We start from the raw sequence: 54,509 nt of genomic DNA, 5'->3' as shown, positions 1-54,509 counted from the left end.
GACAGCGGCTGGTTGATCTCGTGCGCCAGTGCCGATGCCATCTCGCCCAGACTGGTGAGGCGGGAAACGTGGACGAGTTCGTTCTGCAGTTCCTGCAATCGCGCCTCGGCCTTCTGATTCTCGGTGAGGTCACGAATGAAACCGGTGAAGAAGCGTTCGCCGCCGGCCCGCATCTCGCCGACCGACAATTCGATCGGAAAGGTCGAGCCGTCGCGCCGCTCTCCTACGACCACGCGCCCCTTCCCGATGATCCGCCGTTCGCCGGTGCGGTAGTAGCGGTCGAGATAATCGTCATGCGCGCCGCGGTAGGGCTCAGGCATCAGCAGGCGCACGTTGCGGCCCACTATCTCCTTTGCCGGCCAGCCAAACATGCGTGTCGCTGCCGGACTGAAGTCACGGATATCGCCAGCTTCGTCAATGACCACCATCGCGTCGGGCACCGTCTCCAGAACCGAACGGAGATGCGCTTCGCGCGCGGCGAGGCTGGCGGCAGCCCTCTCGGTTTCGACCCGAGCGTGCTGGAACCATTCGCCGCCGATGGCAATCGCCAGCGAAATAAGCAGGAATGACGCAGCCGCTATCCAGCTCCCGCCGGCAAGAGGGCCCGACAGGCTGTCGCACCTCAAGCCCGCCGCCGCGCCCGCCAGAGCCGCCAGGAGGCCGGCGCGCCATCCAGAAAGAGCGCCCGCCAGGACCACGCCGGGCACGAAGAAGATGAAGGTTGCGCGCTGGCCCAGCTCCTCCGCGAAAGCGAGTCGGACGCCGGCGCCCGAGGCGATGGCAACCAATGCGAGCGCAAGCGCCTGCGCCACCGGAAGCCGGGGCAGAAAGCGGCTCGCAAAGCTGGCACGCTGGACCTCCGGTAAATCCCTTAGGGGAGGTACGGTAGGGACATCATCCAAATTTCCGCGCTCCTCTCTCCGGCCTATTTCGTCCCCATCGACGGCATCTCTACCCCTGCCGCCGGAACGGAGATGTTCCCATGACTGCACCTTTCATCGATCTCAGCGTCCATCACAACCCCAAGGGTCTGTCCGATCGTGTCGCTTATGGCTTCACCAAGGCCTTGCGCTGGTGCGCCGACACTTTTTTCGCCGAGCGCTACGGTCATCGCGCCGTGGTTCTGGAAACGGTCGCCGCTGTGCCCGGCATGGTCGGTGCCACGATCAACCATCTCGCGTGCCTGCGCCGCATGTGCGACGACAGGGGCTGGATCAAGACGCTCATGGACGAGGCCGAGAATGAGCGCATGCACCTCATGACCTTCATCGAGATTTCCAAGCCGACGCTCTTCGAACGGGCGGTGATCATGGGCGTGCAATGGGTGTTCTATGTCTGCTTCTTCGCGCTCTATCTCATCAGTTCAAAGACAGCGCACCGCGTCGTGGGTTATTTCGAGGAAGAGGCGGTGATCAGCTACACACATTATCTTGCCGAGATCGACGAGGGCCGCAGCGTGAACGTCCCGGCGCCCCAAATCGCCAGACATTATTGGGGCCTGCCCGCCGATGCGACGTTGCGTGACGTCGTTCTGGTCGTTCGCGCCGACGAGGCGCACCACCGCGATGTCAACCACGGCTTCGCCAACGAGCTCGCCGGTCTGCCCGTCGGCGCGGTGGCCGAGTGTCCGCCGCATGTGACGCTGGAACCCAATTGGAAGAAGGCGGCTTGAGCGCAGGCCCAAGGCAAGGAGAGAAGGGCATGGATCGGCCGGTTACACTTCTGGCGAGCGATCTCGCCCTTCGCTCCGCGCTCGGTTTTTTGCTGACGCTCGAGGGGTTTGACATTCGCGGCGACGCCGACCGCGCCACCGGTTCCGTGTGCTTGGTCGTCGACCAGGGCTTTCGCGGCGACGGACTGGCATGGCTTGCCGGCCTTCGCGCCGCCGGGAACTCGTCGCCAGCCATCGTGCTCACGACGCATCCTGACCGCGTCGTTCGCGCCTCGGCCGTGGCGCTCGGCGCGCGGCTGATAGAAAAGCCGCTGACGGGCGACGAATTGACCGATGCCCTGACCGAAATCCTGACCCATCGCCCCGCCGATTGACCGCCGCGACACCTATCGAAACAAAGGAATATACTATGCGCACCGCCTCTCCCCAAGCCATGGCCATCGTCAAATCGACCGCTCCGGCGCTCGAGAAGCACGGCGTCGAGATCACCACCGCCATGTACACGCGGCTCTTTTGCGACCCTGCCATTGAGGCGCTGTTCGACAAGGCGGCCCAGCGCAGCGGCGAGCAGCCGCGACGCCTTGCGGGCGCCATCCTTGCCTACGCGCGCAATATCGACAAGCTTGCGAACCTCGGCACGGCGGTCTCGCGCATGGTCGCGCGCCATGTCGAGACCGGCGTCAAGGCCGAACACTATCCCTATGTCGCCGAAGCCCGGCTTCCTGCGATCCGCGACGTGCTCGGGGCCGACGTCGCTACCGACGAGGTGCTGGCGGCTTGGGGAGAGGCTTATTGGATGCTCGCCGACATTCTCATCGCAGCCGAGGCGCAAGCCTATGAAGACGCCTTAGCAGCCTGACCGGGTAGACCGAATGCAACCGCAATTATCCGAGCAGGACCTCGCGAAGCTCATTCCCGAATTTTACGCGCGGGTCAGGGCCGATCCGGTTCTTGGTCCGGTCTTCAACCGCGCAATCGCGGACTGGGACGAGCATCTTGAAAAGCTGCAAGCATTCTGGTCGTCGATCATGCTGACGAGCGGGCGTTACAAGGGCCAGCCGATGGTCGCCCATCTGCGTCACGAAGGTGCCATGACCAAGGCGAATTTCGACCGCTGGCTGGCGTTGTGGCGAAGAACCACCGGAGATCTTCTCGATCCGGGTATTGCGGCCGCACTTCAGGCGAAGGCAGCGCGGATCGCCGAAAGCCTGCAGCTTAGCGTCCAGTTCCAGCGTGAACGATTGGCGAGATCATGACGACCACCCTGCCCGCCGGTGTTCGATCCTACAAACGAACCGCCACATTTACTGAAGCGACGACGCCCGCTGCCTTGATGAGCGACCATGCGACGAAAGAGGGCGTCTGGGGTCTGATTCACGTCGAAGAGGGCAGATTGCGCTACCTTGTGACCGACGAACGACGGCTCGCTTCCGAAATAATCATCACGCCGGAGAGCGAACCGGGCATTGTCGAACCTACGATCGCGCACAGAGTCGAAGCGGTTGGGCGAGTGCGGTTCTTCGTTGAATTCCTGCGCTGAACCTCGAGCGCGCAGCCCGCGCGCGGCGGCTCGCCGATTCCGGGGGAGTATCTCAGGGACGCGGCCGTTCCCGGCGCCTTCGGCTAGCCGAGCTTCGACAGATGCTTGACGAGCAGGGGCTGGAGTTGTCGCAGCTCTTCGCGATGTGCCGCAGACAGAATTGACAGGATATCAAGTGCCTGTGGTGTCAGTCTGAGCAAAGCCCGCCGGCGATCGGATTGCGTCAGCTCGCGGCGAACAAGACCCAATGTCTCGAGCCGGTCTATCAACTCGGACGCGGAGTGAGGTTTCACGATCAGGCGCCGTGCAACATATCCGACCGTCGCTTCGTCGGGCGGCGCCCCGCGGATCGCCAACAGCGCCTGGTGCTGTTGCGGCTTCAACCCCGCTTCCGCTGCCTTGGTCTCGCTGAAAACCTGGAAGCGCCGCAGCGCGTACCGGAATTCGGCCAGTGCGGCATAATCGATGTCCGTCGAATTCGCAGCCATGAACGCCCCTGATTGAATTATATCGCATTACGATATAATTGCGCCGCCTCCGTCATTCGAAAGAGGCATATGGTGAGCTTTCCTTCTGCACGAACGATTTCCGGCCATCAACTTGCCGACCATAGCGCCGACGCCAGAATGATATTTCTTTCGCTTCTGGCGCCGGTGGTCGGCACAGGCGGGGCGTTCGGCGCGTGGGTCCTGATCAAATCGATCGCCCTCGCCACCAACGCCTTCTGGTTTGGACGGATTTCGGCCGAAGCGGCGGAAATCTCGGATGCCGCCGTGGGTTTGGCCGTGGTTGCCGTCCCCGTGATCGGCAGCCTGATCATCGGTCTGATGGCGCGGTTCGGTTCGGAGAAGATCCGCGGCCACGGTATTCCCGAAGCGATCGAGACGATCCTGTTCGGTGAAAGCCGCTTGTCGCTGAAAGTCGCAATTCTCAAGCCGATATCTGCCGCCATTTCGATCGGAAGTGGGGGGCCATTCGGAGCCGAAGGACCGATCATCATGACAGGTGGCGCCGTCGGCTCGCTCTTTGCCCAGTGTTTTCACCTTAGCGCGGCGGAACGAAAGACCTTGCTCGTGGCCGGCGCTGCCGCGGGCATGACCGCCATTTTCGGAACGCCGATGGCCGCGATCCTGCTCGCGGTCGAAATTCTCCTGTTCGAATGGAAGCCGAGAAGCTTTGTTCCGGTCGTCATCAGTGTTCTGGTCGCCGCTGCATGGCGCCCCGGACTGATCGGAGATGGCGCGATGTTCCCCGGTACTTGGTCCTCGCCGGAGGTCGGCTGGCTCGTCGCCGCCTCGGCCGGCATTGGCATAATTGCAGGACTGCAGGCCGCGCTGCTTTCCACCTTCCTCTACCGGATCGAAGACCTGTTCCATCGTCTGCCGGTCCACTGGATGTGGTGGCCGGCGATCGGGGCCACAGTCGTAGGCGTTGGCGGTTTGATCGATGCGCGCGTTCTTGGCGCCGGCTATTCGAATATCCAGTCGCTGCTCGATGGCTCGATGGCGTTGCGCGCAGCCATCGTCCTGCTGATTGCAAAAGCCATTGTCTGGCTCGTGGCTCTCGGGTCGGGGACGTCCGGCGGGGTGCTCGCACCCCTTCTCATTCTGGGGGGGGCAACGGGCTACATCCTCAGCCTTTGGCTACCCGGTTCGCCGAGCTTCTGGGCGATGATCGGCATGGCGGGCATCCTGAGTGGCGCGATGCGGGCGCCGCTTACCGGCATCATATTTGCCGCAGAATTGACGGGCCGTTTCGATGCGCTTCCGGCCCTTATCGCGGGATCCGGCTTCGCCTATGCAATCAGCGTTCTTTGTATGCGGCGTTCGATTCTCACCGAGAAAATCGCTCGCCGCGGACGGCACATCCTGCAGGAATATATCGTCGATCCGCTCGACATGCAGCAGGCCGGCCAGCTCATGACACCCGCGCCTGCCACGCTGCCGGCCGGAATGACGATCGGCCCGGCTCTGCGATTTTTCACCGACGAGGCAATTCACCGTAGTTATCCTGTCGTCGATGCCGAGGGATGCCTCGTCGGGCTAGCATCCAGATCGGACGCGCTGCGATGGAAGATAGGTGCTTTCGATGAGGCCGCGACGCTCGGCGAAACGCTTTCGGACGCATCGCAAACAGTGGCTCATCCCGAAACGCCGTGCGGCGTTGTCGCAGACCTCATGGTCGAGACAGGCGTTGCCCGCGTACCGATCGTCGAACGCGAGACAGGCAAAGTGGTGGGGATCCTCTCACGCCAGGATTTGCTCAAGGCGCGACGAGCGCAGCAGAGCGCCGAGACGAAGCGAAGACGTTTTGTCCGGCGGGATCTGGACGGTTCGACACCCGATTGATTTTTATATCGTAATGCGATATAATTATGCGCGTCGCCGATCTTCGCGACAATTGGTCGATCGGCGCCAGCAGGCGAACGATAGTGTAGATGCTCAGCGACCTGATGGAAGCCCTCGGGCTGGTTCTGGGGAGCTTCGCGGTGGCGGCCGCATCGGTCATCACGGTGTGGAGCGCCTTCGGACGATCGCATCACCCCGAATGGAGCGCTCCCGCGCTCCTGATTGCTCTGTCTCTCGCGATCGCCATGCGTCTGGTCCGCGGCGAGCTATTGTCGATGGCCGCGATATTGCTGACGATCGCCGCCCCATTTCTGTGGATGGAAGGACGAAGGCGCAATCACGGATCGAAAGCGCCAGCGGACCCCGGCACGCGGAGTGGGCCGTTCAATGGAAGGACATGATCATGCAGCCAAAGCCGTTCCTGCCGCGCTACCCCGCCATCGTTTCCTCGATCAACGGCCGGCGCCGGCCAGGGAAAGCAGAAATCCGTACTGTGGCGGTCCGGATATTTCACGAAATTCATGGGATCGGCCCAAACCGGACCCGCCGGCTCCGGCAAGCGCTGCTGATCGCGCGCGGCGCCTTGGGATTGCTCGGGCCTTCGAGCGAAGGCGCTTCCGCGATGCGCCGCCTGGGGGCGTGATGTGTCAGGTTCCATGGCGAGCACTAAAGTTGCCGCCTTTCCATGTCCGGAAGCGCAAGCGTCACTCGATTGCAACGGTTTCGATCGACCGCCACCCCGGTCTTTCGTGCTGATGCGGCGCTCGGACGCGAATATTCGGCATGAACGCCCGCTGGTGGGCGCCGCCAAAATGACAAACCATGCTCAGCGGGCGGCAGGAATGGACTGTTCGACTGATTGGCGAGCGATGCGGGAGGCGCTGAAAATCCCTGCGCCGATCAGGCTCATGCCGACAAGATGGAACCATCTGAACGGTTCGGAGAGGATAAATACGGCGAGCATGGCGCCGATAACTGGCATGATGTTGAGATAAAGCCCGGTTGCTGCCGACCCGAGCAACTCTACCCCGCGATTGAAAAAGAGATAGGCGATAAGCGAGGGAAACAGGCAGATATAGCCAATCGCCATCCAGCTTTCAGAACTGCTTTCTATCAATCGGCCGTCAATGATCTCGGCCAGATAGAAGGGCGCGATCACGACAATGCCGATCACGAAGGTTGCCGCCAGAAAGCTCAGTGGATGAACGGCCGGACGTTTGCGCAACAGAACGGAATAGAAGGACCAGACGACAACCGCGACGCAGATCACGAGATCTCCCGAATTGAATTCCAGTTCGAGAAGCGAGGACAGATCACCGCCCAGAATGATCATCAGCGCCCCGGTGATCGAGAGACATATGCCGATGACCTGCGGCATCCGGACATACTCCCCGAAAACGAGAGCACCGAGCATGAGAATCAGCGCAGGCTGCATCGACTGGAGCAGCAGGCCGTTGACTGCCGTGGTCGTTTGAAGGCCGGTGTAGAGGAGGGTGTTGAAGGTTCCGATCCCCAGAGCCCCCAGCAACAGCAGCCAGCGCCAGTGCGTTTTGAGGGTAGCGAAGTCTCGTCGCAGATGGGGCCATGCAAACGGCAACAACAACAGAAAGGCCAAGGCCCATCGCCACCAGGCTAGCGCGACCGGCGGCATCACATCGCGCGCCGCGCGACCGACAATCGAATTGCCAGCCCAGAACAGTGCGGTAAATGTCAGCAGGAGATAGGGGCGCGACCAGACCCAGCCGGTCATTCGCTCCAGAAGTGCGGGCATGCCAAGCTCCGGCTTATGGGGCGAAAGTTGCGAGCGCCGCGCTGGCGCATTGCTCGTTGCTTGCCGATCCACCCGAGCCTGCGACCCCGATGCCGCCGATCACGTCTCCGTCATGCAGGATGGGGAGGCCGCCGCCCAGAAGCAGGAGTTCAGGAAGCTGCGCGAGATTCCGCGCGCCCGGATCGGTTAACGCTCGCTCGGCCAGTGCGGATGTGCTTGCTTTGGTCGAAAGGGCGGTGAAGGCTTTGCGCTCGGCTGCGCGAATGTTGTGCGGCCCGACCTTGTCAGCCCGCTGGAGCGCAATGAGATTACCACCGCGATCGACAATCGCGACGACCGCGTCGCTGTTCATCGTCCGGCACGATGCCAGCGTCGCTTCGGCGAGCGCATTGGCCATGTCGAGCGAAACGGTGCGCTGCGCGACCGGCGCAGGCTGGGCGGTCGCAACAGCAAGCGTCAGGGGCAGCAACAGGCCATTCATCGTCAATTGCCTCGATAAGTCGAATAGCCGTAGGGGCTGACCACCACTGGGACATGGTAGTGGCCAGTCTTGTCGGACACATTGAATATCACCGCAATCTCGGGAAAAAACGGCGTCGCCGCCGCGTTCGGGTAAGCGGTCATATCGAATTGCAGCCGGTAGGTTCCAGTTTTCAAGTCGGCGTCGGGTCCAAAGCTGCGTACCCGGCCATTCTTGTCGGTACGAGCGGTGTTCACCTCCACCCAAGTTCCGGCTGCATCACGCTTCGAGAGCGTGACGGGGACATTCGCCCCTCCGACACCCGCCGCAAGGTCGAGCACATGGGTCGAAATCTCTGCTGCCGCGGCCGGAGCGGCGACGAGACCAAGCGCGATCGCGGTAAGGAGGCGGGACATCTTCATCGATCTGATCCTGATATGCGCTGAAGCCGTGAAATGGGGATATTCTTTCCGTAGCGCATTGCTATTCCATTTCCGAATGAAATGATTGAATGCTTTTCATTCACAATTATGATGAAGCCGTGTTCGACCCAAGATTGCTCGAGGCCTTCATAACGGTTGCCGACGCCGGGAGCTTCACAGCCGCGGCGCATCGCCTGGGCTCCACTCAGTCGACGGTTAGCCAGCAGATCGGCCGGTTGGAGGGCAGAATCCGCAAGCCCTTGCTGGATCGCACCGCCCGACCGGTGAAGCTCACTCCTGCCGGCGAACGCCTGATCGGTTACGCGCGGCGCGTTCTTGCACTTCAAAGGGAAGCCGCGGCGTTGCTGGCCGATCCTTCAGGCAGCCGAACCCTGCAGGTCGGCCTACCGGACGATTTGATGACGGCCGCGATGGGCGACGGGTTTGCGCGCTTTGCCGCGCGGCACCCTGATATTCGGCTGGATGTCACGACGGGCCTCAGCCGCGACCTGTCACGGCGGTATCGCGACGGGGAATTCGACCTTGTCATCGTCAAGGAATACCGGGCGCAGGCTGACGCGCGCGCGAGCTTTTCCGAGCCGCTGGCGTGGATCGAGAGCGCCGACCACGCGCAGCCCTGGTCCGATCCGATCCCACTGGTCGCCTTTCCACCGGGTGGGCTTTACCGTGATCAGATGGTCGAACAGATCGAGAGCGCAGGGCTTCGCTGGTATCTGGCCTTCACGGGCAACAGTCTCGTCAGCGTGCTCCGCGCCGTCGAAGCCGGGCTTGGCATAACCATCCTGCCTTTTGCCACGATCGAGCCCTACAGGGTTCATATCTGCCGGCAGTTTGAGCCCGTCATGCCCATGACGCTGTCGGTTTACGCATGGGAACAAGATGCAGCAACAAGCGAGCTTCTGGCGGCATTGACCCGAATCGTGTCGCTCGAACGCGTAGCGAACGGGCCGCTGGACCGCGCAGCGGCCGGCCTTTGATCGCGAGCCTGCCCAGTCCGTCCGAACATTTCGCGCCGCGATCGCGGCATTTGCCGAGGATCACAGCGGTGCCAAGATATAGGGTGTCCGATATGGTCCCTTCAGCCCGCTGATCGACATTTCGGGTCGATGAGCCGCCCGGCAGCGTTCACGGTCGCCTTGCTGAGTGCGGTCGCGTCGTCACGCGGCACGGGCGAGGGCGCCGAAGCGCTTTCCCGCGGCTGATCTTCCGGCGACCGGAGCGGAGGAGCGCATCCCGCGGGCCTCATGGCGAAAGGCGCGGTGCGACCAGGAGCAGCAAAACGGCTGCGGCCAATATGGCGAGTGCGGCCCCGGGCAGCGCTGACATAGGCCGGAGCGCATGCTCGGTCTCGAAACGCGACAGCTTCGCAGCTCGCACAGGATCGCGGCGGAGCGCGCTGCGCGCTTCGGACGACAGACCCTCCGTAAGCGACAGCAATCTCCGCCGGGCGCGGCCGCCAAGATGCGGGTATCGCGCGAGCAGATCGGCCAGCTCGTGCCAGTCGGGACAGGCGTCCGGCCCGAACGGCGGCGGCTCAGGCAGGGGGATCGTCATTTGCATCCCTGCCGTTCGTCCGCGACGCTCCGCATGGTTGCCGAATCATCCTGCGGACTGACGACGACCAGCACGGCCGAGGTTACAAAGAACAGGCAGGCTGCGATCAGCCATCCCCTGTTGCGCTCGCTAACCGCAAACATCAGGCTGTAGAGACCGGCGACGGCGGCGGCGAGGCGCGCTTGATCGGCAGTCCGGCGCCCGGGAAAGGTCCGAATGCCGCATGCCGCTGGGCCTCGACAGCGACCCGCATCGGCGGCGTTGCGAACAGGCAGGCGAGCACCGCCGCGACTGTCTCGGAGTCGGCCGGACCGGCTGAGCTTCGCAGCGCGACCGCGAGCAACTGGTCTTCAGCCATCGCAGAATATTCGAGCCTGTCGATCGGGGTCAGCCCGCAGTCCGAGGGCGTGCGCAAAACTGCAGCCTGGTTCGGGTCGTTCAGCAGCGCGCTCGCCCGGCGGGCCGCACCGACGATAAGATGATCGAGCAGGATTTGCTGCCCCCTCATGTTGTTCACATATACCTCCATGAGCCGGCGGCGCGTGGGCAGGCGGCTCGTGCGTGATGGACAAAGATTTCGAGACCGGCGGACAAGGAGAGCCCGCCGCGCGCGCGGATTTACCGGGGACCTCAAGCTTTGCCGGCGAAGCTGCGTGCGGTTCGTCAAGCTGACGCCCCGAACCCGCGGCATGCGGGTTCGGGGCTAGTCTCCTCGAAGCAGCCGTACTCCGAAGCGCGAGAAGAAGCCCTTCGTGCGCGCGGCCGATCGGCCGTGAAGGCAGAGATCCGTATGCGGGTCGCCGCGATCGGACACCGGATCGATCGCCGCGCCACCGGCGCCAAGCGAGCCCAGCAGCGACCGTTCGTCGGGGTGGTCGGCGACGACGACCCGCAAGTCCGGGTTGCTTCGAAAAGGCGCCGCTGCCGCTTCGGATATACAGTGGATGCTGCCGGTCCAGCGCGGTGCCGTGTCCTGGATCAGCGACGCTGCGTATCGTCCTGCGCGTGGCGAATGGATCAGGACATGATCGATGTCCTGCAGAGCGCCGCATATCCATTCGAGGTCTCGCGGATCGCTTTCCCTGACGTCGTAGACGGGAAGCTTGCGCACCCGGAAGCGGTGTTCGAGGAGGGCTTCGAGATCGCCGGCGGTGTCGACAGCACCCGGGTGAAGCATGTCGGCCCCTTCATCCAGTTCGGCCCTGATCAGGCGGCAGAGCGCCTGCACGTCTCCCCGCGCCGAGGCGACGCACCGATATCCCCGCGCGCGCGCGTATCGCGCGGTCCGATCCCCGACCGCAAATAGCGGAAGGCCGGCGAATGCAGGCACGAACCGATGGAGGCGTACGGCGTTGAGGCTCGTGAGGATCAGAGCATCGGGCACTTTCACGACGGGGGGGACCGCGAGCGGCACGACGGCGAGAACCGGCGCGCCGAGCGCGTCATATCCCGCTGCGGCAAGACGCTTTACGGTCAATCGATTGAAGGGGTCGGTCCGGGTGACCCAGACCCGCGCGCGGTTCATGCCGCTTCGAGCGCCGCGGTGGCACACCGCCAATAGGCATTCACGCACCGAGCGAGGAAGTGCGGCGGCGGCTCGCCGATCACGTCTCTCAGCAAAGGCACGAGGCTGTCCCCGAAGGCAATGATTTGCCCGCGCGGCACGGCGGCGGCATCGCTTGGTGGTGCGGCATCCTTGTCGCAGCCCGCCAGCACCAGGTCGGCCAGGAGGGACGCGTTCCGCACAGCCGCTTCCGAGTCTGCGCCGGACATTTGCAAGGATTGGGCCGCGGCAGCCTCGAACTGATTGCGCCGCGTACGGAGGATGCCGAAAGCTTCCGCTTCGGACAAGGAGGTGCTCATATAAGACTCCCGGCGAATTGACCGCCGTTATCGACCGGCTTGCGCAGGTCCTTGATCAGGAAAGATGCGGGGGTGCCGGTGTGGAGTGACCGGCATGAGCCTCGGGCGCCGCGCCGCTCCGCGTCAGGCGGATCGGGGCCGGGCCGAGGCCGGCCAGCGTGTCAGCAGGCTGCCAGCGTGCGCCAGAAATCGGGATGCCGTAGAGCACAACATGCGCGGCTTGTATCATGAAGCGGCATGAGAGCCAAATCGCCGCCCTTGCGCCTGCAAAAGCCCGGCGCGCCGTCCCGATCGCACGATTCTCTCACCAAATCGGGTCCGCCGCATGCACATCTATAGCAGGCATGCCGCATAGTATTTGACTTCCCGGCGGGCAGCCACCATCTTCGGCTCATGCCAAAGCGTGTTCGCCTTCTCCGTTTCCGTCTTCACGCGGGGACCCTGCTCGTCGGCTTTTAGCCCCGACCACGGCGCGATGCGGCTCCGGGTTCGGGGCCGAAAAAATCCATACATGATCGCGCCGCGCCGGCGCCCTTTTTCCATTCAGGAAGCGAAACAATGGCTAGTTCGAAGGCTGCCCGGCGGCCGTCCGTCCATATGATCGATAGCGAGGCCGAATGCCTCTCCAATCTCGCACTCGCGGTCGAAGACCGCCTGCCCGATGTCGCCGAGTTGCTGCTCGGCGAGATATCCCGCGCGGTTCTTCACAAGGCAGCGCGGATGCCGCCGGGCACGGTAACGATGCATTCCCATGTCACCTTCACTGACGAGGCCAGCGACCGGGAGTATCGCTACCAGCTCGTGTTCCCGAAGGACGCGGATGTTGCAGAGAACAGGATTTCGGTCCTCACACTTGTCGGCGCCGGATTGGTCGGGCTCAAGCCGGGCCAGACGATCCTGTGGCCAGACCGGGACGGGCGAGAGCGCCGGTTGAAGGTCATGTCGGTCGAGCGCGGAAACCCGGTCATTTAGTCTGCGAGCCGCTACCTGCAAAAGCTCACGGTCGCACGTGGTCTTGATGAAAAAGGTCGGCCGCAGCCATCTCGACACAAATCTCGGGCAACTAGCCGCAACGATAAGCTACTAACCGCTACGATAAGTTTGTGGACCAAAGCTGCCGATTTAATCTTATGACATCCCATGGAAGGCAGGCCGCCAAGTTGGAACAGGTTTGCGGGCCTGCATCCGTATGCGGGGGGCAGAGGTATTAGAGTTTGGCTCGAAGGGGCGCCCGGGATAGACACTCTGACGCGGGGGACAGCGACCGCTTCACCCGTCATAGATGCAATCCGATCTCCTGCGTCAGTGCATCGCACGGCTCACAGGATCGGAAAAAAATCGACTGCGCCCACAGCATTATCTTTTAAACCCTTTCGAACTCGGCCATCGGCGCCACTATTGCGCGGCCTTGTACCAGCGCGCCTTGGCGGGCAACTGCGTCGCGGAACACAGCTGATATTTCTCGTTTGAATTTAAGGGTCCCCCGACCGCGCCAACAAATGTGAAGGATTGCGGGCCATTCAGGACATATTCGTTGACAGCCAAGCTCGGTTCCCAGCGTCCGTCTTCATCGCGCGTACGATACGCGATGCGGAAGCGACCGGGACCCGCCATTTGCCACGTCACGGCTTGGCTTGAATATTCATGTTTCGGGTCGCTGACATCGCTCTCTTCCCAAAAGCGCGAACCGTCGAAATACATGGGCGTCGTGACAGGCTTGGAGCAGGTCGAAAATGTGCCTTCGACATAGGCATAGTAACCGGCCTGCAGGGGAATGGTCGAGGAGGTCGCGCCGGCCGTTGGCTTAGGCTGAGCGTTCGTGGTGGCATTACCTGAAGGCGGCGCGCCATTAGCAAGAGCGGGCCGATATTTTCGAACCGTGGCCTGCATTGCAGGTGATAATTGGGAGACAGCGCACTTCCCGTAAGCTGTATCGCTATACTCCATTCGGCGGGCGCTCATGCTACCTTCGCGGAAAATGAAGCCTCCCGCAGCGCCCGCCTTGATGCCGCGCGCATCCATGGGAAATCCTGCCTCCGAAATGAAATCGTCGGTTGACCAGATACGGGTAAAGCCAACGAGATCCGGCTCATAGTCCTTGCTGCCACGCGTAGACGCTCCGGTTCGGCTGATATTATGCGCATCAAGAGCCGCATCGCGCGGACTGTTCATCCTGTTGCCGGGAAGCGACTGAATAATATAGCCGTAGGAGGTGCCATCGTAGAAAAATACTTCGGTCGCCTCGGCGCAACTGCCTGAATAGTCGGCATAATAAATGCCTTTTTCAATCGGCAAAGCCGTTCGAGAGGCGACCGCCGGCGCAGCGGCCGCAAAGGAGCTCATCACCGCGCTGCTCGCCGGCCGAGTAGCGATCCCGCCATTAGCCTCGCTCTGCGTTGCAGACAGGGCCGCAGCCGATACGGACAGAAGGCAAAAGCAAGCTTTGTGGAACGATACCATCGCGCGTCTCCCTTAGATTTCCGACTAGAATGCACAGCCACAATGTCTTTGTAAATATTGGCCGATCCCCATTCGACGGGCGATAGAGCGCTATCACGGTTCCAAAATGGAACGTCCCGCCTTGGACGATGGCGGGAAGGCGTTGACGCCAAGCATGGTGGTAGCGGCTCCTAGCTCGATTGGATCCGCAATGTTGCATACGTGCCTGGGTCTCAGGCGCTCGTGCTCGACGGGGCCGCTATGCGCGTCCTCGAAATGCCCCAACTAGTCCTGCGCCACGTCGAAGGGAGGCGCTCCGCATGATATAAATATCTCAAATAACAGGTAAACGTTATGCGCCCGCGAGCAAATATGTGTGGTGAGCGGCGATGAAATATGGAGTCGAAAGCGCAAGATCGCGGGCCGACAATCCATAAAGCTTGTTCGAGAGGGCGGTTGCCTAAGAAGAATAGGTCACGCTGTCTTTCGCGTCCGTCCCACCATCCTCACCTCATTCGATCAATCGGCGAACAAGCGCACCCAATTTCAGCCGATAAGGTTTCGAAATCGCAATCTTTATAAATTCTTGACAATCCTTTGATGCTTTGGCGGACTGCCAAAATGATATCGGAGGATGGTTGCCAGCGCAGCGGGCGCGGGCGAAGACGACTGGGGGATTTAGCATGGCCAAAAAAGGAAAGTTCACATCAATTGATGAAGTGAAATATTTCTCCAAAACGGGCGTGGTGCTCGACGCCCAAAATTCTGCGACGACCCATGTTCATGGCGGCGGCGGCCAGAACAATACCCCGGTATCCATCTCATCAACGACGACGAAGCACCTGCACATCTTCGTCCGCCAGGATAACGGCAAAGAGTTCGACACGACCTTTGATAACCTCGGTGTCGCGGTGCGGCCGGGGCATCGCGTTTCGGTCGTCTATGTCGGCGCGAAAAATGAAAGCGTCGGCTATTCTACTGGCATGCTCGTGCATGACACAGGTCGAAGCGCTGTCTGCACGACTACCGCCGAATCCTTCGTTCAGCGTACCAACCCTGCCGTCGGCTGCCTGAGCGTCGTTTTTGCACCGATGCTGTTCGCCGCAGCTTTCGTGGTGCTGACCGGCGGCTCCAGTTTCAGCAGCTTTGGCGGGATCGTCGGCGTTGGGGCAGTGGCATATTGGCTCTATTCCCGAAAATCGCAGTCCGACAAGCTACGCGCCCAGATTGTCGATGGGGTTGAAGCCGAGCTGGAAAAGCTGAGACAGACCCGTGGCGATTGATCGACCAATTTGAATATCATCGTCAATAGCTTGGAAGGCCACCCTCTCGAAGGGCAAGGAATTCAGCGCTCACGCTTTGGCAATCTCAATTGCTCCGGCCACAGCGAGGTGGTGGGCGATTTGACGTCCAGCACGTTTGGCCTGATGAACGTCCGACTAAAGACCCCCTTTCGGCGTGTGAGGCAATGAGATGATCATATTTCAAGATATGTTTATGGAATCACGTGGAAAGCCGATCGAATATAACGGGCGGACCGTGCAGATGGTGGACAAGGTCAGCATAGGGGACGCCGCTGACGTCAGAATTCGATTTGAACACATTTCGCCCAAGTGGAAGCAGGGAATCAACCTCACGACCAAGGGTCATTTCGTGGTGAATGGCGATAGGTTCGATAAATCTATCGTGTTGTGGCAGGATACCGCCCCGGTCACCTCCGAATTCCGTGTCAATTCGAGCGACGGCCTGTTGTCAGTGAAAAATGTCTGGGACATGGGCGACGGCGTCATGCAGTCCTGGCGTGGCGGGGGCGCGATGATGGTGGAGGGAGACGCCGAAAGCCGGCGCGATCTTTGCAACGATGGAGAATTCGACGACGATTTCGACGATCTCATATTCACGCTTGAGATTGGCCAACCCAGTAATTTCACCCAACGCGCCGATGGCAACTCTCAGGCCGTCATTTATCCGGCGCTACGCCTGGTTTCGGGCGCATTGCCGCCAGTCGTTGAATGGGGGAGCAGGCCCTGGTCGAAAGCCCCAACCGGGTTGGGAAGATGCCCTTTACGGGCTGCGTTTCTTACTCTTGCCATTTGAACCAAGGTGACGACAATGCCCCCATCTGCCCGCGGGGATCAAGAATGCAAGACGGACTTGTCGATCGGATTTACGAATGCTCGGTGGTCCCGGAGGCATGGCCGGCGGTTCTCGACGAGGTCGCAGCGCTCGCGGGATCGGCGGGTGGGCTTCTCTTCTCGGCGCGCAAGGCGCTGAACTGGACCGCTTCCGAGCGCGTAGCCGACGTCTTTGCGGCCTATGTGGAGGAAGGATGGTTCGGCAAATGCAGTCGGCGCGTTTGCCTGATGGGCCGCGAGGAGCCCTCCTTTTTCGTCGAGCATGATTTCTGGAGCGACGAGGAAATCGATGCCGATCCGGTGTATCGCGATTTCTTCCGTCCGCGCGGGCTGGGATGGTCGGCGGGAACCGGGGTCCAGGTGTCGACCGGTGACAATATCGTGTTCAGCGTCGAGCGGGCCTTTTCTGAAGGCCCCGTCGCGGCCGAAAGCGTGGCACGGCTCAACCTGCTGCGCCCGCATCTGGCGCGCAGCGCGCTCGTGAGCGCGCGCATGCAGCACAAGCGCGCGCAGGGCGCTGCCGAGGCGCTGACCGCGATGCAACTGCCGGCTTTTCTCCTGCGCGTCGGCGGTGAAGTTGTCGAGATGAGCCCCCTTGGCACCGATGTGTCATCGCTTGTGATATTGGGTGCCCACGGCCGCCTGCGACTGGCAGACAGGCAGGCAGACGCGCTCCTCGACGACGCCTTGGCATCGCTGACCTCGGCACCCGCCATCAGCGCGCGATCGTTTCCGGTGCGCGACGCGGCGGGAACGCCCCGGCAGGTTGCGCATCTGATCCCGGTTCCGCGCGGCGCGCACGATGTTTTTGGGGATTCCTATGCCTTGCTGATGATGGTGCCGGTCGCTTCGGATCGCGTGCCTTCGGCAACGCTGATGAAGTCGCTTTTTGACCTGACGCCGTCGGAAGCGCGCGTTGCCAGTGGTATCGCCCGAGGCGAAACGCCTGAAACAATCGCGGCGTCGGGCGGTGTCGCCATCACTACGGTGCGCAGCCAAATTCGCAGTGTGCTCGAGAAAACGGGCACGTCACGACAGTCCGACCTTGCCGGGCTGCTGGCCCGGCTCGGTGCAACCGCTCCGAACTGATCGAAAAAACTCCGTCCCATCCTCCATCTGGAGGATGAACCGCACGCAGGCTTGGGCTCTATTCGCAATCGCTGACGGCGATCTGCGACCCACAGTCGTCAGCGGGCGGTGCGCTTGACCCATCGGGCCAGGCGCACCGCCGCCAGATCGGCAAAAGTTCAAGACAACAGGTGCGCGCTTAATCGGCTGACCGCATCATTCGCAGCCCGGCTGGTCGCGGCGGCAGCGCTGTTCGCGACTGCCGCCATGGTGACCCCGGTGGCGTTTTCGTCGCAGTTCCGCAAAAATACCAGCATCCTGTAAAAACTACTAGCAGGTAGATAATTTTTGCGGCATAGTTATTCCAACGGCTCGCCATCGACAGAATGGCACCGCGGAGGGAGATTTTGGTGTCACTATCCGACTGCCTTGGGTCGATGCTATGACGGTGGCCGTGTCCAGTGATTCCATGATAAATCCGCGCGCCCCCGGTGCCTCGCTCAAATCCGAGTTCGTTGCCTTCAAGGTCAACCGCATCGTCGAGGCTGCGAGCCATCTTTTTTACGAGCGCGGCTACAGCAGCTGCACCCTCGACAATGTCGCCAGCCAGCTCAGCGTCACGAAGCCCTTTCTCTATTCCTATTTCAGGAACAAGGAAGCGATCCTTGCGGCGATCTGCGAGGTCGGCATCAGCGAGGCCCTCGCGGTGCTTGAGGATGTGCTGGCGCATCGGCATGAGAGCCACCGTGCAAGGCTTGCCGAAGTGGTGCGCAAGGTCGGGCGGATTGTCATCGACCGGCAGGAATATGTCGTCGTCTATCAGCGTGAGATGAAGCATCTCTCCGCCGATGATTACAAGCGCATCCTGCGGTTGCGGCACAGCTTCGATCACCAGATCGGCACGATGATCCGCGAAGGCGTCGCAAGCGGCGAATTCCGCGCCGACATCGATCCGTTCATCGCGGTCTGGATCGGCGGCCTCATCAGCTGGATCCCGACATGGTACTCGCCGACCGGCAAACGCACCGCCGACGAGGTGATCGAATATCTCGTCGAGGCCGCGCTGCGGCTGGCAGGCGCGGAATAGCAAAAGGAATCTGACACAGGCGGAAAACGGAGCGGGTTTCGATACCCGATTGGCCCAAACAGATAATCAAATACTGGCGGGTAGATAATTATAAGCCCGGTATATCAGGGAGAGGCAATATGAATTTCAAGGTCAAGCTACTGCTGTCGGCGGCTGCCACGGCTTCGATTGCCGTCGCAGCGCCAGTGTTCGCCCAGGAAACTGCGCGCGATAGCGGCACCGAGGCCGGCGAGGATGGTGCCATCATCGTAACGGCAACCAAGTCCGGCAAGGCGCTGGAAGATACAGGGGGCTCGATTTCGGTTCTCGGTGCCGGCGACGTCGGCGCGGGCGGTATCGAAGACGCTGGCGATCTCGCCTCGGCGGTGCCCAATGTCTCGGTCGGCGATCAATTCGGCGTCAACCGCACTTTCATTCGCGGCATCGGCCTCACCAGCATCGACCTTGGCGCCGACAGCGCCGTGGCCTTCCTGCAGAATGGCGCGATGATCAGCCGCCCGGCGGCGCAGCTCAGCGGCTTTTACGACGTCCAGCAGATCGAAGTGCTGCGCGGACCGCAGGGCACGACATATGGCCGCGGCGCGACCGGCGGCGTCATCAATATCGTCACCGCGCGGCCGACCTCCCAATTCGGCGGCTATGCCCGTGCCACTTACGGCAATTATGACGCGCGGACGCTCGAAGGCGCGCTGGGGGGACCGATCACCGGCGAAAATTTGATGTTTCGCGTCGCGGGCAAATATGAAAAGCGCGACGGCTACGGCACCAACTTGTTCACCGGAAACCCTGTCGATGACCGCGATGCCTATGCCATTCGCGGATCGCTGCTCGCGAAATTCTCCTCGAACCTTGACCTGCTGATCGTCGCCGATCACTTCAAGGAGGACGACAATAATTATGCCTTCCACTATTTCGGTCCGACCGTGGTTCCCGAAGCGGGGCTGGCGTCGTCGCTCCTCGGCGGCAAAACGATCTTCGACTATTATGCGGCGCGCGGCGAAAAGCCCAACCTGCGCAACATCTACTCCGACGAAGACGCGGTCAACAAGCGTGACGGATCGAGCGTTCAGGGCATTTTGACGTGGGATTCGGGCGATTTCTCGGTGGTTTCCACCACCGCCTACCGCAAGTTCAAGCGCTTCAATCGCGACGATCTCGACGTCAGCGATATCAATGCCTTCGGTCAGAACAACTATACCGAGGATAGCAAGTCGTTCAGCCAGGAGGTCAATTTCACCTACAAGACCGGCAGCTTGTCGCTTTTGGGCGGTGCGACCTATTTCGACGAACGTCTGTTCGGCGAGGTGCGCGTGCCGACCGTCAACCTGGCATCCTATTTCAACATCGTTCTAGGCACCAGTTTCCCCGCCGACCAGTTCGACAATGGCAATTATCTCCAGCGCGGCACCGTCAAGACCAAGGCGGCGGGCGCCTATCTCGAAGCGTCATACGAGCTGCTGCCCGACCTGACGCTGACGGCCGGCGCACGCTATAATTGGGAAAAGCGCAGCGGGGTGGGGCGTTTCACCTTCGAGGCGCAGGGCCTCGATATCCCGACCGACAAGAGCGGCAGCTGGGATGCGATCACGCCCAAGTTCGCGATCGAATATCGCACCCCGGGCGGCACGCTGTTTTACGGTAAGGTCACGCGCGGCTTCAAATCGGGGGTCGTCAACATCGGCAGCATCAACTCGGTCATCGACCCCGAATATGTCTGGAGCTACGAGGCGGGCTTCCGCGGGGAAACCGCCGACCGCAAATTCGGGTTCGCCGGTGCCGTCTTCTATTATGATTACAGCAATCTGCAGGTCGGTTTCGTCAACGCCAACAGCATCGTCGAGACGATCAACGCGGCGTCGGCGCGCAACTACGGGGTCGAGCTCGAAGCCAACTTCCGTCCCGGAGAGAACACCACGATCCGGGTCTACGGCACCTATCTCAACGCGAAATACAAGGAATTCTGCAACGGCTATTATGGGGCGGGCAGTCCCGGCAGGCCGCAGTATCCGGCTTGTCCGACCGACCCGGCCCTCGTCGATCTGTCGGGCAACCGCTTGTCCAACGCGCCCAAATTTACGGTCGCGGCCTTTGCCGACCAGCGTTTCCGGCTCGGTAGCGCCGGCTTCCTCGACCTCTCCGCCGACGTCAATCTGCAGGACGAGGTCTTCTTCACCGAATTCAACAACCGCGACGCGCGGCAGCAGGCGTTCGCGCTGGTCAATGCGAGCATTACCTACCGGTCTCCCGACGAACGCTGGTCGCTCGCGCTGTGGGGCAAGAATCTGACCGACAAATATGCGCTAGCCAACACGATCATCTCCGCGCCGCTGTACAGCTTTGTGTCGGTGGGGTCGCTGCGGCCGCCGCGGACCTACGGCGTGACACTCGGGGTCGATTTCTGATTGGAGTATTGCGGCATGGAGGCAGCGTTCAGTATCGGCCGCTACCGTGTCTTCCGTCTCGAGGAGTGGCAGGGCGGCTTCAGTCCGCCCGAGGCACTCTTCGCGGAATATGAGGACGCTGCCTTCGCCGCCCAGGCGGCGGGTTTCGAGCCCGCCTTCTTTCGTAACGGGATGATCTATGGCTATCTGCAAAGCTGGCTCATCGATACCGGAACCGAGCGGATCGTCGTCGATACCGGTGCGGGCAACGCCAAGGATCGTCCCGGCATTCCGATCTTCGGCAATCTCGCGACGCCATTTCTCGCGGAGCTGGAGGCGGCAGGGTTCGCAGCAGGCGATATCGACACGGTCTTCTGCACGCATCTTCACATCGACCATGTCGGGTGGAACACCGAATGGCGCGAGGACAGCTGGCTGCCGACCTTCCCGAACGCACGCTACCATTTCCCGCGTGCGGACGAAGCGGCCTGGAATCCCGAAAAGCCACTTTATGCGACCCTCGCCGGTGCCGGAGTCAACGCCAATGTCTTCGAGGACAGCGTCCTGCCGATCATCAATGCAGGCCTCGCTGAACTGATCGACGATGGCGCCGAGATCGCCCCCGGGATGCGCGCCTGGACCTTTCCGGGGCACACGCCCGGTCACATGGTCCTCGAAGTCGAGGATCAGGGTCAGGTTGCACTCTTCACCGGCGACATATTGCATCACCCGATGCAGGTGCTGCGCCCCGATTGGAACAGTGTCTATTGCGAGGACAGGGCGCAGGCGGCTGCGAGCCGGCGGCATCTGCTCGAGCGCGCGAGCGCCAGGGGAGCGCGCATCGTCCCCGCGCATTTCGGGGCCCCTCATTCGTTGTTCGTGGAGCGCGCCGATGACGGGACATACCGGCCGCGTTTTGCATAGCATTGATCGAGGCACTGCGATGACCGAGCTTCCCCTGCCGCCCTTTTCGCCCGGCGATGCGTCGCTCAAGGCCGATCCTTACGAAACCTTTGCCCGGCTTCGCGAGCAGGATCCGATCCACCGGTCCGCGCATGGCTATTGGGTGGTCAGCCGCTACGACGATATACGCTCGGTCCTGATGAACCGCGAGGCGTTCGGGCAGGGCGATTTTGTCGAGAATATTCGCCTTTTCTATGGCCCGGATTTCGATGTGATGGGACAGCGAGGCTATAAATGGCTGTCCGAGGTGTTTCTGATGCAAGACCCGCCGCATCATACTCGCGTGCGCGGACTGGTGACGGGGGCCCTGACCGCACGGCGCGTTCGCGCCATGGAGCCGCGTATTCGTGAGATCACCGATCGCTTGATCAACGATTTCGCCGCCGACCGTGAAGGCGATCTGATCGCGCGCTTCGCTTATGAACTTCCGGTCCGCGTCATGTGCGACATGCTCGGCATCGATCCCGAAGATGCCCGTCTCAAAACGGTAATCGATGCCATTGCGCAAAGCTTCATCGTCTTTGAAGCGCGCGCGCTGACCGACGCGGAACTGGCAACCGCGAATAGCCAGATCGCCGTGTTGCAGCAATTTTTCGAGACGCTGTTCGACGAACGAAAGGCGGCGCCCCGGGACGATCTCGCCACCGCGCTGGTCCAGGCCGGAGGCGCCGAGGATGCGCTTTCGCACGATGAACTGGTCACCGTCGCCATCGGCTTATTCGGGGCTGGCTTTGAGACGACCGCCCACATGATCGGCAACGGCCTGCTCTGCTTCAGCCGCTTTCCCGATCAGTGGCGGCGTCTTGTCGGCGAACCGGAAACCCTTGCTGCAGGCGTGGTCGATGAAGCGCTGCGCTACGAAAGCTCGCTCATTGCAACCTATCGCACCGCGCTGCGAGCAACCGAAGTCCGCGGACAACCGATCGCGCAGGGCGAGAAGGTTCTCACCCTCATTGGTGCCGGAAACCGTGATCCGCGGCTGTTCGACGATCCCGACCGCTTCGATATCGGTCGCGGCAATGCGGCTCGGCACCTCAGCTTTGGCGGCGGCATTCATTTTTGCGTCGGCGCCGAATTGGCCCGGCTCGAAGGCCGGATCGCCTTCGAAAGGCTGGCGACGCGCTTGCCGGGGCTGACCGTCGATGTCGACGCACCGGCATGGCGCGAGGGATTTCTGTTCCGCGGCATGAGCGCGCTTCGCGCGCAGTGGTGACGCGTCAGGGCGTGACGATGATCTTTCCGATCCGTGTATCCGAGGCGAGAGCGCGTAGCGCCGCAGGGGCGTAGGACAGCGCGAAGCTCTGATCGATGACAGGCCGGATCCGGCCGCGCTCGGCAAGGCGGAAGATGATGGCAAGAATCGTCCGCACCCGCGCCGGATCGCTTTCGCCAAGATAACGCGCATCCACGCCCGCCAACTCCCCCGACTTGAGCAAAGGCAGATTGGCAGGAAGCCGCGGGATTTCGTCACCCGACGCGAAGCCGACGACCAGGTGCCGACCATGTTTGGCGAGCGAGCGGAAACAGGGCTCGAACAGCGCGCCGCCGACCGGATCGAACACGCGGTCGATCCCGCCAGAATAGCGGGTCTTGAGGTCGGCGCGCCATTCGGGATTGCGATAGTCGAGCACCAACTCGGCGCCGAGGCCCGCCACATGGCGTATCTTGGCGTCTCCCGAGGCCAGGGCGGCGACGCGGCCGCCGCTGGCATAGGCGAGCTGGACCGCCGCCGATCCCACCCCGCCCGATGCTCCGGTAACGAGCAGCGACTGGCCTGCTTCATAATGGCCGCGATCGAACAGCCCGTAATAGGCCGTCAGGAAGTCGAGGATCAACGCCGAAGCGCCTGCAGCATCAAGGGCATCGGGCACTGCCACGCTGCTTTCGGCGCTGACGATCGCCTGTTCGGCGAGCCCGCCGCCGAATTGCCAGCTCGCGATGCGCTGGCCTTCCGTAAAGCCCTCGACACCATCCCCCACCGCCTCGATGCGCCCGACAATCTCGCCTCCCGGAATGAAGGGCAAAGGCGGCTGCACCTGGTAAAGGCCGCGCATCACGAGTGCATCGACGAAACCGAGCGCGGTCGCTTCGACATGGACGCGCATTTGACCGGGACCCGGCGGGACGCTGGCCCGCTCCTCGATCGTGAAATCCTCGATCGCGCCGAGGCGGCGGCCTTGAAAGACTTTCATCGGTTTCGGCCTCGTCGCCGCCTAACCGGCTTCGGCGCGGGCATTGAGTCCCTCGCTGTCCTGCCGCCCGAAAGCCAGGTCGTCCGCATTGGGCGAGCGTGTCATGCGCCAGAAGGCATCGTTACGCCACGGCGTGATTGCAATCACGCGGCCCTTCGCGTTTCGGTACCAATTCTCGGTCCCAGGATGCGTCCACACAAGCTTCTCATGCGCTTCGTCGATCTGCCGCCGATAGTCCTGGTAAACCTCATCCTTCACCTCGACCGTGTCGGCCCCGCGGGCGGCGCTTGCAAGAACGACTTCGCCCGCAAAATGCATCTGGTTTTCGATGTTGCGGATCATGCTGCCGCCATGGCCCGAACCGACATTGGGACCGAGCAGAATGAACAGATTGGGAAAGCCCGGCACCAGTGTCCCGAGATAGGCAGCGGCGTCATCTTCGCCCCAGATGTCGCGCAGCAACGCGCCGTTCCGTCCGATCACCTCATAGGAGCCGAGAACGCGGGTGGTCTGGAATCCGGTCGCAAGAATGATGACGTCGGCTTCGACCTCGATCCCCGATGACGAGATCAATCGATTGCCTTCCACCCGCGCCAGATGTTCGGGGATCAGCCGGACATTGGGTTTGAGGAGCGTGCGATACCAGCCGTTGTCGAGCAGCATCCGCTTCGCGAAGGGCGGATAGTCGGGAAGCACATCCGCTATCAGGTCGGGCCGTTCGGCCAGCTGCTCTTCGACGTAGCGGGTGAAGTGGCGGCGGTGACCATCGTTGATCGCATTGACCGCGCGTTCGGGGTGCGGCCAGTCGGGATCGCGTCGAAGCGTGCCATGGACGCGGTCATTGAACGTCCACGACAGGCGCTGTTCGAGCCAGGCCCGATAGAGCGGCACGGCCTGCATCAGATAGCGCACGCCGTCGGGAACCGATTTGCGGAACTGCGGAAACGGCGCCGCCCATTGTTTCGACCGCGCAAAAAGGGTGAGCGAACGCACCTCGTCGGCAATCGCCGGAGCAACCTGCATGCCCGATGCGCCATTGCCGATCACCGCTACCCGCTTGCCCGAAAGATCGGCGCCTTGCGGCCAGCGGCTGGTGTGGATCACTTCGCCCTCAAAGCCGTCGAGACCTTCGATGCTCGGATATTGGGGGATGTTGAGAATGCCCACCGCGCTGAAGAGGTAGTCCGCGCGATGCGCGGCCGTGCTGCCATCGGGCTTCGAGACCACGACCTCCCACTGCTGCGCGTCGTCGATCCACCGCGCCGACTCGACCTTCGAATTGAACTGTGCGTGCGCCGCCAGCCCATATTCGCGCGCGGTTTCGAGAAGATAATTCTCGATCTCGTCGCGCAGCGGGAAATATTTTGACCAGTCGTTCGGCCGACATGAGAATGTATAGGTCAGCGAAGGCGTATCGACCCCGCATCCCGGGTAGCGATTCTCGAACCAGGTGCCGCCGAAATCCTCGTTCTTCTCGAACAGCACATAATCGATGCCCAGTCGCTGAAGCTCGATCCCGGCGCAAATGCCAGAGATTCCGCCTCCGATCACGATCGCCGACTTGGTCTTGAGCAGGGGCGGTATCGCACGCGGCATCCGCGCGTACAGCATCCCGGCGGCGACGATATCGCCATATTCCTCGGGGACATCCTCGGTCATTGCCACGCTCAGCATCCTAGCGAGATGCGCATTGTCGGGCCGCGGCAGGGCGAGCGGCGTGCCCGTCAGCCAGGCCTTGATTGCCAGCCGTGCGGCTTGGCGCACCTCGCGCTGGATGTCCTCGGGCAGCTGGCCGCTGTCGTTGTCATCGAGGCCCGGTGCGCGCGCCGGCCGATAGGGATCTTCGAGCCACTTTTCCTCGCCGGTCATCTGGTGAAGCAGCATCAGCAGGGCAGGGATGTTCGCCTGCTCCACCCCCGATTCCAAAAGCGGCCAGTCGATCCGGTCCGCAGCGATCGGGCGGTCGGTTATCGGTTGGGTCATCTGACAAATATCCTGAAAGAGGCGGAAAAAGGGCGCGTGGGTCGGTCGCGAGGCCGGTGAAGTGAGGGCGGTGCTCCGCTCGCGATGCGGAGGCCGGAAGGATCATGGCGAGAAGGATTCGCGGCGAACCCGCAGGCCAGCCGCCTCGCGATCCCAAGTGTCGTGCGTGACCCCCTCGCGCCGCAGATCGGTCTTCAACACCTTTGCCGACGGCGTCTTGGGCAGTTCGTCCAACACGCGAAAATAGCGCGGGACCATGAAATAGGGCATGGCTTCGATCAGGAATTGCGCGAGCGCGCGGCAGTCAATCGACCGGCCGGGCACCGGTGCGACAATGACCATCACCTCATCCTCGGAATATTCGCTCGGCACGGCGATAGCAGCCGCCTCGCGAACGTCGGGGTGGCGGCAGACTTCGGCCTCGACTTCGAAGGACGAGATATTCTCGCCTCGGCGCCGGATCGCGTCTTTGACCCGGTCGACAAAATAATAATAGCCATCCTCGTCACGGCGAAAGGCGTCGCCGGTGTGAAACCAGCCGTTGCGCCACGCCGCCGCGGTCGCCTCGGGGTTCGCATTATAGCCGCTGTTCATCGCCCAGGGCCGGTCGGTGCGGACGAGCATCTCGCCGATTTCCCCGATGGCGACCTCGCAATCATCGCCGTCGACGAGGCGGACCTCGACCCCCGGGCGCACCCGCCCGCAGGTGCCGACCTTCACCGGATTGGCTTCCGACACGATCGGCGAGGAAATCTCGGTCATGTTGAAGATCGTGTAGATATCGATGCCGAACCTCTGGGTGAAGGCGGGCGCATCGCCGGTCAACGGCACCATGAAGGCCTTCTTGACCCCGTGGTCGCGGTCCTGCGCGGCCGGAGGCGCCTTGAGCAGGAATGTGGCCATGACGCCGAGCAGAAAGACGACGGTGGCGCCGGTTCGCTTTGCGACTGCCCAGAATTCGTCGGTCGAAAAATTGTCGATCAGCGCGACCGAAGCGCCGCGCGCGAGCATGACGAACGGCGGCCCCATCCCGCCGATGTGAAAGATCGGCGCGACACACATATAGCGGTCGTCCTCGCCCACCATCGGCCAGCTTTCGGGTCCGGCATTCGAGAACATGTGAAGATAGGACGACAGTACGCCCTTCGAGGGACCCGTCGTGCCCGACGTGTAGATGATCGACTGGATGTCCCAGGGTTCGATCGGTCGTTCGAGCGGCAACCCGTCCGAGGGGTCGCCCCCCACATCGTCGTAACGCACCACCGGAAGAGGCGCTTGCGCCGCGGTGCCGGCTGTCGTGACGACAAGGCGTTCGAGACCGCCAAGATCGACTTCGGCGAGGCGCGGAACAAGATCGGGGTGAACCAGCAGAAGCCGCGCCGACGCGTTGGCAAGCACATGCTCGAGCAAGCCGCCCCGATAAGCGGTGTTGAAAGGCACGAAGACGGCGCCGAGGTAGTTGATCGCATAAAAGGCCAAAAGCGCGTCGGGTCCATTTGGCAGCCACACCGCCACATGATCGCCCTGCTTGACGCCGAGCGCGCGCAGGCCGGCGGCCTTGGCGCGAACGCGGGCGTGGATGTCAGCAAAGCTCCATTCGGACCCGTCCGGAAAGACGATATGCGCCTTGTCGGGCCGCTCGGCCGCCCAGCGGTCGAGCAGGTAGCGCAGCACGCATTCGTCGCGATTGGGAATGCGCGGATCCTGAAAGTCTCTCGCTCGCGCGGCGTCCGGCATAGTCATCCCCCTGTCTTCCTTGGCTATCGTCCCGGCTCCGGCCATCGTCAGGCGGCGCGCCGAAGAATTTCGAGGATGTCGGCGGCCGAGGTGACCGGCCGGGGATTGGTGCGGCCCCAGATGTCGAGAAGCGTATATTCGGCGACCTGCTGGAAGCGGCTTTCGTCTACTCCCACCTCGCTCAGCCTCCGCGGCATTCCCAGCCCCGCGATGAAGGCATCGAGCGCTGCCGAAGCGCTCGCATGCTCGCCCCCGAGCACCGCGAGCGTGCGCCCCTGACGGCTTGCATCATGCTCGGCGTTCCACGCCAGGACATAAGGCGACATCACGCAGGAGGTATATCCGTGCGGGACATCGCAGGTGCCGCCCAGAATATGGCCAATTGCGTGGCTTGCGCCCATTGGAACGCCGCCGATGATGCTGATCATCGACTGCCATGCGCCGATCTGGCATTTCAGGCGGCCTTCGAGATCGCCCGGATCCGCCTTCACGCGCGGCAGTCCCTCGACAAGCAGTCGCAGGGCGCTTTCGGCAAGACCGTCGGCAAAGTCGTTCGACTGGTAGGAGGACAAGGTCTCGACCGCATGGTCTACCGAACGGACGCCGGTCGAGAGCCAGAGCCATTCGGGCGTGTGGCGCGTGATGGCGGGATCGAGAACGACCATGATGGGCGCCATGTTGCGGTGCTCATAGCCCTGCTTGTGCTGGGTGACCTCGTCGGTGGCGCCCGACAGCGCGTTGAACTCTCCGCCGGAAAGCGTGGTCGGCACGCAGATGACCGGAATATCGGGACCGATCGTGATCGGGTTGATCACCTCGCCTGCATCGGTGACAAAGGTGCGCAGCGGTTCGAACGCCTCGACGCTTCGCACGTCATGCTTGATCAGCAGGGCGACAATCTTTGCACTGTCGGTGACCGAACCCCCGCCGACCGAGACGATCAGGTCGGCACCCGCGGCGCGTGCGGCATCGGCGGCCTTGAGGACATCGCTGCGCGGCGCGTGCGGAGCGACCCCGCTGAAGGTTGCGGCATGACGGTCGCCAAGCGCCGCCTCGATCAAGCCGATTTCGCCGGTTTGTTCGCGCAGCGTCGCCGATGCCAGCAGAAAAACCTTGTTGCACCCCATCTTGGCGGCCTGGTCGGCAATCGCCTCAGCCGTGGGGACGCCCATGGTAACCCGCTCGGTCCGGGTGAAGCGCAATTCGCTCGGGGTGATCTTAGACATGATCTCGCTCTCCTCTGATCGTCCGGTCTGCGCCGGTCTGGTGAATCAGATAGTGACAGGAGAAGCGTATACTGGCTAGTATATTTTTCAACTGATGGGAATATGGGCGGCGAGCCCGCCAGGGGAGACGGATGACAAGCCTATGATAGAAAAAGAAAATGGCTCTGCGCCGCCGGCTTCCGGTATTCGGATTCTGGAATTTTCCGGGCTTGGCCCGACGCCTTTTGGCGCCATGCTGCTCGCCGATCTGGGCGCCGACATCCTGCGCATTGAACGCTTCGGCGCCGGGCGCCCGCTTGGCGGCGATCCGCAGTTCGACTTTCTTTATCGCAACCGCCCCTCGGTGGCGGTCGACCTGAAATCGCCCGACGGACACAATCTCGTTCGCGATCTGGCGATGAAGGCAGACGTTCTTATCGAAGGGTATCGACCGGGCGCGATGGAACGGCTCGGACTCGGTCCCGAAATACTCTGCGAAGCCAATCCGCGTCTGATTTATGCGCGCATGAGCGGGTGGGGGCAGGCCGGCCCTTTGGCGTCGCGCGCAGGACATGACATCAACTATCTCGCGCTCGCCGGCGCCCTCTATCCTATCGGGCCGAGTGACGCGCCGCCGACGCCGCCGCTCAATCTGGTCGGTAACTTTGGCGGCGGCGGCACATTCCTCGCCATGGGGGTGCTCGCTGCGCTGGTCGAGCGGCAGCGCTCGGGCAAGGGCCAGATTCTCGACGTGGCGATGGTCGACGGTATTTCGGTCCTGCTGACCCAGATGGCGGGCTGGATGCAGATGGGCCTTTGGAAGCGGGAGCGCACCGGCAATCTTCTCGACGGAAGCGCCTATTTCTATCGCTGCTATGAAGCCGCCGATGGCCGGCACATGGCTGTAGGCGCGCTCGAGCGCGAGTTCCATGATGCGTTTCTGGCGGGGCTTGGTCTCGACCCCGGGGATTTTCCCGACTATCTCAACCCCGACATCTGGCCCGACCGCGCGCGCCGGATCGAGCCGATATTCCGCTCGCGTTCGCAGCGCGAATGGTGCGCAATTTTCGATCGGCTCGATGCCTGCGTCTCGCCAGTGCTGACCTTTGACGAGGCAGCCGATCATCCCGCGAATCGCGCGCGTGAAGCGCATGTTCATTCGGGCCGCTCATTGCAACCGGCACCCGCGCCGCGATTTTCGCGGTCCATCCTCCGGTCACCGGGCCCCGTGGTTTCGAGGCCCGATTTGCCCGACAGCCTGATCGACTGGGCTGTCAGCGAAAATGAAATCCGATCGCTGCAGCAAAAGTCCATCATAGAATAGCTGCGCGGATTTCAGCGGCCGCCGGAAACTTGATCTGCGCCGAGCTCCTTCTGCCGACAGGCATTCAGCGCTCAGATGAGCATTGTTGCGATCCAAATGGTCTCGGTGTCCTCCGATGACCGCTTTTGGTGGATGCGCGCAATTCGTCCGGGCTCGTTGCAGCCGATTATCCGAAGAGAGCTTCAGATCGAGAGCTTCGCGTCCCCCTCGACAATGCGCTGTTCGAGCCTGGGCCGGGCCCTTGGCTGCCACATTTGGGCGTGGTGCGAGACGCGGTAGCGAAGCGGACCGCCATCGGGGGTTGTCGCCCGCGCGATCGGGCGGACGATGCAAACGAACTCGGTTTCGATGGTGTCGGGCCCTGCGCTGACAACAGCATAGCCGTGACCGGCCATGTCGACGAATTCGAGATGGGGCGCAACGTCGGGATTGGTCAGCGCCCGGGCGGCTTCGATGTCGCCGCTCGCGGCATATTCGAGCGCCGAGCGCACCCCGCGCTTTATTGTGAGGTTGATCGTGTGTTCGGGCGGAGCGCCTTCGACCTTTCGAACATAGAGCGGGCGCAAGGCCGATTCCTTGAAGAACTCGGCAGCTTCGCCAAGACCGGGAGCGGATATCGAACCGGTGATGAAGCTGAGCCCGACCGGCGCGAATTCCGCAGGCGGCAGGGCAGGCGCTGCATAACCCGCCCAGAAGCTGTGGCGGTCGCCGGAAACGGTAACGAAGCCCGGGATCTTCTCGTCGCGAACGAGATCGTAGATTTCGGCACGTTCGGCGAAGGCTCCGCTCATATCGCCGCCGCCAAAGGTGCCATAATCCCTGCCCGGCCATCGGTCTTTCACCAGCCCCGCCGGAAGATTCTGTGGATCGGTGCGCATGTCGAGCGTGCCGTTGGTCGCGCCCCAGATCTTCCAGGTCGCAGTCGACTGGGTCAGCCGCGCCTTGAGCCACGCCTTTTGTTCCCGGCCGAGCACAGTATGGGCGGGTTCGTCCTTGCGATAATTGGGAATGCTCTTGTCGCCGATCGCAATGATCGCAGGCGGCTTGCCGCCCGCATAATCCCGCCCGCCGTCGACGATTTCCAGCCACTCTTGCGGGATCACCGGATAGTCGCCGGAGTCGAGCGCCGCCGCCTCGGGCCGATCGGTGGGGTCCGCCGCCTTGTAACTGTGCAGGTCGGTCAGGATCAGATCGACATGCTTGCCGTACCGCAGCGCGCGGTAGGCTGTCATGCTGCCGACCGCGATGCGGTTGTTGGTTTCGGTGCCGAAGCCATCGTCGTCGAAGGTGTCGATCGCCGCCTTTTCGACGACCGGCGGGCTGAACTGCTCCAGCGCGGTGCCCGATGCCTTGCGGACGCGCGAGGGGATATATTCCCACCACGCCTGGTTGGCCGCGACGCGCAGCGGCTGCGCGGGCTCGACCGTGGCGCCATATTTGATGAAGCTCTGCCAGCCCTGCCAGGAGAATTCGTGATTGTCGCCCATGCACACGAACGGAAGATAGGCCCGCGCATCCTGGATATCGGGATCGTCGATATGCGCGCGATAGACGTGGCGGTAGCCGGCGAGATTGGTCGGCACATAGAAATTGCCGACCTTGCGCGCGTCGGGAATGTGGCCGAGGTCGTAGACGGTGCGTGCATAGCGGTGCGGCGTTTCTTCGGGATATTCGACCACTTCGTAGATGAAATCGCCCAGATGGAGCACGAAGCCGAGCTTGCGGTCGGCTGCCGCGCGCTCATCCTCCCAGATCATGCGGGCGTAGGCATTCTGTGCGCCTTCATTGACGCTGTTGCAGGACACGAACGCAAAGCGAACGGGTCGCTCGTCGCTGGCGCGGGGGGCCGTGATCGTCCGCCCGATCCGGCTGCCCGCGCCGCTGTCATCGGCGAAACGGTACCAATAGACCGTCGCCGGCGCGAGTCCCCCGACCAGCGCCCGGCACGTCCAGTCGGCGGCCGCCAGCACCGGCGTGCGCGCCGCCGCGACGACGCGGCGGAAGTCCGGATCCAGCGCCACCTCGACGGTCAGTTCATGACGGTCGCCCGCGTCGAACGGCCGCCGGGTCCACAAGACGACGCTATGATCGTCCGGGTCGCCCGACGCCACACCCTGCGGATAGAGGCGGCGATCCTCCCGCCAGGCCATTCGCGAAGGCGCCGCAGCCAGTCGCGACGCCCATATGCCGCTCATCCCGATCGCAGCCGCGCCCGCCATGAATTGCCGCCGGTCCATCGCTTGTTCCCCTCCCGACCCGTGCCGATCACGTCGTGATGCAACCTCTAGCCGGGTTGGCCGGACCCGAAAGATTTAGGTCACGAGCGCCCCTGACTTTTCGACCAAGGTTGGAATGCGAGTGTCGCGTGGCTGGCAGAAGGGCAGACGGCGGCGTCCGGATGCGTATCTAAGGGGCCTAGGAGAACCCGGGTCGGGAGTTTATCCCGCGCGCGCAGCCTGGCTTTCACGATGACGGTCGCGCAATCGAAATGGGAAGAGCGGAGATCCGGGTTGGCGGCCGCGGCCCCCATGCCGAACGGATCGCTCTTGCTGACTTTCACCGAAAAGAGACCATCCTCCAGGCACGATCGGAAGACGGCTGCAATGACTCAATCCGCGTTCCATTCGAGGACATCAAGCTGGGAACAGCCTTGCGTGTGCAACGGATCTTTGAAGGCAAACTGCTTCGCCTCGTCGAGGCTGGCGGCAATCAATATATAGGCGCCGCCGGATTGGTCGGTGAAGGGGCCGGCGCATTCGAGCCGCCCTGCATCGCGCAGGCGGTCGAGATAGGCATAGTGCTCCCCAAGCACTTCTCCACGAAATTCCGGCGTTCGCCGTGAAAGGACGAGGTACTTCATCATCAGGTTCCTTTTCTTTCGGCGATGGCGGACGAAATCCAGTCTTTCATTGCTCAAATCTTTCTGCTCAGGGTCAGAACGTCAGCAAGACGGAACCGGTGGTTCGTCCGGCCTCGAGGGCAGAATGCGCCTTGGCCACGTCGGCCAGGTCAAATTGCGCTCCGATCTCCACGTGCAGTCCGGTTTCCAGTTCTTCGAACAATTCGGCCGCGGCTTTCCGATAGGAATCAAGGTCGGCCATATAAGCAAGGACGCTAGGCCGAGCCAAGGCGAGCGACCGCCGCGGGCCCAGTTCGGATATATCGATTGCCGGGAGCGACCCCGAGGCTTGGCCCGCACTGACCACCAGGCCAAAAGGTCGGACGCAATCGAGGGTTCGCAGCAAGACGTCGCCCCCGATACCGTCGAAGGCGACATCGACGCCCCGGCCGCCGGTGATATCCCGAACCTCGCGGACAAAATCGCCCTCTTTGTAAAGCACCGCATGGTCGATGCCGAAGCTCTTCGCCAGCGCCGCCTTTTCGGGCGAGCCGACGGTCCCGATGACGCTTGCTCCGAGTTTGCGCGCCCACTGGCTCAATATCAGACCAAGGCCGCCCGCGGCGGCATGAATGAGGATGATATCTCCGGGCGAGATGCGTGCGACGCGCGTCAGCAGCATGTGCGCCGTGATACCGCGCAACATGGAAGCCGCGGCGACCGTATCCGAGATATGTGACGGGAGCGGCACCGCCCGGTTTGCCGCCAGCAGGCGCGTTTCGGCATAGCCGCCCATCGGCAGACCCGCCCAAGCGACCCGGTCGCCCGGACGAAGATGGGTGACGCCATCGCCCAGCGCTTCGACCACTCCGGCCCCTTCGACACCAAGGACGGCGGGCAGGTGGGCTACGGGGTAGAGACCGGTCCGGTGATAGATATCGACATAATTTACCCCCGCCGCGGCTTGACGGAGGCGGATCTCGCCGGGACCAGGATCGCCGACATGCTGGTCATCGACGCGCAGAACAGCCGCATCCCCCACGGTGTGCATTTTCACCACTCGTGCCATCTTCTCGCTCCTTCGCTCTGGAAGCGGGCTGCTTAGGACATGAGTACGCGCACAGTAATTCCTTTAGTATGCCCAGTTATTGTGCAAAAATGCACAGATGCAGTGGGATGATCTGAAATATTTTCTGGCGCTTTTCCGGTCGGGGACGCTCTCGGCCGCGGCCCGCACTCTGGGAGCCGAACACAGCACGGTCGCGCGCCGTATTGCGTCGCTCGAAGAAAGGCTTGGCATGCGTCTGTTCGAACGGTCCGGTCGCGGATTCAGCCTCACGCCCGAAGGCGAGGCGATCGCGGATATTGCGGCGCGCGTCGAAGAGGAAACGCTCAACATCGCGCGCGTGGCGCAAGGCCGGCAGTCCGATCTGGCAGGCGTGGTGCGGATCAGCGCGCCGCCCACATTCGCCAGCCGATTTATCGCGCCCCGCCTGACGGCGCTTCGGCGCCGATATCCCGGGATCGAGCTCGAACTTGCCGGCGATAGCCGCGCCATCAGCTTGTCGCGCCGGGATGCCGATATCGCCATCCGCCTCAGTCGGCCGACGGCGGGTTCGATCGTGACGCGGCGTGTCGGAACGATGGCTTTCGGTCTTTATGGCCAGCGGGACTATCTTGCGAAAACCGCAGCCTGCGACCGCGATTTTCTCGGCTATGACGATAGCCTCGATCATGTGCTCCAACAGCAATGGCTGCGACGGCTGGAGCCGGACTTGCGCCTGGCATTTCGCAGCAACGACTTGGCCACGCTGCACGAAGCGGCGGCTGCCGGGATAGGCTTGGCGGTTCTGCCGCGTTTTCTCGGCGATCCCGACGAGCGGCTCGCGCTGGTGGCCAAACCCTCACCGCCACCGAGCCGCGAGCTTTGGCTGCTTGTTCATTCCGATCTTCGTCGGTCTCCGCGTATCCGTGCGGTCCTCGATCATCTTGTGGACATTGTCCTTGCCGGGCGCGCGCTACTCGATCCCGAGGGGGCAGCGAGCGATTAAAAAGCGATGACGGCCAGATCCGTGGGCAGTTCCCTATGCCGCGTAGCGACGCCGGATGTTGCGGGTCCGGTCCATCCGCCGGGGTTGTCGAGAATATCGAGCGACGGCGCATAGCCTTCCAGTCGGAAGCTGCGAAACGCGAAGGGCAAACCGTCTGCACCCAAGGGCGAGGCTGCATCGGCGACATGGATATGAAGGTGCGGAGCATCGGATTGCCCCGAGTTGCCGAGCGCCGCGAGCACCTCGCCCATGCGCACCCGCTCGCCTTCCTTCACTCTTATGCTGCCGGGCTTGAGATGTCCGTAAAGGACGCGCTTTCCGCCCGGCAGCCGAAGGACGATATGATTACCGGCAATCGTATCGAGGCCTATCTTGATGGAAGGCGGGGCCAGGCGTGGGTTGTCGGGCAAGCCATCAAGGATGCGCTCGACGACCGCATCGGCGACGGCGAGAACCGGTTCGCCATATCCGGCCCAACTTTCGTTCTTCGACGGATCGCCCGTAAAGGCACGGCCATGCGCATCGATCTTCACGAAGTCGATTGCATAGCGCTGCGCGATCCGGGCTTGGCCATCCACGACCGCGATCGTTCGGCGGTGGTCGGAATCGTTCGACAGCGCATTGGCCGCGAGCCAGTGGCCCGGCCCAAGGGGCGCGTTCACCACGAGCGGAGCCTCGCTGCTCACCGTCAGTGGCGGGGCTTCCAGAATAGTGCGCGATGGGTCGGGCGGCCCGCTTGATGCCGATGCCACATGGATATGGTGACCGAGACGCAACCCGGCCCCTGTCCCCTTGGGAACCGCCGTGTCGAAATAGACAACGACAAAGCCGCCAGGCCCGATCTGAAGACGATCGGCGCCCTCCTTCTGCTGTCCGGGCGTCGCAATCATTGTCGCCAAATCCTTCGCCGCAAATGCGCCGAGTGGACGGCCGCCGTTGCTGTCGAGGACGTCGATTTCCGTCAGGACGATCGTGCGCCCCGAATAGTTGGTCAATCGCATCTCGTAGAGAAGATGGTCGCGGCCGGACGCCTCGACCGGCGCGGGCGGTTTGCCGAACTCAACATCAAGGGGGACCACCGAGGGCGCCCGCTCTTGACGGGCGGCGGCAATCTCACCGCCCAACAAGGAAAGCGCTATGGTGCAGCATAGCAGCGACAAGGCGAACTTCACCCGAGCCATAGTTCCGATACTCCCACCACTTTGCTGCCAAACCGACATCTGCTCAACGCCGCGTAAATGCCGGAAGATCGCCGATCTGCCGATGGAATCGGGCGATTTCGCTGGCCTCACCGGGCGTAAGCTTCGCCCTCGTCACGGCATCGTCGATGCTCGAAAAACGCGCGCTGTCGCGCGCCTGGATCAGCCGCGATGCGAGATCGCGATTGCCTGCGAGGAGATAGGCCAGGCTGGTAGCGTCGGCCGTATTGAGGTCGACCACCAAGGGTTCGGCCATTTTCTCGTCCCACGGCGCCGCGGGAATATGGACGTCGGGGTTCGTCATCCAGAGTTCCGGAGCGAGGTGCGCATCAAGCGCGAGCTTGCCCGCCGCGACTTGATCGGTGGCTGCGGCGAAGGCCTGGCGATAGAGCGGTAAATTGCGAAGAAAGTCGGCAAGCCTTCCATGCGCACCCGAACAGGAAAGCCGGGCGGTGGCGTCGCGCAAGTCCGCGCTCGCCGTCGCGCCGCCGGTGGCCTCGAGAAAGATGCGCGTGACCTGCTTTTCATCCTCGGGATAGAGCCGGGCCCAGTCACGAACCAGATCGATCAGCGGCGCGCGGCCACGCCAGTCCGCTCGCCGAGCGAGAATCGTGAACAGCTTTTCGTAGCGAGCGAGCAAAGCCTCGCGCGTCATGCTTTCCGCGAGGAGCCGGTAGAAGATGGTCGCGGCGACGCCTTCGGACGCCATCTGCGCCTCGCCCGTTCTGACGCTGCAGGGGTCTAAAGAATAATCGGTTTGCGCGAGGCGCCATCCCTCGATCCCCGAAGCTTGCGGGTCCGATCGGGCCGATCCGAAGAGAAAGCCGCCTTGCGGGATCGCCGTCTCGCGCAGCCAGGTCTCGCGGCGGCTGAGCCAATAGTCGGCGGGCGATGGTGCCATGAACCGCGTGCGGGAGCGAAACCCCTCCGATGCCGTCAATGCCAGCGCCAGGGGCTGGAAATGTTCACCGAAACCCTCGTCGAAAGCGGTCGTCGGATCAGTGACGACAAGCACCGAATGGCCATTTCGCGACAGCGTCGGCGGGATCGGGCCAAGGAGCCGGCGCAAAAGCACATGGCCGAATTCATGCGCGAGCACCTCTTCGAACTGGCCGTCGGCGATACTGGCTTCATCGACCGTGAGATCGATGAAATAGTCGCGGCAAAGTGCGCGGCGCCCCTTGCCGTCCTCGATGAACAGATCTTTGCGGGCGAAGCCGCCGTCTTCGTCGGAAAGATAGACGATGATGCCGCCGCCGATCGAGGGGCAGTCGAACGTCTGCCGGCTTCTGGCCCGCGCCATCCGATCGAGATCGGGAAGCAGGGCAGCGACCCCGCTCGCCGTCGCTGCGAGTAGCCTGCGTTTAAACGGGCCTTCGGCGATGGGCACACCAACCGGCAGCTCCCGGCCATCGGACAGCCGCTCGGTGATGGCCTGGCCCGCCGCATCCCGTGCCGGGACGAGAAAGGTCACTCCACCGTCGAGCGCGTGCGCCGGCGCTGCAACGTAGAGTCCGAGAAAGGTCAGCGTTGAAAGAATATATTTGAACATCGCGGTTTTCGACTCGCAGGCCGTCCGAATGGCCATGCTGTATTGCTTGATTAACACAGGTGCAAGGCTTGGAATCGCGTTCGTGGCGCCAATTCGCGGTCGCTCGCGAGGCGGGAATTGATGATCTGGGCGTCGATGGCCCATCCCGAATCTCGGCCCTCGGACCAGTGGACGAGGCTGGAGAAGCAGCGCCGCCACGCCCGGCGTTGAAAGAACGTCCGCGCCGAGCAGCCGTTTTGCGGCGTTGGCGTTGCGGCTTTTCTCGCCTGAACGCGCGCCAGTTTACGGATATTCGACCGTCACCGGAATGCGGCCGCGATAGTCGCCGTCGGTGGCGCCGGCGACCTGCAGCCGTCCGCCGAAGCGGAAGACGAGGCGGCCGTCGGGGCCGAGGCGCGGCGCGGCGCCCAGGTCGGTGGCCAGCCCGGTCACCCGCGCGCTTGCGCCGCTGCCGCTCTCCAGATCGACCGACGGGGGCAGGGTGACGCGCACTTCGGCGCCGGGCTCGCCGCTGACGGTGACGACGCCGGTAACCGCAAAGCCGCCGAGGTCGCGCACGTCGCCGCGCAGGCGGCGCGCGCCGGTGAGCGGATCGATCTCGACCTCGCCGCCGCTCGCGCCGACCGCGAGGCGGCCCATGTCGAGCTGGGTGTCGACCTCGACGCGCAGCGGCATGCTCGCCTTGCGCGCCGCAATCGCGGCGTCTTTGCCGTCCTGACGGCACAATTGGCACTGGGCGGCCAAGGGGGCCGGCGGCGCGCCGACCAGCAGGAGGATAAGGAGGAGACGCATTATCACCCCTTCGCCATAGCGCGATCGTGGTTAATCGGCGGTAAAGCCGCCCACGCTACCCCTTGCGGGGGCGCGGCATCGCGCCGATATTCAGGCCATCATGCGGCGCCTTTCCCCACCCCGTGCGCCGCCGAGGAGTAGCCCATCATGACCGACAAGCAACTCGACCCGATGGCCCATCATGTGCTGCGCGAAGGCGGCACCGAGCGCGCCTTCACGGGCAAATACACCGATTTCAAGGGCGACGGCCTCTATCGCTGCGCCGGCTGCGGCACGCCGCTATTCGACAGCCGCACCAAATATGACAGCGGTTCGGGGTGGCCGAGCTACACCGCGCCCGCCAGCGACGCATCGGTCAGCGAACATCGCGACATGAGCCATGGCATGATCCGTACCGAAGTGCGCTGCGCCAAGTGCGAGGGGCATCTGGGCCATGTCTTTCCCGACGGCCCCGGGCCGACGGGGCTGCGCTATTGCATCAACAGCGCGGCGCTTGACTTCGCCGACCGCGGGCAGGATGAGGCGGGGACCGGCGAAGGCTGATCCCCGCCGGGCCGGCTGCCGCATCGCCGCGCAGCGAAAGAAGGAATCTGGATTTTGCGCCGCGAGCGACAATCGTCATCCGCCCCCAAATCATCATCGTCAGGCAAAGGCTCGGGCAAGGGCCCCGGCTCCGGGGGGCCGTCGGGCCTGCGCCTCTGGCTCCGCCGTCTGTTCCGCTGGGGCCTCGCGCTTGCGCTGGTCGGGGTCGTCGCGGTCGCGGTCGCGGTCGGCATTGCGGCGCAGCGCATCCCGAGCTTCGAGGAACTGAAGAAGTCGCCGGCCGGCCAGACGATCCGCGTCCACGCCGCCGACGGCACCGTCTTCCTGTCGCTCGGCCCCAATTACGGGCGCTGGCTGACGCTGCGCGAAACACCGCAAGTGATGCAGGATGCGATGGTCGCGGTCGAAGACCGGCGCTTTCGCTATCATCCCGGCGTCGATCCGGTCGGGATGACGCGCGCCGCGGTCTTCGCGGTCGAACATTATGGCACCGGGCGCCGGATGCAGGGCGCATCGACGATCACCCAGCAGCTGGCGCGCAATATCTTCCTGTCGAACAGCTACACTTGGTCGCGCAAGCTGCGCGAAATGATCCTGTCGCTCGCGCTCGAATGGAAATTCTCGAAGGACGAGATCCTCGAACTCTATCTGAACAAAGTCTATTTCGGCGGCGGCAGCTACGGCATCGACGCCGCGTCGCGGCGCTTTTTCGGGCATAGCGCGACCCAGATGTCGCTGTCCGAAGCGGCGGTGGTCGCGGGGCTGGTCAAGGCGCCGTCGCGCTATTCGCCGACCGCCGATGCCCAGGCCGCGCTCGGCCGGTCGGGGGTCGTCCTCGAAACCATGGTCGATGCGGGCTTCATCACCCAGGCGCAGGCCGACGGCGCCAAGCCCGCCGATGTCCAGTTGGCACAGGAAACCGGCCAGAACAGCGCGCGCTATTTCACCGACTGGGCGCTGCCCCAGCTCGACATGCTGATCGACGAAGGCACCGAGGCGCTCGACGTCTACACGACGCTCGACCTCGGCATGCAGCGCGCCGCGACCGCGGCGATCCAGGCCGACACGCCGAAGGGGGTGCAGGGCGCGCTCGTCTCGCTCGATCGCGACGGCGCCGTGCGCGCGATGGTCGGCGGCACCGATTATGTCGCCTCCAACTACAACCGCGCGACGCAGGCGATGCGCCAGCCGGGGTCGGCATGGAAATTGTTCGTCTATATGGCGGCGCTCGAAGCCGGCTATAAGGTCGACGATCAGGTGGTCGACGAACCGGTGACGATCAACGGCTGGAGCCCGAAAAACTCGTCGGGCCGCTTCGCCGGGCCGATGAGCCTGCGCACCGCCTTCGCCTATTCGGTCAACACGATCGCGGCAAAGCTGGGCAATGAAATCGGCTTTTCCTCGGTCGCCAACATGGCGCGCCGCTTCGGCATCACGACCCCGATCAACACCCACCCGTCGATGGTGCTAGGCAGCGCCGAAGTGCGGGTGATCGACATGACCGCCGCCTTCGCCGCGGTGTCGCGCAAGGGGGTGTCGGTGCAGCCCTATGGCATCACCAAGGTAACGACCGCCGACGGGCGCCTCCTTTATCAGAAGCCGGCCGAGCGCGGGCAGGTGCTCGTCGACAATTGGGTTGCCGCGGGCATTACCGACCTATTGCAGACCGCAGTCGCGACGGGGACAGGGCGCGCCGCGCAGATCGGCCGACCGGTGGCAGGCAAGACCGGCACGACGTCGAGCAACAAGGACGGCTGGTTTCTCGGCTTTTCGAGCGGCCTGACCACCGGCGTCTGGATGGGCCGCGACGATGCCAAGGCGGTCGGGGGGCTGCAGGGCGGCCGCGCGCCGGCCAATGCCTTCGCCGACTATATGCGCATCGCTGTCGCACGGCGCCCCGTCGAGCCCTTCGATACCGAGGTCAAGCTGCCCGAATGGCAGCTTGAGGGCGATGACGAGGCCTATTTCGGCGCACCTGAAGAAAATGGCGGCATGGTCGATGAAAATGGCATGCCGATCGAACTGCCCGCTGCGCCCGACACCGCCCAGGGCGACGTCCCGCCGCCGCCCGTCGATGGCCCTGTGCTCAACCAGCAATGGATCGAGGAGCAGACGGGGCGCCGGCCGCCCGCCGACAATGGCGCCGCCGCGCCAAAGGCGGTCCCGCAGCAGCTGCGTCCCCCCGCACCAGCACCGCCCAAGGCGCCGCCACCGGTGCTGAAGGCGCCGCCCGCGCGTACGCCGGCCAATGGCGAGGGCAATTAAGGATCAGGTGAAACGGTAGCGGTGCAGCCCGCGGCCTTCGCGGCGCAGCCACGCGCGCGCCGCGCCGACGTCGCCATCGTGCAGATCGTCGACCAGCGCGTGAAAGGCGGCGCTATGGTCCATATGCCGCAGATGCGCGACCTCGTGCGCGACGGTGGCGCGGCGGACATGGTCGGGCGCCATGACGAGCCGCCAGCTGTAGCGCAGGTCGCCGTCGTGGGTGCAGCTGCCCCAGCGGCTGCGCGGATCGCCGACCCCGACGCGGCCGACGGTCAGTCCTGCGCGCGCGGCAATTTCCCGGCTCTCGCGGGTCATGATGTCGAGCGCCGCGGCCTTCAGCCAGCGCTCGATGCGGCGCCCGACGGTTTCGGCGGGGCCGCCAACGCTCAGCCGGTCGCCCTCGGCGCGAACCGCGCGCGGAGCGGTCGCCGTCCATTCGATCCGGCGCTCCATGCCGAACAGTGGGAGCGCCGTGCCGGGGCCGACCTGGACCGGCGCAGCGGTCTTGCCGACCTGTTCGGCGAGCCAGTCCTGTTGCTCGCTCGCCCATTTGATCGCGCGCGCGGCGCTTGCCCGGCGCGGCAGGGTGAGCCGCAACTCGCCGCGCGCGCCATCGAAGACCAGGCGATAGCGCCGCGATTGCGCATGCGGGACCAGCCGCACCGGCCACGGCGTATCGCCGACCCAGATATGCGGCCGCTCGTCGCTGGCCCGTTCGCGGCGCATCAGACGACGCGCTCGACGAGATGGTTTTCGAGCGGCCCGGCGCGATCCTCGCTCACCGTCCAGCCGACGATCGACTCGCCCGCCCGGTGCACCGCGTCCGGATCGCCGCAGACCAGATAATGCCATGCGGGCAGCGGCTCGCCCTCGGCGCGCAGGCGGTAGGCACAGGTTTGCGGCAGCCATTCGATGTCGGCGACGCTGCGCTTGGTCAGCGTCAGGCAATCGGGGACATGGCGGCGGCGATGCTTGTAATCGCCGCAGCGCGCTGTTTTCAAGTCGAGCAGGCGGCACGCGACATTGGTCGGATAGATGCGCCCGCTGTCTTCATCCTCCAGCTTGTGGAGGCAGCATTTGCCGCAACCGTCGCACAGCGCCTCCCACTCGCCCGCGTCGAGCGAGGCGAGCGGCGCTTCCCAGAAGCGGCGCCCCGCCCCGGTCACTTCACCCACTTGCCAAGGTCGGCGGCGACCTTGTCGGGCGCGCCTTCATCGACGTCGGTCGACGGGTCATCGAGCGGCAGGAGCGCGAGCGGCTTGCCGGCCGGGTCCATCAGGAAGGCGAGCTGCGTATGCGCCATCAGATAGCGGTCGGGCGCCGATCCCTCCACCTTGTGGAAGGACACGACATATTCCTTCGCGACCGCCGCGATCTGTTCGGGGGTGCCGGTCAGCCCGATCAGGCGCGGGTGGTACCGGCTGACGAAGGCCTTGAGCACGGCGGGCGTGTCGCGCGCCGGGTCGACGGTGATGAACATCGGCTGCACCTTGGCGCCGCGCGCCGGATCGGCCTTCTCGAACGCCGCCAGCCCGCGCATCAGCTTTTGCACATCGACCGGGCAGATATCGGGGCAATAGCTGTAGCCGAAATAGACGATGCGGTAACGACCCGCGAAATCACTGTCGCGTACCGGCTTGCCATCCTGATCGATCAGGCTGAACGGCCCGCCGATCTTCGCGCCGGCGAGCGGCGGGGTCGCGTCCTGCGTCGCCGACGGAGCGTTGCACCCAGCGAGCGCCGCGCCAAAAATCAGAAGCAGGCTTGCGCGACCGGCGTTTCGGACCATATTCGGGATGTTCATCATGCGGCCAGCCTTGATGGGCTAGGCCACGAAAATCAACCTTTCTCGTCGCGCCGTGCGACGATCATCGCCAGGGGTCGCCCAATCATGTTTCGACGCGCGGAGCTTCGCCTCGCCTCCTTCCTCCTGCTGATCGCCGCCGCGCTCGGCGCCGGCACCGCGGCGCATGCGCAATTCCGCGGCGGCTACGCCTTTCTGCAGGCCGTGGAGAACCGCGACGGGACGAAGGCGACCGAGGCGCTGAAGGACGATTCGACGCTGGTCAACACGCGCCATCCAGACACCGGCGAAACCGCGCTGATCATCGTCACCAAGCGCCGCGACACGACGTGGCTGCGCTTCCTGATCGGCAAGGGCGCCGACCCCGAAATCGGCGACCGCCAGGGGGTGACGCCGCTGATGCACGCGGCGCTGCTCAACTATCCCGACGGCGCCGAGGAACTGATCGAAGCCGACAAGTCGATCGTCGACATGACCAATCGCCGCGGCGAGACGGCGTTGATACTGGCGGTGCAGGCCAAGAATGCGGCGATGGTCCGGCTGCTGATGCGCCACGGCGCCAATCCCGACAAATCGGATCATATCGCGGGCATGTCGGCGCGCGACTATGCCAAGCGCGACGACCGGACCGGCCAGATGCTGCAATTGCTCGACGCCAAGCCCGATGCCCCGCTGCGCGATCTTGGACCGATCTTCGGACCCAAATAATAGCGCAATGTGATTTCTCTATTGGGAATCACATTATGATGTGATAATTGCGGGGCATGTCTACGCAACTTATCGATCGCATCCGCGCCATCGTCGACGACGGCAGCATGTCCCGCTCGGGGCTTGCACGCGCGGCCGGCCTCCACGCCAACAGCCTGCGCGACATGGAATCGCCGGGCTGGAACCCCACCGCCGAAACGCTGCGCAAGCTCGAGAATTGGCTCGCGCACGGCAGCGACCTGTCGCCGATGGCGACGCCGGAGGAAATCATCGCCGAGGCGCGCAACGGCCGCATGTTCATCCTTGTCGACGACGAGGATCGCGAAAATGAGGGCGATCTGGTCATCCCGGCGCAGATGGCGACCCCCGATGCGGTCAATTTCATGGCGACGCACGGCCGCGGCCTGATCTGCCTGACGCTGACGCGGTCGCGGGTCGAAACGCTGGGCCTCGAACTGATGAGCCGCAACAACGGCACCCGCCACGAAACCGCCTTCACCACCTCGATCGAAGCGCGCGAGGGCGTGACCACCGGCATTTCCGCCGCCGACCGTGCGCGCACGGTGTCGGTCGCGATCGACGCCGCCAAGGGGCGCGACGATATCGTCACGCCCGGGCATGTCTTTCCGCTGATCGCGCGCGACGGCGGCGTGCTGGTGCGCGCCGGCCATACCGAGGCGTCGGTCGACATCGCTCGCCTCGCCGGCCTCAATCCCTCGGGCGTGATCTGCGAGATCATGAACGACGACGGGACGATGGCCCGGCTCGACGACCTGATCCCGTTCGCGCGGCGCCACGGGCTGAAGATCGGCACGATCGCCGACCTGATCGCCTATCGCAGCCGCACCGACCGGCTGGTGGAATGTGTCGCCGACGAACCCTTCGAATCGGATTATGGCGGCGACTGGCGGCTCAAATCCTATCGCAACAAGGTCGACGGCAGCGTCAATCTGGTGCTGCAGAAGGGCGCGGTCGATCCCGATGGCGTGACGCTGGTGCGGATGCACGCCGTGTCGATCTTCGACGATATCATGGGCCGCCCGGGCCCCCGCAAGCGCCGCCTGCAACGCTCGATGGAGGCGATCGGCGCCGAAGGATCGGGGGTCATCGTCATGCTCATGCGCCCGCTCCCCGGCTCGGCCGCCGCCGACGCGGCCCCGCCGCCGACCGGCGGCATGGATCTGCGCACCTACGGCATCGGCGCGCAAATCCTCGTCGACCTCGGCGTTCATGCGATGGAGCTTCTGACGCCTTCGCACAATAATCTCGTCGGGCTCGAAGGCTATGGCCTGTCGGTCGTCGGCGAACGCCCCATTCCCGGAGAGGCGGAATAGAACCGAAATCGATGATCCGGACCGGAGACGATGAGGCCGCTGCGCCCAAATATGCGCATATCGAGCGCGAGCGGCGCTGGCTCGTTGATCCGGATCGTCGTCCCTCGCTCGATGGCTTGCCGCATATTCTGATAGAAGATCTCTATATCGACGAAACCCGGTTGCGGTTGCGGCGGATGACCGATGATAATGGCACCATCACGTGCAAGCTTACCAAGAAATATGAAGCCGCTGACCCGACCGCTCGCGCGATCGTGACCGCCTATTTGACCGAGGGTGAATATTCGATTTTCGCCGGCCTGCCGGGTCGGCGGATTAGCAAGCGACGGTACGCAATCGAATGTGATGGCCGGCGCTTCAGCCTTGATCGCTTCGGCGCGGCCCTTGCTCCGCTCGAACTACTCGAAATCGAATGGCTCGACAGTGCCGGTCTCCATGCTATCGCCGCTCCCGAATGGACGCGGCGCGAGGTAAGTCACGATCCCGCCTATCAGGGTGGCGCGCTTGCGGCCCACGGGCAACCAAAGGAATAATGATGGCACATCTCTTAATCGTCGAAGCGCGTTTCTATGCTCATCTCAACGACATGCTGATCGATGGCGTGCGCAGCGCGCTCGAAGCCGAGGGGCATAGCCACGAGGTCGTGACCGTCCCCGGCGCGCTGGAAGTTCCGGCGGCGATCGCGCTTGCCGATCAGAGCGGCCGCTTTGACGGCTATGTCGCGCTTGGCGTCGTCATCCGCGGCGAAACCTATCATTTCGAAGTGGTGTCGAACGAAAGCGCGCGCGGGATCATGGCACTCACGCTCGACGGCCTTGCTATCGGTAACGGCATCCTGACCGTTGAGGACGAAGAACAGGCGCTTGCGCGCGCCGACAAGACGCGCAAGGATAAGGGCGGCGAGGCGGCGAAGGCCGCGCTCGCGATGCTGGCATTGAAGGATCAGTTCGGCGTTGCTTGATCGCACTCCTCCCGGCCGATATTCCGTCGTCGAACGCGGCGGCCGGCTGGTGGTGATCGACCGCGCGACCGGCGGAACCCCGCCGACCGCGGCACAGCGCATGGCCGAACATGACCGGCGCAGGGGCGTCGAACCCGTCCCGCCGGCACCGCGCGAAGAGACGCCGGAACCCATCAAAGCGCCAGCGACGATTGCCGGCACAGCTCCCGCTGATCGGCTGCGTGAGGCGATTGCTGCGCGCGGCGCCCAGGCCAGGGCGCGCCAGCCCTGGGGCGACACGCCCGCCGCGCCGGCGGCGCGCGAGTCCGTGCCGGCGCGAATCCCGGCGCATGTCCCCGAAGCCGCTCCGACCCCGGCATCGCGGTCCCGTCCGGCGCCGCAACCAGATCGTGGTTCGCGCAAGACGGTGGTCACGTCGAAATGGTGGGATGCAAAGGGGCCGCGGACGATCGAACTCGGCGCCAGCGGGCAATCGACCCTGAGCGGCGGCTTCGTGACGATCTTCGCGATCGGGCTCGCGATCTTCGTCTTCCTGCTGCTCATCATGCCGGTCGCGGCTTTTATCGCGGCTTTTCTGCTGTTCCAGTTCGGCGGCAAGATATTGGCGCCGATCGGCGCGGGGATCGTCGACAAGGCGATCGCGGAGCGAAATTAAAAAATCCTCCCTGCGGCGTAGCCGTGGGGAGGGGGACCACCGAAGGTGGTGGAGGGGCGATAGGTCTCAGCCCCTCCGTCAGCCCTGCGGGCTGCCACCTCCCCATCGCAACGCGACAGCGAGGATCATCAGCTCAGGCGTCAACCAGCGCCGGATAATCGATATAGCCCTCGGGCCCCGGCGAATACCAGCTCTGCGGATTGTCGGCGGCCCAGGCCGCGCCGGTGCGGATGCGTTCGACCAGATCCGGGTTGCCGATGAACGGCCGCCCGAAGCTGATCGCATCGGCAAGGCCGCTCGCCAGATCGGCTTCGGCTTTCGCCACGTCATAATCGCTGTTGAGCACCAGCGGCCCCTTGAACACCTGACGGATCGCCGGCGACTGCTTTGGCACGTCGGTCTTGCCGAAGGTACCGTCGGGGCCGGGCTCGCGCAGTTCGAGGAAAGCGATGCCCAGCGCGTCGAGCGCCGCGGCGGCGGCGGGGAACAGTATTTCGGGCGCGCTGTCGTCGACACCCTGCGTCTCGCCATTGGGCGACAGGCGCACCGCGACGCGATCCTTGCCCCACACGCCGATTAGCGCTTCGGTCACTTCGCGGAGCAGACGGATGCGGTTTTCGACCGGACCGCCATAATCATCGTCGCGCAAATTGGTGCCGTCCCGCAGGAACTGGTCGATCAGATAGCCGTTGGCGCCGTGCAGTTGCACCCCGTCGAACCCGGCGCGCTTCGCATTTTCGGCAGCCGCGACATAGTCGGCAATCACGCGCGGAATCTCGTCGAGGCGCAGCGGGCGCGCTTCTTCGAGCTCGAGCCGCCCGACCGGTGTGTGCGCGCGACCTTCGCCCTTCGTTGCCGAAGCCGACACCGGCTGCTTGCCGTCGTTGAACACCGAATGGACCAGCCGGCCCATGTGCCATAGCTGCGCGACGATGCGGCCGCCCGCGGCATGGACTGCCTCGGTGACGGGCTTCCAGCCTTCGACCTGTGCGTCGGTCCACAGCCCCGGCGCCGACGGCCAGCCGAGCCCTTCCTGCGAAATTCCCGTCGCTTCGGAGATGATCAGCCCGGCCGAGGCGCGCTGGCGATAATATTCAACCGCAAGTTCGTTGGGGACGAAGCCGGGGCCGGCACGGCCGCGCGTCAGCGGCGCCATGAGGATGCGGTTGGGCGCGTCGATCGCGCCAAGCTTGATCGGGTCGAGAAGCGATGCGGGCATAGATTCCACCTTTCACTTTACCGGCGACGGCCCGTGCTGTCGCCGCTATGGCCACCGAAGCTATGGATGCGGCGGCCGCTGCACAATGGTGGGTAGCAAAAGAAAATCTAAATGAGCAACAAGCCAATCAGCCCGCCCACCATTTCGCCGGTCGATCCGGTGGCCAAGCCGGTCGCCGCCACGGTGAACCGCTGGGCCTTTGCCGCGCTTGTCGGCGGCAATCTGGCGCTGTCGCTGACCGCGATGGTGGTGCGCTTCGCCGATACCGGCCCCGTGGCCGCGGCCTTCTGGCGGCTCGCGCTCGCGCTGCCGCTGCTCGCGCTGCTGATGCGGCGCGAAACGGGCGGGCGCCTGCCGCCGCGCGGCGCCCTGACGGTGGCGGCGGGGGCGGGGCTCTTCTTCGCGCTCGATCTTGCCGCCTGGCATCTCGGCATCCTTCAGACCAAGGTCGCCAATGCGACGCTGTTCGGCAACAGCGCCAGCCTGCTCCTCGTGCTGTGGGGGATTGCGGTCGCGCGCACGCTGCCGCGCGGGTGGCAGGCGGTGGCGGTGCTGCTCGCCTTCGCGGGGTCGGCGCTGCTGATGGGGCAAAGCTACGAGGCGTCGGCGGCCTATCTGGTCGGCGATCTGCTCAGCCTGCTCGCGGGGGCGCTCTATACGGGCTATGTGCTGATGATGCAGCGGGTGCGCGGCGACATCGGCCCTTGGTCGGCGCTCGCCATATCCTCCGCGGCGGGCATTCCGGTGCTGCTCGGCACCGCGCTGCTGTTCGGCGAAGCGATTCTGCCGCACAACTGGACGCCGCTGATCGTGCTGGCGCTGATGAGCCAGCTGGTCGGGCAGGGGCTGCTCATCTGGGCACTGCCGCGTTTCTCGCCGCTCGTCGTCGGCCTGACCTTGCTCGTCCAGCCGGTGGTTGCGGCGACCGCGGGGTGGCTGATCTTCGGCGAGACGCTCAGCGTTATGGAATTGTTCGGCGGCGCGATGGTCGCTGCGGCGCTGGTGCTGATTCGGTTGCCGAGCCGCCGCGCGGCGCCTATCTGATGGTCATGGCCCAGCATCCGTCCGCCGCAACCCTGCCCGCCGATCCGACGCTCGACGAGATTCGCGCCGCGCTGGCGCCGTTCGTCGCCGCATCAGCGGCCTTCGACGGCTTCACGACCGCCACGCTCGACGAAGCTGCCGACGCGCTCGGGGTCGACCACGACGTTGCGCGGCTCGCCTTTCCCGGCGGCGCGCGCGACATGGTCGATGCCTGGTTTGCGACGATCGATACCGCGATGGCGGAGCGCTGTCCGGCGGAGGCGCTCGCGACGATGAAGATTCGCGAACGCATCACCCGGCTCGTCGAAACGCGGATCGACCTGCTTGCCGCCAACCGCGAATCGCTGCGCCGCGCGCTGGCCTTGCTCGCGCTGCCGGGCAATGCGCCGCACGCGGCCAAGCTCGGCTGGCGCGCCGCCGACCTGATGTGGCGCCTCGCCGGCGACACCGCGACCGACTATAATCACTACAGCAAGCGCGCGATCCTGACCGGGGTTTACGGATCGACGATGGCGGTATTCCTCAACGACGAGAGCGAGGGTTTCGCCGGAACGCGTGCCTTCCTTGCGCGGCGCATCGACAATGTGATGCGCTTCGAAGCGTGGAAGCACCGCCGCGCTGCGCACCGCATCGAACGGCCCAGCCTCGCGCGCTTCGTGGGGCGGCTGCGCTACCCGGGACGCTGAGGCGGCGGCGCCGGCAAAATTGGGGCTGGCGCTTCGCTGCTGTTATTGATAATCGCTCGCAAATGATCGCGAAGCTCGATTCCTCCCCGCTTGGCATCGCGGTGCGCATCGCGCGCATCGACTGGACGTCGATGTCGCACGACGAAGGGCGCCGGCTGCGCGAATTCGGCTTGCTGGAGGGGAGCGAAGTCACCCCGCTGCATCGCGGCAGCCTGTTCTCGCGCGATCCGCTCGCGCTGACGATCGGGCGGATGAAAGTCATCATCCGCAGCAAGCAGGCCGCCGCCATAGAGGTCGAACCGGCGACGACATGACCGGCCCCGCACCCACGATCGCACTGGTCGGCAATCCGAACGCCGGCAAATCGAGCCTGTTCAACGCGCTGACCGGCGCGCGGCAGAAGATCGCCAATTATCCGGGCGTCACGGTCGAACGCAAATCGGGCCATGCGAGCTTTGCCGACGGCCGCCCGCTCGCGCTGGTCGATCTGCCGGGCAGCTACAGCCTGTCGCCCGCCAGCCCCGACGAGGCGGTGACGCGCGACGTCGTGCTCGGCCGCCAGACGGGCGAGAAGCGCCCCGACGCACTGATCGTCGTCGTCGACGCGGCGAACCTCGACAATCATCTCTGCTTCGCGCTCGAACTGATCGCGCTCGGCCTGCCGACCGTCGTCGCGCTCAACATGCTCGACCTTGCGGAGCGCGACGGGCTGACGCTCGATCCCGACCGGCTCGCCGCCGAACTCGGCGTGCCGGTGGTGCCGACGGTGGCGGTGCGCAAGCGCGGCCTGACCGAATTGCTTGCGGCGGTCGATGGCGCGATCCTCTCGCACGGCCTGTCGGCGACCGGCCAGCCGGCGCCGCCGCCCGGCGACACCGCGCTGCACCAGCGCGCCCGCGCCATCGCGCGCGCCGCGACGCTCGCCGAAACGCCGGTGCGCCGCTGGACGCAGCGCGTCGATGCGGTGGCGCTCCATCCGGTCTTCGGGCTGCTGATCCTGCTCGCGCTGATGTTCGTCATGTTCCAGGCGGTCTATGCCTGGTCCGAAGCACCGATCGCCTGGATCGAGGACGGCATCGCCGCACTGCAGGCGCTGGCGAGCGATCATATGGCCGCAGGCTTCCTGCGCGGACTGGTGGTCGAAGGACTGCTCGCCGGCGTCGGCGCGGTCGTCGTCTTCCTGCCGCAGATCCTGATTCTCTTCCTCTTCATCCTGTTGCTCGAAGCCTCGGGCTATATGACCCGCGCCGCCTTCCTGATGGACGGGATCATGGCAAAGGTCGGCTTGTCGGGACGCGGGTTCATCCCGCTGCTTTCCAGCTTCGCCTGCGCGGTTCCCGGCATCATGGCGACGCGTGCGATTCCCGATGCGAAGGACCGGCTGACGACGATCCTGATCGCGCCGCTGATGACCTGTTCGGCGCGGCTGCCCGTGTACACGCTGATCATCGGCGCCTTCATCCCGAACCGCAGCGTCGGCGGATCGCCCGTTGGCCTGCAGGGACTCGTGCTGTTCGGCCTCTATGTGTCGGGCATCGTCGGCGCGCTGGTCGTCGCCTTCGTGCTGCGGCGGTCGGTGACCAAGGGCAATGCGGCGGGCTTCATGATGGAAATGCCGCGCTATCAATGGCCGCGGCTGCGCGATGTCGGCATCGCGCTGTGGCAGCGCGCGTGGATCTTCCTGCGCCGCGCCGGCACGATCATCGCTGCGACCACCGCGATATTGTGGCTGCTGCTCAGCTATCCGCAGGCGCCAGCGGGCAGCGACGTCCGCCAGGTCGATTACAGCATCGCCGGCCGCATCGCGAGCGGGCTGGAAGTCGTGGTGAAGCCGATCGGTTTCAACCACGACATCGCGCTCGCTCTGATTCCCGCGATGGCGGCGCGTGAGGTGGCCGTCTCGGCGCTCGCAACCGCTAATGCGATCGACGCGGGCGATGACGAGGACGCCGTCGCGCAATCGCTCAGCGAGCGGCTTCAGGGCCGCTGGAGCATCGCGACCGCACTCGCCTTTCTCGCCTGGTTCGTCTTTGCCCCGCAATGTATCTCGACGATCGCGATCACCCGGCGCGAGACCAATGGATGGAGATGGCCGCTCTTCATGGTTGGCTATTTGTTCGCGCTCGCCTATGCCGCGGCAGGTATCACCTACTGGACAGCCGTTGCCTTTGGACTAGGCTGATCCTTCCAACATTCAAGCGGAGCGGAGCGGCATGGCTGGCAGCGTCAACAAAGTTATTCTGATCGGCAATCTGGGCGCCGATCCCGAAATCAAGTCGTTCCAGAACGGCGGCAAGATTGCCAATATCCGCATCGCGACCTCCGAACAGTGGAAGGACCGCATGACCGGCGAGCGCAAGGAGCGCACCGAATGGCACAATGTCGTCATCAACGGCGACGGCCTCGTCGGCGTCGTCGAGCGCTACCTTAAAAAAGGCTCGAAGGTTTATATCGAAGGGTCTTTGCGCACCCGCAAGTGGCAGGACCGTGACGGCAACGACCGCTACACGACCGAAGTCGTGATTGCGGGCATGGGCGGCACGTTGACCATGCTCGACGGTGCGCCTGGCGGCGGCGGTGGCGGCTCGCGCGGCGGCGATAGCTGGTCGCAGGGCGGCGGATCGGGCGGCGGCTGGGATCAGGGTGGCGCCGCGCCCGGCGGCGGCTCGGGCGGTGGCTGGAACCAGGGTGGCGGTGGCGGCTCGGGCGGCGGCCGTCCGCCGTTCGACGACGATCTGGACGACGACGTCCCCTTCTGAGGATTTCTGAGCCATGGCGAGTGACCTGCTGACCGCCGCGGACGTCGCGCGCGGCGTGTGCCGGCTGTTCGCGCAGCAGGGGCTCGTCGCGATCCCCGAGGTGACGCTCCCCAACGGCCGCCGTACCGACCTCACCGCGATCGACGCGAAGGGCCATATCACAATCGTCGAGATCAAGGTCAGCCGCGCCGATCTGCACGGTGACGGCAAATGGCCCGACTATTGCGACTGGTGCGACCGCTTCTATTGGGCGCTCGCGTCGGGCCTCGATCCTGCGATCCTCGAGACCGAGGGCTATCGCCCCGAAACCTCGGGCCTGATCGTCGCCGACCGCTATGGCGCCGCCGTGGTGCGCGAGGCCGCGAGCTGCAACCTCGCGCCCGCGCGGCGCAAGGCCGAACTGCTGCGGATCGGCCGGCTCGCGATGCGCCGTTCGATGATCGCCGCCGATCCCGAAATCGCGGCCGGCTGGGCCGAGCGCTGACGGCCTGTTTCAGGGGCGGTCGAGCGGCTCGGTGCGCTCATATTGGATGCACCAGGCAAACCCGGCGGCGGTAAAGCCGACCCAAAGCAGCGCACCGATCCACATGATGCCGTGCCAATAGGCGGGCAGCGCGATGAACAGCAGCGCCGCCGCGGCCGATGCGATGCCCACCCGCGCATAGCTTTTGGCCGGCCGCTGCAGACGCGTTTCGACATGCTGGATCGCCGCGGCGAGCAACACGAGCGCGAGCGCCATCGCGGGCAGGAACAGGCCGATTGCGTGATGGACGAACTGGATCGCGAACAACAGGATGGCGCAGGTCCAGATCGCGATGCGCAGCCGGACGATCGCCTTGCGGCGCGGGTCGCTCATCCGCGCGTCTGCATCCGCGCCAGATAACGCGCGAGGACGTCGATCTCCAGATTGACCGGACGCCCCACCGCGACTTCGTTCAGCGTCGTCATCTCCTGCGTGTGCGGGATGATGTTCAGCGTGAAATGCGCGGTACCGTCCGGCTGATCGCTGACGTCGTTCACGGTCAGCGATATGCCGTCGAGCGTGATCGATCCCTTGGGCGCAATATGCGGCGCGAGCGATGCCGGTGCCTCGACGGTCAATTTGACGCTGTCGCCGACGGGATCGACCGCGACAATGCGGCCGACCGCATCGACATGGCCCGTCACGATATGTCCGCCCAGTTCATCGCCAACGCGCAGCGCGCGCTCCAGGTTCAGGCGGCGCCCTGCGTCCCACATGCCCGGTGCGGTGCGCGCCAGCGTTTCGCCGCTCGCGTCGATCGCGAACCAGCCGCCGGGACCGTTGCTGCCGTCATCGACGCCCTTGTCGACGACGGTCAGGCACGCGCCCGAACAGGCAATCGAGGCGCCCAGGTCGATCGTGTCGACGTCATAGCCGGTGCCGATGACGAGGCGCGTGTCGCCGCGATCCTCGCGGCTGCGGATGGTGCCGATGTCGGTGATGATGCCGGTAAACATGGGAGCGGTCATTCCTTCCTGATGCGCTCGTAGACGTCGATCCGGTCGCTGCCAAGCATCCGGCTGTCGGCCGGGCGCCAGCGCCCGTGCGCGCCCGCCAGATCGCCGAGGCCGATGTCGCCAAGCGCGCGGCGGCCGGCGCCGATCAGGATCGGCGCGCGATAGAGAAGCAGCCGGTCGACGCGGTCGGCGGCAAGAAAGGCGGCCGCGGCCCCGGCGCCGCCCTCGACGAGCAGCGAATCGATCGGCAGCGCATCCACAGCGTCCGGCGCCGCGAGCGCGGTCCAGCCGTCGGGGGCATCGCCGTGCGTCAGGAGCAGGCGCTGCGGGCTCCGCGACGCAAGTCCGGGCAGGCGGACGTCGAGTGTCGGCGCGTCGGCCGCGAAGGTACCGCGCCCGACCAGGATCGCGCCATGCCGCGCGCGTTCGAGATGCGCGTGCGCGCGGGCAGGGG

Annotated in this window: 60 protein-coding genes (2 of these 60 only partly in view); 33 read left to right on the top strand and 27 right to left on the bottom strand. The window is 64.2% G+C overall.

Annotated elements, in window-relative coordinates; translation table 11 throughout:
• Positions 1-812: the 5' portion of a sensor histidine kinase gene (locus tag EBMC1_RS12115; RefSeq protein ID WP_003046970.1), read on the bottom strand. Its footprint begins 643 nt before the window's first position; the window shows 812 of its 1,455 coding nt (coding positions 1-812); its start codon is at positions 810-812; its stop codon lies beyond the left edge, outside the window.
• 170 nt (positions 813-982) lie between these two features.
• Between EBMC1_RS12115 and EBMC1_RS12110 the strand changes: the two genes are divergently transcribed.
• Genes EBMC1_RS12110 through EBMC1_RS12090 form a run of 5 tightly spaced genes read left to right on the top strand, consistent with a single transcriptional unit; the run spans position 983 to position 3,212 of the window.
• Positions 983-1,672 carry an alternative oxidase gene (locus tag EBMC1_RS12110; protein WP_003046967.1) on the top strand — a complete coding sequence of 230 codons (690 nt, stop codon included), beginning with the start codon at positions 983-985 and terminating at the stop codon, positions 1,670-1,672.
• A 29-nt stretch (positions 1,673-1,701) separates the two neighbouring features.
• On the top strand, positions 1,702-2,046 hold the full coding sequence (locus tag EBMC1_RS12105) for a hypothetical protein (RefSeq protein WP_003046964.1): 345 nt from the start codon (positions 1,702-1,704) through the stop codon (positions 2,044-2,046).
• A gap of 35 nt (positions 2,047-2,081) precedes the next feature.
• Positions 2,082-2,531 (top strand): globin domain-containing protein, encoded by a 450-nt coding sequence (locus tag EBMC1_RS12100; protein ID WP_003046961.1) that lies wholly within the window; start codon positions 2,082-2,084, stop codon positions 2,529-2,531.
• 13 nt (positions 2,532-2,544) lie between these two features.
• Positions 2,545-2,928 (top strand): group III truncated hemoglobin, encoded by a 384-nt coding sequence (locus EBMC1_RS12095; RefSeq protein ID WP_003046958.1) that lies wholly within the window; start codon positions 2,545-2,547, stop codon positions 2,926-2,928.
• Positions 2,925-3,212 (top strand): DUF1971 domain-containing protein, encoded by a 288-nt coding sequence (locus tag EBMC1_RS12090; RefSeq protein WP_003046956.1) that lies wholly within the window; start codon positions 2,925-2,927, stop codon positions 3,210-3,212. Before EBMC1_RS12095 ends, EBMC1_RS12090 begins: the two co-directional genes overlap by 4 nt.
• Before the next feature lie 83 nt (positions 3,213-3,295).
• Here the strand turns inward: EBMC1_RS12090 and EBMC1_RS12085 are convergent, their stop codons facing one another.
• Positions 3,296-3,700 carry a MarR family winged helix-turn-helix transcriptional regulator gene (locus tag EBMC1_RS12085; RefSeq protein WP_003046953.1) on the bottom strand — a complete coding sequence of 135 codons (405 nt, stop codon included), beginning with the start codon at positions 3,698-3,700 and terminating at the stop codon, positions 3,296-3,298.
• Between the two features lie 72 nt (positions 3,701-3,772).
• Between EBMC1_RS12085 and EBMC1_RS12080 the strand changes: the two genes are divergently transcribed.
• The 3 genes from EBMC1_RS12080 to EBMC1_RS12070 all read left to right on the top strand — a co-directional run bounded on the left by EBMC1_RS12080 (position 3,773) and on the right by EBMC1_RS12070 (position 6,203).
• Positions 3,773-5,560 (top strand): chloride channel protein, encoded by a 1,788-nt coding sequence (locus EBMC1_RS12080; RefSeq protein WP_442852386.1) that lies wholly within the window; start codon positions 3,773-3,775, stop codon positions 5,558-5,560.
• A gap of 89 nt (positions 5,561-5,649) precedes the next feature.
• Positions 5,650-5,961 carry a hypothetical protein gene (locus tag EBMC1_RS12075; RefSeq protein WP_003046949.1) on the top strand — a complete coding sequence of 104 codons (312 nt, stop codon included), beginning with the start codon at positions 5,650-5,652 and terminating at the stop codon, positions 5,959-5,961.
• On the top strand, positions 5,958-6,203 hold the full coding sequence (locus EBMC1_RS12070) for a hypothetical protein (protein ID WP_003046946.1): 246 nt from the start codon (positions 5,958-5,960) through the stop codon (positions 6,201-6,203). Before EBMC1_RS12075 ends, EBMC1_RS12070 begins: the two co-directional genes overlap by 4 nt.
• Before the next feature lie 183 nt (positions 6,204-6,386).
• Here the strand turns inward: EBMC1_RS12070 and EBMC1_RS12065 are convergent, their stop codons facing one another.
• From EBMC1_RS12065 to uraH, 3 genes are read right to left on the bottom strand one after another with little or no spacing between them, the layout of a single operon-like run.
• On the bottom strand, positions 6,387-7,331 hold the full coding sequence (locus tag EBMC1_RS12065; RefSeq protein WP_081611198.1) for a DMT family transporter: 945 nt from the start codon (positions 7,329-7,331) through the stop codon (positions 6,387-6,389).
• A gap of 13 nt (positions 7,332-7,344) precedes the next feature.
• Positions 7,345-7,812, bottom strand: coding sequence for a GlcG/HbpS family heme-binding protein (locus EBMC1_RS12060; protein ID WP_003046940.1), 468 nt, complete (start codon positions 7,810-7,812; stop codon positions 7,345-7,347).
• Between the two features lie 2 nt (positions 7,813-7,814).
• A complete protein-coding gene (gene uraH, locus EBMC1_RS12055; RefSeq protein WP_003046936.1) occupies positions 7,815-8,213 on the bottom strand; it encodes a hydroxyisourate hydrolase in 399 nt (132 codons plus the stop codon).
• Positions 8,214-8,302: 89 nt separating this feature from the next.
• Here uraH and EBMC1_RS12050 point away from each other — a divergent pair, with 89 nt between their 5' ends.
• The gene (locus EBMC1_RS12050; RefSeq protein WP_003046932.1) at positions 8,303-9,211 is read left to right on the top strand and encodes a LysR family transcriptional regulator; all 909 of its coding nucleotides are present in this window, start codon (positions 8,303-8,305) and stop codon (positions 9,209-9,211) included.
• 265 nt (positions 9,212-9,476) lie between these two features.
• On the opposite strand, the gene EBMC1_RS12045 is transcribed toward EBMC1_RS12050, so the two are convergent.
• From EBMC1_RS12045 to EBMC1_RS12030, 4 genes are all read right to left on the bottom strand, one after another.
• Entirely contained in the window at positions 9,477-9,788 is a 312-nt protein-coding gene (locus EBMC1_RS12045; protein WP_003046930.1) for a hypothetical protein, read from the bottom strand.
• Between the two features lie 142 nt (positions 9,789-9,930).
• A complete protein-coding gene (locus tag EBMC1_RS12040; protein ID WP_156001190.1) occupies positions 9,931-10,305 on the bottom strand; it encodes a hypothetical protein in 375 nt (124 codons plus the stop codon).
• Positions 10,306-10,491: 186 nt separating this feature from the next.
• Positions 10,492-11,313: a uroporphyrinogen-III synthase gene (locus EBMC1_RS12035; RefSeq protein WP_003046922.1), complete on the bottom strand. Its 822-nt coding sequence runs from the start codon at positions 11,311-11,313 to the stop codon at positions 10,492-10,494.
• Positions 11,310-11,651 (bottom strand): hypothetical protein, encoded by a 342-nt coding sequence (locus tag EBMC1_RS12030; protein WP_003046919.1) that lies wholly within the window; start codon positions 11,649-11,651, stop codon positions 11,310-11,312. Before EBMC1_RS12030 ends, EBMC1_RS12035 begins: the two co-directional genes overlap by 4 nt.
• 558 nt (positions 11,652-12,209) lie before the next feature.
• On the opposite strand from EBMC1_RS12030, the gene rnk reads away from it, so the two are divergent.
• Positions 12,210-12,623, top strand: coding sequence for a nucleoside diphosphate kinase regulator (gene rnk / locus EBMC1_RS12020; protein ID WP_040590219.1), 414 nt, complete (start codon positions 12,210-12,212; stop codon positions 12,621-12,623).
• A gap of 423 nt (positions 12,624-13,046) precedes the next feature.
• On the opposite strand, the gene EBMC1_RS18415 is transcribed toward rnk, so the two are convergent.
• Positions 13,047-13,994 carry a hypothetical protein gene (locus EBMC1_RS18415; RefSeq protein WP_156001188.1) on the bottom strand — a complete coding sequence of 316 codons (948 nt, stop codon included), beginning with the start codon at positions 13,992-13,994 and terminating at the stop codon, positions 13,047-13,049.
• A gap of 779 nt (positions 13,995-14,773) precedes the next feature.
• Here EBMC1_RS18415 and EBMC1_RS17900 point away from each other — a divergent pair.
• The 7 genes from EBMC1_RS17900 (at position 14,774) to EBMC1_RS11980 (ending at position 22,937) form a co-directional block, all read left to right on the top strand.
• Entirely contained in the window at positions 14,774-15,373 is a 600-nt protein-coding gene (locus EBMC1_RS17900; RefSeq protein WP_051066417.1) for a hypothetical protein, read from the top strand.
• A gap of 190 nt (positions 15,374-15,563) precedes the next feature.
• Positions 15,564-16,187 (top strand): hypothetical protein, encoded by a 624-nt coding sequence (locus tag EBMC1_RS17895; RefSeq protein ID WP_003046908.1) that lies wholly within the window; start codon positions 15,564-15,566, stop codon positions 16,185-16,187.
• Between the two features lie 44 nt (positions 16,188-16,231).
• Positions 16,232-17,314 carry a helix-turn-helix transcriptional regulator gene (locus EBMC1_RS12000; RefSeq protein WP_003046905.1) on the top strand — a complete coding sequence of 361 codons (1,083 nt, stop codon included), beginning with the start codon at positions 16,232-16,234 and terminating at the stop codon, positions 17,312-17,314.
• A 433-nt stretch (positions 17,315-17,747) separates the two neighbouring features.
• A complete protein-coding gene (locus EBMC1_RS11995; protein WP_231292916.1) occupies positions 17,748-18,380 on the top strand; it encodes a TetR/AcrR family transcriptional regulator in 633 nt (210 codons plus the stop codon).
• 119 nt (positions 18,381-18,499) lie between these two features.
• Complete coding sequence (locus EBMC1_RS11990) at positions 18,500-20,782, top strand: TonB-dependent receptor (RefSeq protein WP_003046899.1); 2,283 nt, start codon at positions 18,500-18,502, stop codon at positions 20,780-20,782.
• A 15-nt stretch (positions 20,783-20,797) separates the two neighbouring features.
• Positions 20,798-21,685: an MBL fold metallo-hydrolase gene (locus tag EBMC1_RS11985; protein ID WP_003046897.1), complete on the top strand. Its 888-nt coding sequence runs from the start codon at positions 20,798-20,800 to the stop codon at positions 21,683-21,685.
• A 19-nt stretch (positions 21,686-21,704) separates the two neighbouring features.
• Positions 21,705-22,937: a cytochrome P450 gene (locus EBMC1_RS11980; protein ID WP_003046894.1), complete on the top strand. Its 1,233-nt coding sequence runs from the start codon at positions 21,705-21,707 to the stop codon at positions 22,935-22,937.
• 4 nt (positions 22,938-22,941) lie between these two features.
• Here EBMC1_RS11980 and EBMC1_RS11975 read toward each other — a convergent pair whose 3' ends face one another.
• The 4 genes from EBMC1_RS11975 to EBMC1_RS11960 form a co-directional block, all read right to left on the bottom strand.
• Positions 22,942-23,916 (bottom strand): NADPH:quinone oxidoreductase family protein, encoded by a 975-nt coding sequence (locus EBMC1_RS11975; protein WP_003046891.1) that lies wholly within the window; start codon positions 23,914-23,916, stop codon positions 22,942-22,944.
• Positions 23,917-23,937: 21 nt separating this feature from the next.
• Positions 23,938-25,899, bottom strand: coding sequence for a flavin-containing monooxygenase (locus tag EBMC1_RS11970; RefSeq protein WP_003046890.1), 1,962 nt, complete (start codon positions 25,897-25,899; stop codon positions 23,938-23,940).
• Positions 25,900-26,001: 102 nt separating this feature from the next.
• Complete coding sequence (locus EBMC1_RS11965; protein WP_003046885.1) at positions 26,002-27,642, bottom strand: AMP-binding protein; 1,641 nt, start codon at positions 27,640-27,642, stop codon at positions 26,002-26,004.
• Positions 27,643-27,683: 41 nt separating this feature from the next.
• Positions 27,684-28,862 (bottom strand): iron-containing alcohol dehydrogenase, encoded by a 1,179-nt coding sequence (locus EBMC1_RS11960; RefSeq protein WP_040590218.1) that lies wholly within the window; start codon positions 28,860-28,862, stop codon positions 27,684-27,686.
• 94 nt (positions 28,863-28,956) lie between these two features.
• Here EBMC1_RS11960 and EBMC1_RS11955 point away from each other — a divergent pair, with 94 nt between their 5' ends.
• The gene (locus EBMC1_RS11955; protein ID WP_442852384.1) at positions 28,957-30,165 is read left to right on the top strand and encodes a CaiB/BaiF CoA transferase family protein; all 1,209 of its coding nucleotides are present in this window, start codon (positions 28,957-28,959) and stop codon (positions 30,163-30,165) included.
• A gap of 182 nt (positions 30,166-30,347) precedes the next feature.
• Here the strand turns inward: EBMC1_RS11955 and EBMC1_RS11950 are convergent, their stop codons facing one another.
• The 3 genes from EBMC1_RS11950 to EBMC1_RS11940 all read right to left on the bottom strand — a co-directional run bounded on the left by EBMC1_RS11950 (position 30,348) and on the right by EBMC1_RS11940 (position 33,941).
• A complete protein-coding gene (locus EBMC1_RS11950) occupies positions 30,348-32,402 on the bottom strand; it encodes an alkaline phosphatase D family protein (RefSeq protein ID WP_003046876.1) in 2,055 nt (684 codons plus the stop codon).
• A gap of 371 nt (positions 32,403-32,773) precedes the next feature.
• Entirely contained in the window at positions 32,774-33,028 is a 255-nt protein-coding gene (locus EBMC1_RS11945) for a YciI family protein (protein ID WP_003046874.1), read from the bottom strand.
• A 70-nt stretch (positions 33,029-33,098) separates the two neighbouring features.
• Positions 33,099-33,941 (bottom strand): quinone oxidoreductase family protein, encoded by an 843-nt coding sequence (locus EBMC1_RS11940; protein WP_442852385.1) that lies wholly within the window; start codon positions 33,939-33,941, stop codon positions 33,099-33,101.
• Here EBMC1_RS11940 and EBMC1_RS18820 point away from each other — a divergent pair.
• Both EBMC1_RS18820 and EBMC1_RS11935 read left to right on the top strand, forming a co-directional pair.
• Positions 33,840-34,109, top strand: a complete 270-nt coding sequence (locus tag EBMC1_RS18820) for a hypothetical protein (protein ID WP_231292913.1) — start codon at positions 33,840-33,842, stop codon at positions 34,107-34,109. The genes EBMC1_RS11940 and EBMC1_RS18820 overlap by 102 nt on opposite strands.
• Positions 34,110-34,170: 61 nt before the next feature.
• Positions 34,171-35,055 (top strand): LysR family transcriptional regulator, encoded by an 885-nt coding sequence (locus EBMC1_RS11935; protein WP_003046869.1) that lies wholly within the window; start codon positions 34,171-34,173, stop codon positions 35,053-35,055.
• On the opposite strand, the gene EBMC1_RS11930 is transcribed toward EBMC1_RS11935, so the two are convergent.
• The 3 genes from EBMC1_RS11930 to EBMC1_RS11920 all read right to left on the bottom strand — a co-directional run bounded on the left by EBMC1_RS11930 (position 35,052) and on the right by EBMC1_RS11920 (position 38,598).
• A complete protein-coding gene (locus EBMC1_RS11930) occupies positions 35,052-36,179 on the bottom strand; it encodes a M23 family metallopeptidase (RefSeq protein WP_196795417.1) in 1,128 nt (375 codons plus the stop codon). The two genes, EBMC1_RS11935 and EBMC1_RS11930, sit on opposite strands and share 4 nt — an antisense overlap.
• Positions 36,180-36,279: 100 nt before the next feature.
• On the bottom strand, positions 36,280-37,950 hold the full coding sequence (locus EBMC1_RS11925) for a hypothetical protein (protein WP_196795416.1): 1,671 nt from the start codon (positions 37,948-37,950) through the stop codon (positions 36,280-36,282).
• Between the two features lie 138 nt (positions 37,951-38,088).
• Positions 38,089-38,598, bottom strand: a complete 510-nt coding sequence (locus EBMC1_RS11920; protein ID WP_003046859.1) for a DUF4402 domain-containing protein — start codon at positions 38,596-38,598, stop codon at positions 38,089-38,091.
• Positions 38,599-38,745: 147 nt separating this feature from the next.
• Between EBMC1_RS11920 and msrB the strand changes: the two genes are divergently transcribed.
• Positions 38,746-39,141 carry a peptide-methionine (R)-S-oxide reductase MsrB gene (msrB, locus tag EBMC1_RS11915; protein WP_003046857.1) on the top strand — a complete coding sequence of 132 codons (396 nt, stop codon included), beginning with the start codon at positions 38,746-38,748 and terminating at the stop codon, positions 39,139-39,141.
• Positions 39,142-39,195: 54 nt separating this feature from the next.
• A complete protein-coding gene (locus tag EBMC1_RS11910; RefSeq protein ID WP_003046854.1) occupies positions 39,196-41,406 on the top strand; it encodes a transglycosylase domain-containing protein in 2,211 nt (736 codons plus the stop codon).
• Positions 41,407-41,409: 3 nt separating this feature from the next.
• On the opposite strand, the gene EBMC1_RS11905 is transcribed toward EBMC1_RS11910, so the two are convergent.
• The 3 genes from EBMC1_RS11905 to EBMC1_RS11895 are packed head-to-tail and all read right to left on the bottom strand — an operon-like array spanning position 41,410 to position 43,213.
• A complete protein-coding gene (locus EBMC1_RS11905) occupies positions 41,410-42,132 on the bottom strand; it encodes a M48 family metallopeptidase (protein ID WP_003046851.1) in 723 nt (240 codons plus the stop codon).
• Positions 42,132-42,572, bottom strand: coding sequence for a YcgN family cysteine cluster protein (locus tag EBMC1_RS11900; RefSeq protein WP_003046846.1), 441 nt, complete (start codon positions 42,570-42,572; stop codon positions 42,132-42,134). The genes EBMC1_RS11905 and EBMC1_RS11900 overlap by 1 nt, the downstream gene beginning before the upstream one ends.
• The gene (locus tag EBMC1_RS11895) at positions 42,569-43,213 is read right to left on the bottom strand and encodes an SCO family protein (protein WP_003046844.1); all 645 of its coding nucleotides are present in this window, start codon (positions 43,211-43,213) and stop codon (positions 42,569-42,571) included. The genes EBMC1_RS11900 and EBMC1_RS11895 overlap by 4 nt, the downstream gene beginning before the upstream one ends.
• Before the next feature lie 84 nt (positions 43,214-43,297).
• On the opposite strand from EBMC1_RS11895, the gene EBMC1_RS11890 reads away from it, so the two are divergent.
• The 5 genes from EBMC1_RS11890 to EBMC1_RS11870 are packed head-to-tail and all read left to right on the top strand — an operon-like array spanning position 43,298 to position 46,868.
• Positions 43,298-43,918 (top strand): ankyrin repeat domain-containing protein, encoded by a 621-nt coding sequence (locus EBMC1_RS11890; RefSeq protein ID WP_003046841.1) that lies wholly within the window; start codon positions 43,298-43,300, stop codon positions 43,916-43,918.
• 56 nt (positions 43,919-43,974) lie between these two features.
• Positions 43,975-45,252 carry a 3,4-dihydroxy-2-butanone-4-phosphate synthase gene (gene ribB / locus EBMC1_RS11885; RefSeq protein WP_003046838.1) on the top strand — a complete coding sequence of 426 codons (1,278 nt, stop codon included), beginning with the start codon at positions 43,975-43,977 and terminating at the stop codon, positions 45,250-45,252.
• 11 nt (positions 45,253-45,263) lie between these two features.
• Positions 45,264-45,785, top strand: coding sequence for a hypothetical protein (locus EBMC1_RS11880; protein WP_003046835.1), 522 nt, complete (start codon positions 45,264-45,266; stop codon positions 45,783-45,785).
• 2 nt (positions 45,786-45,787) lie between these two features.
• Complete coding sequence (gene ribH, locus EBMC1_RS11875; protein WP_003046833.1) at positions 45,788-46,213, top strand: 6,7-dimethyl-8-ribityllumazine synthase; 426 nt, start codon at positions 45,788-45,790, stop codon at positions 46,211-46,213.
• Positions 46,206-46,868: a hypothetical protein gene (locus tag EBMC1_RS11870; RefSeq protein ID WP_003046831.1), complete on the top strand. Its 663-nt coding sequence runs from the start codon at positions 46,206-46,208 to the stop codon at positions 46,866-46,868. Before ribH ends, EBMC1_RS11870 begins: the two co-directional genes overlap by 8 nt.
• 133 nt (positions 46,869-47,001) lie before the next feature.
• Here EBMC1_RS11870 and EBMC1_RS11865 read toward each other — a convergent pair whose 3' ends face one another.
• Positions 47,002-48,087 carry an alkene reductase gene (locus EBMC1_RS11865; protein WP_003046829.1) on the bottom strand — a complete coding sequence of 362 codons (1,086 nt, stop codon included), beginning with the start codon at positions 48,085-48,087 and terminating at the stop codon, positions 47,002-47,004.
• Between the two features lie 111 nt (positions 48,088-48,198).
• Between EBMC1_RS11865 and EBMC1_RS11860 the strand changes: the two genes are divergently transcribed.
• The 6 genes from EBMC1_RS11860 (at position 48,199) to EBMC1_RS11835 (ending at position 53,060) form a co-directional block, all read left to right on the top strand.
• The gene (locus EBMC1_RS11860) at positions 48,199-49,131 is read left to right on the top strand and encodes a DMT family transporter (protein ID WP_003046828.1); all 933 of its coding nucleotides are present in this window, start codon (positions 48,199-48,201) and stop codon (positions 49,129-49,131) included.
• On the top strand, positions 49,131-49,817 hold the full coding sequence (locus EBMC1_RS11855) for a COQ9 family protein (RefSeq protein ID WP_003046826.1): 687 nt from the start codon (positions 49,131-49,133) through the stop codon (positions 49,815-49,817). Before EBMC1_RS11860 ends, EBMC1_RS11855 begins: the two co-directional genes overlap by 1 nt.
• 62 nt (positions 49,818-49,879) lie before the next feature.
• Complete coding sequence (locus tag EBMC1_RS11850) at positions 49,880-50,131, top strand: FeoA family protein (RefSeq protein ID WP_003046824.1); 252 nt, start codon at positions 49,880-49,882, stop codon at positions 50,129-50,131.
• Positions 50,128-51,999, top strand: a complete 1,872-nt coding sequence (feoB, locus tag EBMC1_RS11845) for a ferrous iron transporter B (RefSeq protein WP_003046822.1) — start codon at positions 50,128-50,130, stop codon at positions 51,997-51,999. Before EBMC1_RS11850 ends, feoB begins: the two co-directional genes overlap by 4 nt.
• Positions 52,000-52,030: 31 nt before the next feature.
• Positions 52,031-52,576: a single-stranded DNA-binding protein gene (ssb, locus tag EBMC1_RS11840; protein WP_003046820.1), complete on the top strand. Its 546-nt coding sequence runs from the start codon at positions 52,031-52,033 to the stop codon at positions 52,574-52,576.
• Positions 52,577-52,589: 13 nt separating this feature from the next.
• Positions 52,590-53,060 carry an MmcB family DNA repair protein gene (locus EBMC1_RS11835; protein WP_003046818.1) on the top strand — a complete coding sequence of 157 codons (471 nt, stop codon included), beginning with the start codon at positions 52,590-52,592 and terminating at the stop codon, positions 53,058-53,060.
• A gap of 9 nt (positions 53,061-53,069) precedes the next feature.
• Here EBMC1_RS11835 and EBMC1_RS11830 read toward each other — a convergent pair whose 3' ends face one another.
• The 3 genes in view from EBMC1_RS11830 to ribD are tightly spaced (at most 8 nt apart) and all read right to left on the bottom strand, a layout consistent with a single transcriptional unit that may run on beyond the window.
• Complete coding sequence (locus EBMC1_RS11830; protein WP_003046816.1) at positions 53,070-53,432, bottom strand: hypothetical protein; 363 nt, start codon at positions 53,430-53,432, stop codon at positions 53,070-53,072.
• The gene (locus tag EBMC1_RS11825; RefSeq protein WP_003046813.1) at positions 53,429-54,055 is read right to left on the bottom strand and encodes a riboflavin synthase; all 627 of its coding nucleotides are present in this window, start codon (positions 54,053-54,055) and stop codon (positions 53,429-53,431) included. The genes EBMC1_RS11830 and EBMC1_RS11825 overlap by 4 nt, the downstream gene beginning before the upstream one ends.
• 8 nt (positions 54,056-54,063) lie before the next feature.
• Positions 54,064-54,509, bottom strand: partial view of a bifunctional diaminohydroxyphosphoribosylaminopyrimidine deaminase/5-amino-6-(5-phosphoribosylamino)uracil reductase RibD gene (gene ribD, locus EBMC1_RS11820; RefSeq protein ID WP_040590257.1) — the 3' end only. Its footprint extends 505 nt past the window's final position; only the last 446 of its 951 coding nucleotides appear in the window; the start codon falls outside the window, past its right edge; it ends in the stop codon at positions 54,064-54,066.

The sequence above is a fragment of the Sphingopyxis sp. MC1 genome, from assembly GCF_000371385.1.
In the GTDB taxonomy this organism is placed as follows: domain Bacteria; phylum Pseudomonadota; class Alphaproteobacteria; order Sphingomonadales; family Sphingomonadaceae; genus Sphingopyxis; species Sphingopyxis terrae.
The sequence above is the reverse complement of the archived record's forward strand: the minus strand, read 5'-3'. Positions and strand labels throughout refer to the sequence as shown.

Bases quoted from the DNA above. Each gene is read 5' to 3' on its own strand.
- EBMC1_RS12110 (WP_003046967.1), top strand. From the start codon at position 983: ATGACTGCACCTTTCATCGATCTCAGCGTCCATCACAACCCCAAGGGT.
- EBMC1_RS12105 (WP_003046964.1), top strand. From the start codon at position 1,702: ATGGATCGGCCGGTTACACTTCTGGCGAGCGATCTCGCCCTTCGCTCC.
- EBMC1_RS12100 (WP_003046961.1), top strand. From the start codon at position 2,082: ATGCGCACCGCCTCTCCCCAAGCCATGGCCATCGTCAAATCGACCGCT.
- EBMC1_RS12095 (WP_003046958.1), top strand. From the start codon at position 2,545: ATGCAACCGCAATTATCCGAGCAGGACCTCGCGAAGCTCATTCCCGAA.
- EBMC1_RS12090 (WP_003046956.1), top strand. From the start codon at position 2,925: ATGACGACCACCCTGCCCGCCGGTGTTCGATCCTACAAACGAACCGCC.
- EBMC1_RS12085 (WP_003046953.1), bottom strand. From the start codon at position 3,700: ATGGCTGCGAATTCGACGGACATCGATTATGCCGCACTGGCCGAATTC.
- EBMC1_RS12075 (WP_003046949.1), top strand. From the start codon at position 5,650: ATGCTCAGCGACCTGATGGAAGCCCTCGGGCTGGTTCTGGGGAGCTTC.
- EBMC1_RS12070 (WP_003046946.1), top strand. From the start codon at position 5,958: ATGATCATGCAGCCAAAGCCGTTCCTGCCGCGCTACCCCGCCATCGTT.
- EBMC1_RS12065 (WP_081611198.1), bottom strand. From the start codon at position 7,331: ATGCCCGCACTTCTGGAGCGAATGACCGGCTGGGTCTGGTCGCGCCCC.
- EBMC1_RS12060 (WP_003046940.1), bottom strand. From the start codon at position 7,812: ATGAATGGCCTGTTGCTGCCCCTGACGCTTGCTGTTGCGACCGCCCAG.
- uraH (WP_003046936.1), bottom strand. From the start codon at position 8,213: ATGAAGATGTCCCGCCTCCTTACCGCGATCGCGCTTGGTCTCGTCGCC.
- EBMC1_RS12050 (WP_003046932.1), top strand. From the start codon at position 8,303: ATGCTTTTCATTCACAATTATGATGAAGCCGTGTTCGACCCAAGATTG.
- EBMC1_RS12045 (WP_003046930.1), bottom strand. From the start codon at position 9,788: ATGACGATCCCCCTGCCTGAGCCGCCGCCGTTCGGGCCGGACGCCTGT.
- EBMC1_RS12035 (WP_003046922.1), bottom strand. From the start codon at position 11,313: ATGAACCGCGCGCGGGTCTGGGTCACCCGGACCGACCCCTTCAATCGA.
- EBMC1_RS12030 (WP_003046919.1), bottom strand. From the start codon at position 11,651: ATGAGCACCTCCTTGTCCGAAGCGGAAGCTTTCGGCATCCTCCGTACG.
- rnk (WP_040590219.1), top strand. From the start codon at position 12,210: ATGGCTAGTTCGAAGGCTGCCCGGCGGCCGTCCGTCCATATGATCGAT.
- EBMC1_RS18415 (WP_156001188.1), bottom strand. From the start codon at position 13,994: ATGAGCTCCTTTGCGGCCGCTGCGCCGGCGGTCGCCTCTCGAACGGCT.
- EBMC1_RS17900 (WP_051066417.1), top strand. From the start codon at position 14,774: ATGGCCAAAAAAGGAAAGTTCACATCAATTGATGAAGTGAAATATTTC.
- EBMC1_RS17895 (WP_003046908.1), top strand. From the start codon at position 15,564: ATGATCATATTTCAAGATATGTTTATGGAATCACGTGGAAAGCCGATC.
- EBMC1_RS12000 (WP_003046905.1), top strand. From the start codon at position 16,232: ATGCAAGACGGACTTGTCGATCGGATTTACGAATGCTCGGTGGTCCCG.
- EBMC1_RS11990 (WP_003046899.1), top strand. From the start codon at position 18,500: ATGAATTTCAAGGTCAAGCTACTGCTGTCGGCGGCTGCCACGGCTTCG.
- EBMC1_RS11985 (WP_003046897.1), top strand. From the start codon at position 20,798: ATGGAGGCAGCGTTCAGTATCGGCCGCTACCGTGTCTTCCGTCTCGAG.
- EBMC1_RS11980 (WP_003046894.1), top strand. From the start codon at position 21,705: ATGACCGAGCTTCCCCTGCCGCCCTTTTCGCCCGGCGATGCGTCGCTC.
- EBMC1_RS11975 (WP_003046891.1), bottom strand. From the start codon at position 23,916: ATGAAAGTCTTTCAAGGCCGCCGCCTCGGCGCGATCGAGGATTTCACG.
- EBMC1_RS11970 (WP_003046890.1), bottom strand. From the start codon at position 25,899: ATGACCCAACCGATAACCGACCGCCCGATCGCTGCGGACCGGATCGAC.
- EBMC1_RS11965 (WP_003046885.1), bottom strand. From the start codon at position 27,642: ATGACTATGCCGGACGCCGCGCGAGCGAGAGACTTTCAGGATCCGCGC.
- EBMC1_RS11960 (WP_040590218.1), bottom strand. From the start codon at position 28,862: ATGTCTAAGATCACCCCGAGCGAATTGCGCTTCACCCGGACCGAGCGG.
- EBMC1_RS11955 (WP_442852384.1), top strand. From the start codon at position 28,957: ATGGGAATATGGGCGGCGAGCCCGCCAGGGGAGACGGATGACAAGCCT.
- EBMC1_RS11950 (WP_003046876.1), bottom strand. From the start codon at position 32,402: ATGGACCGGCGGCAATTCATGGCGGGCGCGGCTGCGATCGGGATGAGC.
- EBMC1_RS11945 (WP_003046874.1), bottom strand. From the start codon at position 33,028: ATGATGAAGTACCTCGTCCTTTCACGGCGAACGCCGGAATTTCGTGGA.
- EBMC1_RS18820 (WP_231292913.1), top strand. From the start codon at position 33,840: ATGGGTGACGCCATCGCCCAGCGCTTCGACCACTCCGGCCCCTTCGAC.
- EBMC1_RS11935 (WP_003046869.1), top strand. From the start codon at position 34,171: ATGCAGTGGGATGATCTGAAATATTTTCTGGCGCTTTTCCGGTCGGGG.
- EBMC1_RS11925 (WP_196795416.1), bottom strand. From the start codon at position 37,950: ATGGGCCATCGACGCCCAGATCATCAATTCCCGCCTCGCGAGCGACCG.
- EBMC1_RS11920 (WP_003046859.1), bottom strand. From the start codon at position 38,598: ATGCGTCTCCTCCTTATCCTCCTGCTGGTCGGCGCGCCGCCGGCCCCC.
- msrB (WP_003046857.1), top strand. From the start codon at position 38,746: ATGACCGACAAGCAACTCGACCCGATGGCCCATCATGTGCTGCGCGAA.
- EBMC1_RS11905 (WP_003046851.1), bottom strand. From the start codon at position 42,132: ATGCGCCGCGAACGGGCCAGCGACGAGCGGCCGCATATCTGGGTCGGC.
- EBMC1_RS11895 (WP_003046844.1), bottom strand. From the start codon at position 43,213: ATGATGAACATCCCGAATATGGTCCGAAACGCCGGTCGCGCAAGCCTG.
- EBMC1_RS11890 (WP_003046841.1), top strand. From the start codon at position 43,298: ATGTTTCGACGCGCGGAGCTTCGCCTCGCCTCCTTCCTCCTGCTGATC.
- ribB (WP_003046838.1), top strand. From the start codon at position 43,975: ATGTCTACGCAACTTATCGATCGCATCCGCGCCATCGTCGACGACGGC.
- EBMC1_RS11880 (WP_003046835.1), top strand. From the start codon at position 45,264: ATGATCCGGACCGGAGACGATGAGGCCGCTGCGCCCAAATATGCGCAT.
- ribH (WP_003046833.1), top strand. From the start codon at position 45,788: ATGGCACATCTCTTAATCGTCGAAGCGCGTTTCTATGCTCATCTCAAC.
- EBMC1_RS11865 (WP_003046829.1), bottom strand. From the start codon at position 48,087: ATGCCCGCATCGCTTCTCGACCCGATCAAGCTTGGCGCGATCGACGCG.
- EBMC1_RS11860 (WP_003046828.1), top strand. From the start codon at position 48,199: ATGAGCAACAAGCCAATCAGCCCGCCCACCATTTCGCCGGTCGATCCG.
- EBMC1_RS11855 (WP_003046826.1), top strand. From the start codon at position 49,131: ATGGTCATGGCCCAGCATCCGTCCGCCGCAACCCTGCCCGCCGATCCG.
- EBMC1_RS11850 (WP_003046824.1), top strand. From the start codon at position 49,880: ATGATCGCGAAGCTCGATTCCTCCCCGCTTGGCATCGCGGTGCGCATC.
- feoB (WP_003046822.1), top strand. From the start codon at position 50,128: ATGACCGGCCCCGCACCCACGATCGCACTGGTCGGCAATCCGAACGCC.
- ssb (WP_003046820.1), top strand. From the start codon at position 52,031: ATGGCTGGCAGCGTCAACAAAGTTATTCTGATCGGCAATCTGGGCGCC.
- EBMC1_RS11835 (WP_003046818.1), top strand. From the start codon at position 52,590: ATGGCGAGTGACCTGCTGACCGCCGCGGACGTCGCGCGCGGCGTGTGC.
- EBMC1_RS11830 (WP_003046816.1), bottom strand. From the start codon at position 53,432: ATGAGCGACCCGCGCCGCAAGGCGATCGTCCGGCTGCGCATCGCGATC.
- EBMC1_RS11825 (WP_003046813.1), bottom strand. From the start codon at position 54,055: ATGTTTACCGGCATCATCACCGACATCGGCACCATCCGCAGCCGCGAG.